The 57671-nt window shown below is 67.6% G+C and carries 28 protein-coding genes (1 of these 28 only partly in view); 13 read left to right on the forward strand and 15 right to left on the reverse strand.

What is annotated here, in order from left to right:
• The 4 genes from ACLMAL_RS27060 to ACLMAL_RS27075 form a co-directional block, all read left to right on the forward strand.
• Positions 1–6106 carry the final stretch of a non-ribosomal peptide synthase/polyketide synthase gene (locus ACLMAL_RS27060; RefSeq protein WP_412001650.1) on the forward strand. It extends 11762 nt beyond the left edge of the window, so only the last 6106 of its 17868 coding nucleotides appear in the window; its start codon lies beyond the left edge, outside the window; its stop codon occupies positions 6104–6106.
• Positions 6106–31362, forward strand: coding sequence for a non-ribosomal peptide synthase/polyketide synthase (locus ACLMAL_RS27065; RefSeq protein WP_412001651.1), 25257 nt, complete (start codon positions 6106–6108; stop codon positions 31360–31362). The genes ACLMAL_RS27060 and ACLMAL_RS27065 overlap by 1 nt, the downstream gene beginning before the upstream one ends.
• A gap of 35 nt (positions 31363–31397) precedes the next feature.
• A complete protein-coding gene (locus tag ACLMAL_RS27070; protein ID WP_406233499.1) occupies positions 31398–31619 on the forward strand; it encodes an MbtH family protein in 222 nt (73 codons plus the stop codon).
• Positions 31620–31726: 107 nt separating this feature from the next.
• Complete coding sequence (locus ACLMAL_RS27075; protein ID WP_328406509.1) at positions 31727–31972, forward strand: hypothetical protein; 246 nt, start codon at positions 31727–31729, stop codon at positions 31970–31972.
• 63 nt (positions 31973–32035) lie between these two features.
• Here ACLMAL_RS27075 and ACLMAL_RS27080 read toward each other — a convergent pair whose 3' ends face one another.
• A complete protein-coding gene (locus tag ACLMAL_RS27080) occupies positions 32036–33382 on the reverse strand; it encodes a helix-turn-helix domain-containing protein (protein ID WP_412001652.1) in 1347 nt (448 codons plus the stop codon).
• A gap of 258 nt (positions 33383–33640) precedes the next feature.
• On the opposite strand from ACLMAL_RS27080, the gene ACLMAL_RS27085 reads away from it, so the two are divergent.
• The gene (locus tag ACLMAL_RS27085; RefSeq protein ID WP_412001653.1) at positions 33641–33829 is read left to right on the forward strand and encodes a hypothetical protein; all 189 of its coding nucleotides are present in this window, start codon (positions 33641–33643) and stop codon (positions 33827–33829) included.
• A 102-nt stretch (positions 33830–33931) separates the two neighbouring features.
• On the opposite strand, the gene ACLMAL_RS27090 is transcribed toward ACLMAL_RS27085, so the two are convergent.
• A complete protein-coding gene (locus ACLMAL_RS27090; protein WP_412001654.1) occupies positions 33932–34753 on the reverse strand; it encodes a carboxymuconolactone decarboxylase family protein in 822 nt (273 codons plus the stop codon).
• A 466-nt stretch (positions 34754–35219) separates the two neighbouring features.
• Between ACLMAL_RS27090 and ACLMAL_RS27095 the strand changes: the two genes are divergently transcribed.
• Both ACLMAL_RS27095 and ACLMAL_RS27100 read left to right on the forward strand, forming a co-directional pair.
• On the forward strand, positions 35220–35417 hold the full coding sequence (locus ACLMAL_RS27095) for a hypothetical protein (RefSeq protein WP_412001655.1): 198 nt from the start codon (positions 35220–35222) through the stop codon (positions 35415–35417).
• A gap of 160 nt (positions 35418–35577) precedes the next feature.
• Positions 35578–35754, forward strand: a complete 177-nt coding sequence (locus ACLMAL_RS27100; protein ID WP_412001656.1) for a hypothetical protein — start codon at positions 35578–35580, stop codon at positions 35752–35754.
• 101 nt (positions 35755–35855) lie between these two features.
• Here ACLMAL_RS27100 and ACLMAL_RS27105 read toward each other — a convergent pair whose 3' ends face one another.
• Positions 35856–37109 carry a TetR/AcrR family transcriptional regulator gene (locus ACLMAL_RS27105; RefSeq protein ID WP_412001657.1) on the reverse strand — a complete coding sequence of 418 codons (1254 nt, stop codon included), beginning with the start codon at positions 37107–37109 and terminating at the stop codon, positions 35856–35858.
• A gap of 215 nt (positions 37110–37324) precedes the next feature.
• Positions 37325–38572 carry a TetR/AcrR family transcriptional regulator gene (locus ACLMAL_RS27110; RefSeq protein WP_412001658.1) on the reverse strand — a complete coding sequence of 416 codons (1248 nt, stop codon included), beginning with the start codon at positions 38570–38572 and terminating at the stop codon, positions 37325–37327.
• Positions 38573–38691: 119 nt separating this feature from the next.
• Between ACLMAL_RS27110 and ACLMAL_RS27115 the strand changes: the two genes are divergently transcribed.
• On the forward strand, positions 38692–39426 hold the full coding sequence (locus tag ACLMAL_RS27115) for a DJ-1/PfpI family protein (protein WP_412001659.1): 735 nt from the start codon (positions 38692–38694) through the stop codon (positions 39424–39426).
• Positions 39427–39440: 14 nt separating this feature from the next.
• Here the strand turns inward: ACLMAL_RS27115 and ACLMAL_RS27120 are convergent, their stop codons facing one another.
• On the reverse strand, positions 39441–39716 hold the full coding sequence (locus ACLMAL_RS27120) for a type II toxin-antitoxin system Phd/YefM family antitoxin (protein WP_412001660.1): 276 nt from the start codon (positions 39714–39716) through the stop codon (positions 39441–39443).
• Between the two features lie 402 nt (positions 39717–40118).
• On the opposite strand from ACLMAL_RS27120, the gene ACLMAL_RS27125 reads away from it, so the two are divergent.
• Entirely contained in the window at positions 40119–41378 is a 1260-nt protein-coding gene (locus tag ACLMAL_RS27125; RefSeq protein WP_412001661.1) for a cytochrome P450, read from the forward strand.
• Here the strand turns inward: ACLMAL_RS27125 and ACLMAL_RS27130 are convergent.
• Genes ACLMAL_RS27130 through ACLMAL_RS27155 form a run of 6 tightly spaced genes read right to left on the reverse strand, consistent with a single transcriptional unit; the run spans position 41375 to position 49483 of the window.
• Positions 41375–43309, reverse strand: coding sequence for an acetoacetate--CoA ligase (locus ACLMAL_RS27130; protein WP_412001662.1), 1935 nt, complete (start codon positions 43307–43309; stop codon positions 41375–41377). The genes ACLMAL_RS27125 and ACLMAL_RS27130 overlap by 4 nt on opposite strands.
• A 31-nt stretch (positions 43310–43340) precedes the next feature.
• Positions 43341–44156 carry an HpcH/HpaI aldolase/citrate lyase family protein gene (locus ACLMAL_RS27135; protein ID WP_412001663.1) on the reverse strand — a complete coding sequence of 272 codons (816 nt, stop codon included), beginning with the start codon at positions 44154–44156 and terminating at the stop codon, positions 43341–43343.
• Positions 44153–44647, reverse strand: coding sequence for a MaoC family dehydratase (locus ACLMAL_RS27140; RefSeq protein ID WP_328406476.1), 495 nt, complete (start codon positions 44645–44647; stop codon positions 44153–44155). Before ACLMAL_RS27140 ends, ACLMAL_RS27135 begins: the two co-directional genes overlap by 4 nt.
• On the reverse strand, positions 44644–45804 hold the full coding sequence (locus ACLMAL_RS27145; RefSeq protein WP_412001664.1) for an acyl-CoA dehydrogenase family protein: 1161 nt from the start codon (positions 45802–45804) through the stop codon (positions 44644–44646). Before ACLMAL_RS27145 ends, ACLMAL_RS27140 begins: the two co-directional genes overlap by 4 nt.
• Positions 45801–47879, reverse strand: coding sequence for a biotin carboxylase N-terminal domain-containing protein (locus ACLMAL_RS27150; protein ID WP_412001665.1), 2079 nt, complete (start codon positions 47877–47879; stop codon positions 45801–45803). The genes ACLMAL_RS27145 and ACLMAL_RS27150 overlap by 4 nt, the downstream gene beginning before the upstream one ends.
• 5 nt (positions 47880–47884) lie before the next feature.
• Positions 47885–49483, reverse strand: coding sequence for a carboxyl transferase domain-containing protein (locus ACLMAL_RS27155; RefSeq protein ID WP_412001666.1), 1599 nt, complete (start codon positions 49481–49483; stop codon positions 47885–47887).
• A 93-nt stretch (positions 49484–49576) separates the two neighbouring features.
• Between ACLMAL_RS27155 and ACLMAL_RS27160 the strand changes: the two genes are divergently transcribed.
• Positions 49577–50170 (forward strand): TetR/AcrR family transcriptional regulator, encoded by a 594-nt coding sequence (locus ACLMAL_RS27160; RefSeq protein WP_328406468.1) that lies wholly within the window; start codon positions 49577–49579, stop codon positions 50168–50170.
• 4 nt (positions 50171–50174) lie between these two features.
• Here ACLMAL_RS27160 and ACLMAL_RS27165 read toward each other — a convergent pair whose 3' ends face one another.
• Together ACLMAL_RS27165 and ACLMAL_RS27170 are read right to left on the reverse strand one after the other, a co-directional pair.
• Positions 50175–50921 carry a 3-hydroxybutyrate dehydrogenase gene (locus ACLMAL_RS27165; protein WP_412001667.1) on the reverse strand — a complete coding sequence of 249 codons (747 nt, stop codon included), beginning with the start codon at positions 50919–50921 and terminating at the stop codon, positions 50175–50177.
• On the reverse strand, positions 50918–52345 hold the full coding sequence (locus ACLMAL_RS27170) for an MFS transporter (RefSeq protein WP_412001668.1): 1428 nt from the start codon (positions 52343–52345) through the stop codon (positions 50918–50920). Before ACLMAL_RS27170 ends, ACLMAL_RS27165 begins: the two co-directional genes overlap by 4 nt.
• A 142-nt stretch (positions 52346–52487) precedes the next feature.
• Here ACLMAL_RS27170 and ACLMAL_RS27175 point away from each other — a divergent pair, with 142 nt between their 5' ends.
• Positions 52488–53408: a LysR family transcriptional regulator gene (locus tag ACLMAL_RS27175; RefSeq protein WP_412001669.1), complete on the forward strand. Its 921-nt coding sequence runs from the start codon at positions 52488–52490 to the stop codon at positions 53406–53408.
• 322 nt (positions 53409–53730) lie between these two features.
• On the opposite strand, the gene ACLMAL_RS27180 is transcribed toward ACLMAL_RS27175, so the two are convergent.
• Together ACLMAL_RS27180 and ACLMAL_RS27185 are read right to left on the reverse strand one after the other, a co-directional pair.
• On the reverse strand, positions 53731–54462 hold the full coding sequence (locus tag ACLMAL_RS27180; protein WP_412001676.1) for an ABC transporter ATP-binding protein: 732 nt from the start codon (positions 54460–54462) through the stop codon (positions 53731–53733).
• 132 nt (positions 54463–54594) lie between these two features.
• Entirely contained in the window at positions 54595–55662 is a 1068-nt protein-coding gene (locus ACLMAL_RS27185) for an ABC transporter permease (RefSeq protein WP_412001670.1), read from the reverse strand.
• A gap of 130 nt (positions 55663–55792) precedes the next feature.
• Here ACLMAL_RS27185 and ACLMAL_RS27190 point away from each other — a divergent pair, with 130 nt between their 5' ends.
• Both ACLMAL_RS27190 and ACLMAL_RS27195 read left to right on the forward strand, forming a co-directional pair.
• The gene (locus tag ACLMAL_RS27190; protein WP_412001671.1) at positions 55793–57025 is read left to right on the forward strand and encodes a sensor histidine kinase; all 1233 of its coding nucleotides are present in this window, start codon (positions 55793–55795) and stop codon (positions 57023–57025) included.
• Positions 57022–57639, forward strand: coding sequence for a response regulator (locus ACLMAL_RS27195; RefSeq protein ID WP_406233450.1), 618 nt, complete (start codon positions 57022–57024; stop codon positions 57637–57639). Before ACLMAL_RS27190 ends, ACLMAL_RS27195 begins: the two co-directional genes overlap by 4 nt.
• The last annotated feature ends 32 nt before the right edge of the window (positions 57640–57671 follow it).

The following is a 57671-nucleotide window of genomic DNA, read 5'->3' on the forward strand; positions in this document are numbered from 1 at the left end:
GCTGCTCTACGGCGGCAGGCTGGTTGTCGTCGATTACTACACCTCGCGGTCGCCGCAGCAATTCCTGGAACTGCTCGCCGTGGAAGGCGTCACGGTTCTCAACCAGACGCCCTCGGCCTTCTATCAGTTGATCGCGGCCGACAACGCCGACCGGTCTCGGCACGAGTTGCCTTTGCGTTATGTGATTTTCGGGGGCGAGGCACTGGAACCGCAGCGCCTGAACGGGTGGTTCGAGCGGCGTCCGAACGGGCCGCAACTGGTGAATATGTACGGCATCACCGAGACAACGGTGCATGTCTCCCATCGCTCGATCGAGGCAGGCATCGGATCGGCGAGTGTGATCGGCAGCGCGATACCCGGCTTGGCCGTGCGGGTGCTCGATGCTCGGCTGCGCCCGGTGCCGGTGGGAGTACCCGGCGAAATCTATGTCTCGGGCGGGCAATTGGCGCGCGCATACCTCGGTCGCCCCGCGCTGACCGCGAGTCGGTTCGTGGCCGACCCGTATGCCGGTGGCGGCGCGCCGGCGTATCGGTCCGGCGACCTCGCCCGGTGGACGGCGGACGGCGATCTGGAGTATCTGGGCCGGGTCGACCAGCAGGTGAACCTGCGCGGGTTCCGTATCGAGCTCGGCGAGATCGAGGCCGCGCTGCTGGACGAGGCCGCGCTGACGGTCAGCGAGGTCGCGGTCGTGGTGCGCGCCGACCTCGTCGACGAGCCGCGCATCGTGGCCTACGTGGTCGGGGCGGGCCTGTCCGACACTGCGGCGTTGCGGCAGGCGCTCGCGCGCAGGCTGCCCGAGCACATGGTGCCCGCCGCGATCGTGATGGTCGATCGCATTCCGTTGACGGTGAACGGGAAGCTCGACCGCGCTGCGCTGCCCGCGCCGGTCTTCGAGGCGAAGACCTATCGCAAGCCTGCGACGTTCGCGGAGGAGATCGTCGCCGGGGTTTTCGCGGAGGTGCTCGGCTTCGGCGCGGGTACCGCCGAGCCGCGTCTGGTCGGCGCCGACGACGACTTCTTCGACCTCGGCGGCAGCTCCCTGCTCGCCGCCAAGGCGGTCGCCAGGATCGGGGCCGCACTCGGCCGCACCGTGACGGTCCGTGCGCTGTTCGAGGCGTCGCGGGTGGCCGACTTCGCGGCCATGGTGACCACCGGTGACGGGGCGGCCGCCCGGCCCGCGCCGGTGGCGGGCGCGCGTCCCGATCGGCTCCCGCTCTCGCCCGCCCAGCAGCGGATGTGGTTCCTGAACCGCTTCGACCGATCGGCGATCGCCTACAACATCCCGCTCGCCCTTCGGCTCTCCGGCGTCCTCGACGTCGCGGCGCTGCAGTCCGCCGTCGGCGATGTCATCGGCAGGCACGAATCGCTGCGGACCCGCTACCCCGAGCTCGACGGTGCACCGATGCAGCTGATCATGCCTGCCGCCCAGGCGATTCCGTCGTTGTATCCGATCGAGGTGACCGAAACCGAGCTGCCGGACCGGATCAGGGAACTGGCCGCGACCACCTTCGATGTCACCGTGGACGTTCCGATTCGGATGCGACTGTTCGCGATCGGTCCGGACTACGTGCTCGCCGCCGTTGTGCACCACATTGCCGCGGACGGCTCGTCGATCGCGCCGTTCATTCGGGACCTGATGGTCGCCTACACCGCACGCTGCGCAGGCAACGCGCCCGGCTGGGCGCCGCTGGCCGTGCAGTACGCGGACTACGCGCTGTGGCAGCGCGAATTGCTCGGCGCGGAAGACGATTCCGCCGCGCTGTCCGCGCAACAGATCGCCTACTGGACCGAGACTCTGACCGGGCTGCCCGACCAACTCACCCTGCCTGCCGACCGCCCGCGGCCCGCTCGCCAGAGCCTGCGCGGCGGCAAAGTCGAGATCGGCATCGACGCGCAACTGCACGCGGCACTCGTCGCACTCGGCAGGCGCGCCGGCGCGACCTTGTTCATGGTGGTGCACGCCGCCTTCGCCGCACTGCTCGCGCGGTTGTCGGGGAGCTCGGATATTGCCGTCGGCACCCCGATCGCCGGCCGTGGCGCGGCCGAACTCGACGACGTCATCGGCATGTTCGTCAATACGCTGGTGCTGCGGACCCAGGTCGATGGCGGCGCGACCTTCGAACAACTGCTCGGCCGCGCGCGGGCGGCGGACATCGCGGCCTTCTCGCACGCCGATGTGCCGTTCGAGCGACTGGTCGAGGTGCTGAACCCGCAGCGCTCGACCGCACGGCACCCGCTCTTCCAGGTCGGTTACTCCTTCCAGAACCACGATCGAGGCTCGCTCCGTTTGCCTGGCCTCGAGGTGCGGGAAGTCGAATTCGACAGCAATGTCGCGCAATTCGATCTGCACCTGTTCGCGGTGGACAGCTATGCCGCCGACGGTGCGCCCGACGGCATCGACCTGGCCATCGGCTACGCGACGGACCTGTTCGAGACCACGAGCGCACAGCGATTCGCGGCCGCACTGCACCGGGTGCTCGAATCGGTGGCCACCCGGCCGGACATCCTCGTCGGCGACCTCGACCTGCTCGGCGAGGTCGATCGGGCACAGCTGCTCGACGAGTGGAATCGCACCGCGCACCACGTCGAGCCGGTCACGCTTGCGGATCTGATCGACGCCCAGGCGGCGGCGACACCGCATGCGGTGGCGCTGATCGATGCGACAGTCGCACCCGAAACCACGCTCACCTACGCAGAATTCGATGCTCGGGTGAACCGGCTCGCGCGCAGGCTGATCGCCGAAGGGGTGGGCCCCGAGTCGACCGTCGTGCTGGCGATGCGTCGGTCCGTGAACCTGATCGCCGCCATGTATGCGGTGGTGCGGGCGGGCGGAGCCTACGTTCCGATCGATCCGGACCAGCCGGCCGACCGGATCGCCCACATCATCGACATCGCGGCGCCCGCCTGCATTCTCACCACCTCCGCCGACGGCATGCCGATCGAAACCCGCGCGGCGGCACTGGAAGTCGACCGAATCGAGCTGGCGGGCTTCGCGGCGACACCGATCCAGAACACCGACCGGATCCGCCCATTGCGGCAGGCGCACTCGGCCTACGTGATATTCACGTCCGGATCGACGGGCTTGCCCAAGGGGGTCACCGTCGCGCACTCGGCGATCGTCAACCAGTTGGCGTGGCTGCGTGACAGTTTCGCACTCGGCCCACAAGACTGCGTGCTGCTGAAGACCCCGGCGACCTTCGACCTCTCGGTCTGGGAGTTCTGGTCCCCACTGGTGACCGGCGGTCGCCTCGTGGTGACCACGGCGGGCACCGAGCGCGATCCCGACCGAGTGCGTGCGTTGATCGAGCGGCACGGCGTCACGGTGCTGCACGCGGTGCCGTCACTCGTGGGCATGCTGCTCGCCGCCGCGCCGGATGCGCCGATGCCGCTCTCGCTGCGCCAGGTGCTCGCCATCGGTGAGACATTGCCGCCTGCCACTGCGGTCGAGTTCCGGCGGCGCGCGGCTCGCACCAGACTGTTCAACCTGTACGGCCCCACCGAGGCCGCGGTGTCGATCACGGCGTTCGAAGTGCGTGCAGACCCGTCGCAGGTGGTGCCGATCGGTGCGCCTGCGTGGAACAGTCGGGTCTACGTCCTCGATGCCAGGCTCCAGCCGGTGCCCGTCGGCGTACCGGGCGAGCTGTATTTGGCCGGTGCGCAATTGGCCCGCGGCTATCACCGCAGACCCGCATTGACCGCGGATCGCTTCGTCGCCGATCCCTTCGCGGCCGCAGCCGAGCCGATGTATCGCACCGGCGACATAGTTCGCCGGCGTCCGGACGGCGCCCTGGAGTATCTCGAGCGATCGGATTTCCAGGTCAAGATCGGCGGCTTCCGCATCGAGCTCGGTGACGTGGAGTCCGCGCTGCGGCGACTGTCCCTGGTGCGTGCGGCAGTGGCGGTGGCGCGCGATGACGAGCGGGCAGGCACTCGGCTCATCGCCTACGTCGCGGTACCGGAATCGGATTCGGCCGCCCGCGCGGACCTGGCCGTCGAACTACGCGCGGCGGTGGCCCTCGAGCTGCCCGCATATATGGTGCCGGCCGCGATCGTCGTGCTGGAGTCGTTGCCCCTCAACGCGAATGGAAAGGTCGATCGAGCGCAATTGCCCGAGCCGGTGTTCACCGAAGTTGCCTACCGGGTGCCGAGCACCGAGCACGAGCAGCTCGTAGCCACCGCCTTTGCCGATGTGATCGGCGCGGCGACAGCAGGTCTGGACGATCACTTCTTCGCCATGGGTGGCAACTCGCTGATGGCGACCCGGCTGGCCGCGCAGCTCGGCGCTGCCCTCGGTGTCCGGGTGCCGGTCTCCTCGGTATTCGAGTCGCCCACGGTGGCCGCCCTCGCGGCGCATATCGCCGAGTTGGACGGCACCGAAGGGCGGCCCGCGCTCAGCCGTCGTTGCGACCCCACGCCCGCTGCGCTCTCGCTCGCACAGCAGCGGATGTGGGTGGTCAACCGGCTGGCTCCGGACTCCTCCGCCTACCACATCCCCGCCGCCCTGCGGCTGACCGGCGTGCTGGACCTCGACGCGCTCACTGCGGCGGTCCTGGATGTGCTGAGCAGGCACGAAGCCCTGCGCACCAGGTATCCCGACACCGAGCGCGGCCCGGTGCAGGAGGTTCTCGACAGCACCGCGGTCAGCATCGATCTGACTCCGATTCCGGTGCGGGTTTCGGGCCTCGCTGCGCAACTCGACGAGTTCGTCGCCACCGGTTTCGATGTCACCACCGCACCACCGGTCCGGATCGCGCTGTTCGAAACCGGCAGGGACGAGCACGTTCTCGTGGTGGTCGCGCACCATATCAGTGCCGACGGCTACTCGGTCGCACCGATGACGCGCGATCTGGTGCGCGCCTATCTCAGCCGAGCCGCCGGGCAGCGACCGGACTGGGCTCCACTCGATATCCAGTACTCCGATTACAGCGAGTGGCAGCGCGAAATCCTGGGTTCCGATCGCGATCCGGCGAGCCTGCTGTCTCGGCAGCTCGCGTACTGGACCACCGAATTGGCCGGACTACCCGAGGTTCTCGCACTGCCGACCGATCGACCGAGGCCGGCGCGCCGGGAAATGCGCGGCGCTAGCGTTGATTTCGCGGTCGATGCCGAGCTGACCCGCCGATTGAACAGCGTCGTCCGTGAGCACGGCACTACGTTGTTCACACTGATCCACAGCGCATTCGCGGTGCTGCTCGCCAAACTGTCCGGCACCAGTGACATTGCCATCGGCGCTCCGGTCGCAGGTCGCGGCGAACGCGAGCTCGACGACCTGATCGGCATGTTCGTCAACACGGTGGTGCTGCGCACCGAGATCGACCCGCGCACCGGCTTCGCCGATCTGCTCCGGCAGGCCAGGGACCGGGATGTGGCTGCACTCTCGCACGCCGATGTGCCGTTCGAGCGCGTGGTCGACGCGCTGGAGTGCACCCGCTCGAGCACCTACACCCCGCTGTTCCAGGTCCTGTTCACCTTCCAGAACATGCCCGCAGGCCGGGTGACGTTGCCCGGGCTCGCGGTCGAGGCGCTCGATCTGGAACTGGCCGAGGCGAAGTTCGATCTCCAGCTCACCGGCATCGAAAAGTTCGACGCCGCAGGCGAACCGGCCGGCCTGCAGCTCAGGTTCGGTTACGCGACGGACATTTTCGATGCCGCCACGGTCGAGCTGTTCGCCGATCGGCTACTGCGAGTGTTCTCGACAGTCGTGGCAGCGCCGTCGATCGCGATCCGGGCCATCGACATCCGCACCGGCGCGGAACAGATGCGGCGCGCACCAAGAGTGGCCATCGAGCCGGTGACAGTGGCCGAGCTGCCCGCACTCATCGAGGCCGCGGCGGACATCGCGCCCGACATCGTGGCCTTCGAACACGGCGCGCACACGGTGACCTACAGCCAGCTCGCCGCCAAGATCGCGGCGGTCGCCAAGGCGATGGGCGCGGCGGCGAAACCGGAAGCGCTGATCAATGTCTCCCTTGCCGGGCTGGTGCCCGGCGTCTTGGCCGCGCTCGGCGGCAGTGGTCTGGCCGCAGTGCTGCGGACGCTGCTCACCGACGCGCAGGCCGTCGTCTCCAACTCCGGGTTGGAAATCGATTCGGAAGGAAATAGCTGATGTCCCACGCAGAATCGGTCGCATCCAGCGAGCTCGGCAACCCTGGTGCCGCGCATCCCCATGCGGCGCTGCGTCGCGCCTACGGAATCGATGACCTACCAGGATTGATCGGGACGGTCGCCGAGCTGGATCCGGATCGAATCGCGTTGCGGCACGCCGACACCGTGATCAGCTACGGTGCGCTGGCCACCGAACTCGGGGTGCTCGACGAGGCCATGGGTGGCGCGCTCGGCCCGGACGCGCTGGTGCCGGTGGTGGTGTCGGGTCAGTTGCCGGAACTGATGGATTCGGCCGACGGTGCGCTCGGCGCGATTCTCGAGCAGCTGCTCGATGACGCACTCGACGCGGCGGTGGGGGTGCTGCCGACGAACTTCGCGCCGACCGAGACGCTGATCAGCGAGTTCGAGGCCCAGGTTCGGCGGACGCCCGATGCGGTCGCGTTGGAGTACGCGGGCGCGACTCTCACCTACGCCGAGTTCGGCACCAGGGTCGATGCACTGGCCTACCACCTGGTCGAGCGGGGCGTCGGCCCGGACGCGCTGGTCGGACTCGCGGTGCAACGATCGTTCGAACTGCTCATCGGCATGTACGCGATCCTCAAGGCCGGCGGCGCATATGTGCCGATCGATCCGGAACACCCCGCCGAGCGCATTGCCTATGTACTGGAGGTCGCCGCACCGGTGCTGGTGCTCACCACCTCCCGAGACGAGCCGGAGCTGCCTGCGGGTGTCGACGTGCTGCGGATCGATCGGTTCGACGCGGTCGCGCCGGAATCGTTCGACGCCTGGCCCCGGCCACTGGGCGACAATATCGCCTACGTCATTTTCACCTCGGGCTCGACCGGTCGGCCCAAGGGCGTTGCGGTTTCGCACCGGTCGATTGTTGCCAATCTGCGGTGGCGCGAGCGGCTGCACCGGCTGAACTCGACCGATGTCGTGCTGCAGAAGACACCGTTCACCTTCGATGTCTCGGTGTGGGAGTTCTTCTGGCCGTTGCAGGTCGGTGCGCGTCTGGTGATCGCCGAGCCCGATGGTCATCGCGATCCGGCCTATCTGGTTCGCACGATCGCCGAATGCGGTATCACCGTGGCGCATTTCGTGCCGTCGATGCTCGCGGTGTTCGTCGCCGCACTGGATCCGGCGAATGCGGCGGCAGTGGAAACGCTGCGGCTGGTGATCGCTTCGGGTGAGGCGCTGCCCGCGGCCACCGGCGCCGCGTTCCGTGCGATCAGTGGCGCGTGCCTGTACAACACCTACGGTCCGACCGAGGCCGCGGTGGATATCACCTCGCACGAGGTGACCGCCGCGGATGTCACGACCGTGCCGATCGGCGCACCCGCCGACGACTCCGAACTGCTTGTGCTGGATGACAATCTGGGGCCGGTGCCGAGCGGAGTTGTCGGGGAGCTGTACCTGGCCGGTGTGCAATTGGCCCGCGGCTATGTGGCGCGCCCCGGACTGACTGCCGACCGGTTCGTGGCCAATCCCGAAGGCCCGCCCGGCGAGCGCATGTACCGCACCGGAGACCTGGCCCGCTGGCTACCTGCCGTCGACGGCGGCCCGGCCGAGCTCGAGTACCTGGGCCGCACCGATTTCCAGGTGAAGTTGCGTGGCCTGCGCATCGAGTTGGGCGAGGTGGAGGCGGCGCTGCTGCGCAACCGACAGGTCGCGCAGGCCGTGGTGGTGCTGCATCAGCATGCGGGCGGCGACCATCTGGTCGGCTACGTCGTTGCGGACGGTACTGCCGTGCTCGATGCCGCCGCGGTGCTGGCGGCCACGCGAGCGCAGCTGCCGGAGTACATGGTGCCGTCGCTGGTCGTGGTGCTCGACGAGATGCCGGTGAATGCCAATGGCAAGCTGGATCGTCGCGCGCTGCCGGAGCCGGTATTCGGTTCTGGCGCTGTGGCATACCGGGAGCCGGCCACCGCGGCCGAGCGGGCTGTTGCGGCGATCTTCGGTGAGCTGCTCGAGGCGGACCGGGTCGGAGCCGACGACGACTTCTTCGCCCTCGGCGGCAATTCGCTCATGGCGACGCGGGCCATTGCCCGGGTCGCGGCCGCGCTCGGTGTCTGCGTCGACGTCCGTGACTTCTTCGACCGTCCGACCGTGGCGGCGCTCGCCGCTTTGTCCGCCGCCGGCGCACCGGCACGTCCCGCTCTGGTGGCCGGGCCGCGGCCGGAGCGCATTCCGCTGTCGCCCGCGCAGCGGCGGATGTGGTTCCTCAACCGGTTGGGCACCGACACCGAGTCCGCGTACGTCTTCGACACCGCGGCGGTGGACAACATTCCGGTCGCCTTGCGGCTGCGTGGTGCACTCGATGTCCAGGCGTTGTCGGTGGCGATCACCGATATCGTCGCGCGGCACGAGATCCTGCGCACCGTCTACCCGCAGACCGACGCCGGACCGGTACAGCAGGTGCGTTCGGTGCATGCCGTGTTCGATCTGTCGCGCTCGGAGGTACCTGCGGCGGACCTCGCGGGCGCGGTCATGGCGATCGCCGGTCAGGGATTCGATGTCACCGAGGAGATCCCGGTCCGGGTCCGGTTGCTGCGCAGCGGCGCACAGGACCACACGCTGGTACTTGTGGTGCACCACATCGCCGCCGACGGTGTCTCGATGGGACCGTTGACGCGTGACCTGATCACCGCATATTCCGCCCGCACAAGCGGACGCAGGCCGGACTGGGCTCCGCTGACGGTGCAGTACGCGGACTACGCGCTGTGGCAGCAGCAGGTGCTCGGGGATGAAGCGGACCCCGAATCCACGGCCGCACGCCAGCTCGACTTCTGGGCCGCCGAACTAGCCGAGCTACCGGCCCAACTGGATCTACCCGCCGATCGTCCCCGCCCCGCGACCGCCTCCTACCGCGGCGCGACGCACGAGTTCGCCATCGATGCCGCACTGCGGGCCGAGCTCGACGCGATCGCCGCACGGTGCCGGGCCACGCCGTTCATGGTGCTGCACGCCGCGCTGGCCGCGCTGCTCGCCAGGCTCTCCGGCACCTCCGACATAGCGGTTGGAACCCCGGTCGCCGGTCGCGGTGACCGCGCACTCGACGACCTCGTCGGCATGTTCGTCAACACTCTGGTGCTGCGCACCGAGGTGCGCGGTGCGGCGTCCTTCGCCGACCTCCTCACCCACGCCCGTGACCGCGACCTGCGTGCCTTCGCGCACAGCGACATCCCCTTCGAGCGCCTGGTCGAGGTGGTCGATCCGGCCCGATCCCAGGCCAGGCACCCGCTGTTCCAGGTCGCGCTCTTCATGCAGAACATCGGTCCGATCGCACTGACCATGCCGGGCCTGGCCGCGGACATCGTCGACTTCGATCCCGGGTTCGCCAAGTTCGATCTGCAGCTGACCATCTCCGACACCGGTGCGGCCGACGCTGGGTACCGCGCCGAATTCACCTACGCCACCGACCTGTTCGACCCCGCCACCGTCCGCGAGTTCGGTGTGAAGTTCCTGCGGTTGCTGCGTGCTGTCGTCGCGACGCCGGATATTCCGGTCGGCGATATCGAACTCCTGGACGCGGGCGAACTCGACTACGTCACCGCGAGCTGGAATGCCAGCGGGCACAAGGTGGCCGACCGGTTCCTGCACGAGGGGTTCGACAACCAGGTTCGGCGCACCCCGAATGCGGTTGCGCTGGTGAGTGCTACAACGGAGCTGACCTACACCGAGCTCTCCGAGCGCGCCAACCGACTGGCCCGGCTGCTGATCGAGACCGGCGTCGGTCCGGAGACGCTGGTGGTGCTCGCGCTGCCACGCTCGATCGAGCTCGTCGTGGCCATGTATGCGGTGCTGCGGGCGGGCGGGGCCTACGTACCGGTGGACCCCGATCACCCTGCCGAACGAATTCGGCACATTCTCGACACCGCACGGCCACACGTCGTGCTGACCACGCGCTCGACCGGCTTCGCGCTGCCCGATGCGGCCGCCGTTGCGCTGATGCACCTCGATGAGCTCGAGCTGTCGGGCTACTCGGTCGCCAAGATCGGCGAGCGGGAACGGCTCGCTACGCTGCGTCCCGAGCACCCGGCCTACGTCATCTTCACCTCCGGCTCGACCGGCAGGCCGAAAGGCGTGGCCATCGAGCACCGTGCCATCGCGAACCAGCTGGCCTGGATGCACGACGAATACCGCATCCGCACCGGCGATGTGTACCTGCAGAAGACCGCGACCACCTTCGATGTATCGCTGTGGGGCTACTTCCTGCCGCTGCGCGCAGGCGCGACCCTGCTGCTCGCCACTGCGGACGGGCACCGCGATCCGCGCTATATCGCGGAAACTATTGCCCACCATCGCGTTACGCTGACCGACTTCGTGCCGTCCATGCTTGCGGTATTCGCGGCCCACGCCGAGCCCGGTGAACTCGCCTCGCTGCGTGAGGTTTTCGTCATCGGCGAGGCGTTGGTGCCCGAGACCATCGCCGCCTTCCATGCGGTGAGCGCCGCCGCTTTGCACAACCTGTACGGGCCGACCGAGGCCGCCGTATCGATCACCGCCCGCGAGGTGACCACCGACGACGCCCCGCTGGTGGCAATCGGTGAACCGGAGTGGAATTCCCAGGTCTACGTGCTGGATTCGCGACTGCACCCGGTGCCGATCGGGGTGCCCGGTGAGCTGTATCTGGCGGGCGACCAGCTGGCGCGCGGCTATCACGGGCGGGTGGATCTGACCGCCGATCGCTTTGTCGCGAATCCATTCGGCCGCTGTGGTGAGCGGATGTATCGCACCGGCGACCTGGTGCGGTGGAGCCGGGATGGCGAGCTCGTCTACCTCGGTCGCGTCGACTTCCAGGTGAAATTCCGCGGTCAGCGCATCGAGCTCGCCGACATCGAGACCGCCTTGCTCGCGGTGCCCGGGGTGAGTCGGGCCGCGGCGCGTTTGATCAGTGCCGACACCGGTGACTACCTCGCGGGGTATGTGGTTCGCACGTCGGGCAGCGAGCTCGACCTCGGCGTGGTGCAGGCGGCGCTGGCACGGGAGCTGCCCGGATACATGGTGCCCACCGCACTCGTCGAGCTGGCCGAGTTCCCGCTCAACACCAGCGGCAAGCTGGACCGCGGTGCGCTACCGCTTCCGGTCTTGCAGCCCACCCGTTTTCGAGCGCCGAGCAATGCCACGCAGCGCCTGGTGGCCGCGGTGTTCGCCGAAGTGCTTCGGGTCGAGCGGGTGGGGTTGGACGACGACTTCTTCGCACTCGGCGGCAGCTCGCTGGACGCCACCCAGGTCACCGCGCGGGCAGCGAAAGCCGTCGGTACCCGGATTCCGGTTCGTGCGCTCTTCGAAGCGTCCACCGTGGCGGGCTTCGCGGCTACGGTGAGCGAACTGAGCACGACCGGTGCGCCGCGTCGTCAACTGGTGCCCGGGCAGCGTCCCGAGTTGATTCCGTTGTCGCCGGCGCAGCAGCGAATGTGGTTTCTCAACCGCTTCGACACCACCTCGGCGGTGCACAACATCCCGGTCGCGGTCCGGTTGACCGGCGATCTGGATATCGCCGCGTTGCAGCAGGCCGTCACCGATGTGATCGGCAGGCACGAGGCACTGCGCACGGTCTATCCGGAGCAGGATGGCGTCGCCTACCAGCTGGTGCTGACCCTCGACGAGATGGTTGTCGACCTGACCCCCATTCCGGTGGAGGCCGAATCGCTCGGTGCGCGCATCGCCGCGGAGGTGTCCGGCGGGTTCGATGTGACCAGCGAGGTCCCACTGCGGGCCGAACTGTTCCGGGTCCTCGGCCCCGGCCCCGACGCCGATCCGGAGTACGTCCTGGTGCTCGTCGCGCACCACATCAGCGCGGATGGGTGGTCCATGGGGCCGCTCACGCGAGACGTGATGGCGGCCTACGTGGCGCGTGCCGCACGGGTCGCGCCGGCGTGGGCGCCGCTGCCGGTGCAGTACGCGGACTACAGCATCTGGCAGCGCGAGGCGCTCGGCGCGGAATCCGATCCGGACAGTCTGATCTCGGCACAGGCCGCATACTGGCGCCGCACCCTCGACGGCCTGCCCGCGGAGCTGAATCTGCCCTCGGACCGGCCACGGCCGTCGGTGCCGTCGTATGCCGGTGGGCGGGTGGCGTTTCCGATCGACGAGGAGTTGCGCCAGGGTCTGCAGCGGATCGCCCGCGCGCAGCAGGCGACCCTCTTCATGGTCGTGCACACCGCACTCGCAGTCTTCCTGGCACGCATGTCGGGCACCGAAGACATCGCGATCGGCACCCCGATCGCCGGCCGCGGCGACACCGAACTCGACGACCTGATCGGCATGTTCGTCAACACACTCGTGTTGCGCACTCAGGTGCCGGGCCAGGCGACGTTCACGGCGTTGCTGGAGCGAACCCGAGACGCCGACCTGCAGGCGTTCGCACACGCCGATCTGCCGTTCGAGCGGCTGGTCGAGCTGTTGAATCCGGAGCGTTCAACGGCACGGCACCCGCTGTTCCAGGTGGCGTTGACCTCGGAGGACCTGCCGGAGAGCCGGTTCGAGCTGCCCGGGTTGCTCGTCGAGGCCGTCGATATCGAATTCGACGCCGCGAAGTTCGATCTGTCGCTGGCCATCCGCCATGCCGAAGCCGGGTTGCTGGCCGAGTTCTCCTATGCGCGGGATCTGTTCGACGAAGTCACTGTTCGGGTATTCGCGCAACGGTTCACCCGGCTGCTCACCGAGATCGTCGCCCGGCCCGACGCCGCCGTCGGCGATCTGCCGCTGCTGGCCGAGTCCGAGTACGCCGCGCTGACCAGGGTGCCCGGCGACAAGGTGATGGCGACCGCGCTGCTGCCCGATCTGCTCACCCGAGGCGTGCGATTCGGTAGGAGCCGGATCGCGGTGCGATACCAGGGCAGAGCGATCACCTACGGCGAGCTCGACGACTATTCCTCGCGGCTGGCCCGCGTCCTCATCGATCGTGGTGTCGGCCCGGAAAGCCTTGTCACGGTGTCATTCCCGCGATCGTATGAGATGGTGGCGGCGGTGCTCGCCGTCGCCAAGGCCGGTGGTGCGCACGTGCCGGTCGATCCGACCTATCCGGTGGATCGGGTGCGGCACATGGTGACCGACTCCGCCGCGGTGCTCGGCATCACCGGTTCCGGCCACGTCGACGCCCTGCCCGACGACGTGGCCTGGCTCGTCCTCGACGCGCCCTCGACGATTGCGCTGTGCGCGGCGAAGTCCGCCGCGCCCGTGACCGATGCCGATCGCGTGACGCCGCTGCGGATGCAGCACCCGGCGTATGTGATCTACACGTCGGGTTCGACCGGTATGCCCAAGGGCGTCACGGTGACGCATTCCGGTCTCGGTGGTCTCACCGACCACGCGACCCGGCTCTACCAGCTGGGATCCGAGCACCGGTTCCTGCACATCTGCTCGCCCAGTTTCGATCCGTCGGTGCTGGAATGGGTGTGCGCCTTCTCCGTTGGCGCGACACTGGTGATTGTGCCGTCGAGCATCATCGGCGGCGCGGAGCTCGGCGCGTTGCTGCGTGCGGAGGGCGTGACCCACACGATCATCACGCCTGCGGTGCTCGGCACCGTCGACCCCGCCGGTCAGCAGCAGCTATTGACGGCCTCGGTCGGCGGCGATGTGACGACACCGGAACTACTGGCCAAATGGCAGCCGGGCCGGCGGTATCTCAACGGCTACGGCCCGACCGAGACCACGATCATCTCCTCCTACGCGCAGCTGACGGCGGGGCGGCACATCACCATCGGCACACCGGTGCACGGCATGGCGGCGCTGGTGCTCGACGGCCGCCTCAACCCGGTGCCACCGGGTGTGACAGGTGAATTGTATTTGGCCGGTGGTGCTTTGGCGCGCGGCTATCACCATCGCGCCGGGCTGTCCGCGGATCGGTTCGTGGCCAATCCCTGGGGCGCGCCCGGCGCCCGGATGTACCGCACCGGTGATGTGGTGCGCTGGCTGGACGGGGAGCTCGATTACGTCGGACGCTCGGATTTCCAGGTGAAGATCCGCGGGTTCCGCATCGAGCTCGGTGAGATCGACGCGGTGCTCACCGGACACCCGGATATCGAGTTCGCGACTACGATGGGGCGCGAGCATGCCTCCGGGGCAACGATTCTCGTCTCCTATGTGCTGCCTACACAGGGCCGCTCGCCGGATCCGACCGAACTCACCGCGTTCGCCGCACGCACGCTGCCCTCGCACATGGTGCCCGCGGCCATTGTGGTGCTCGCGCAGCTTCCGCTGACTCCCGTCGGCAAGCTGGACCGCAGGGCATTGCCCGAACCGGTGCCGGCCGCGGTCGAGTTCCGCGCGCCCACCGGCGACACCGAATCGATCGTGGCAGCGACGTTCGCCGCACTGCTCGGCGCCGATCGGGTCGGTGCGGACGACGACTTCTTCGCACTCGGCGGAAACTCGCTCATCGCCACGCAACTGGCCGCGCGGCTGACCAAAGCACTCGCCACGCAGGTCCCGGTGCGCGCGGTCTTCGACGCGCCGACCGTGCGCGATCTCGCCCGCAAGATCGCGGCGGCAGAGGTCGAACAACGGCCGCTGCCGCCGCTGGTCGCGCAGGAGCGCGACGAAGCGATTCCGCTGTCGATTGCCCAGCAGCGCATGTGGTTCCTCAACCGATTCGACGCCCGTGGCGGCGGCTACAACATCCCGTTCGCGCTGCGACTGACCGGCATGCTGAACGTGCCCGCGCTACAAGCCGCGATCGCCGACGTGATCGGCAGGCACGAAACGCTGCGCACCCTGTACCCGGAGCGCGACGGCGCGGCCACGCAGCTGATCCTGCCCGCCGGAACCCGCCTGGTCGACCTGGTTCCGGAGCCGGTTACCCCCGCCGAGTTGGAACGGATCGTCACAGCCGTGGCGCAGACCGGCTTCGACGTCACCACCGAGGTGCCGCTGCGGGTGCGGTTGCTGCGCCTGGGCGAAGAGCCGGGCGAGATGCCGGTTCGTGCCGACCAGCAGGTGCACATCCTGCTGTTCGTGGTGCACCACATCGCCGCCGACGGCTGGTCGGCCGCCCCGCTGACCCGTGACCTGGCCGCCGCCTATGTGGCCCGCTGTGCGGGCCTCGCACCTGCTTGGGGTGTACTACCGGTGCAGTACGCGGATTTCGCGATCTGGCAGCGTGCCGCGCTGGGCGGTAGCGCCGACGAGACGTCGGTGCTGGCTCGCCAATTGCGTTATTGGACGCGGCGTTTGGATGGCCTGCCCGAGGTGCTGACCCTTCCGTCGGATCGGCCGCGCCCGGCAGTGTCCACCAACCGAGGGGCCGCGATGACCGGCCGGCTGGATCGTGCACTGCACCAGTCGATCCAGGATGTGGCGACGACGCACCGGGTTTCGCTGTTCATGGTCCTGCACACCGCGCTCGCGGTGCTGCTCGCCCGCCTCGCAGGCACCGCCGAGGTGGTGATCGGCGCGCCGGTCGCAGGCCGCGGCGACGAGGCGCTCGACGAACTCGTCGGCATGTTCGTCAATACGCTGCTGCTGCGCACCGACGTTCGACCCGACGCGCGCCTCGCCGAGCTGCTCGCCAACGTCCGCGACACCGATCTCGCCGCATTCGATCACGCGGTGGTGCCGTTCGAGCAGTTGGTCGAGGTGCTGAATCCGGTTCGCTCCCGGGCACATGCGCCGCTGTACCAGGTGTCGCTGACGTTGCAGAACCAGACCAAGCCGGACTTCCGGCTCAACCGGCTCGCTATCGCCGCCATCGATGCGGGTCCGGGTCCGATCCAGGTGGACTTGGACTGGACGCTCACCGACCGCTACGACACCGACGGCTCGGCCGACGGCATCGACGTGCACCTGCACTACGCACTCGACTTGTTCGACGAACACACTGCCGCCGGTTTCCTGGCCGGTTTCGAGCGGGTGCTGCGCGCCATCGTGCGCGACGCTCGCACGATGGTCGGCGATGTCGAGCTGATGTCGGTGGCCGAGCGCGGACTGCTGCTCGCCGACCGCAATGCCACGGTGCACCGGCTGCCCCGCGAGACGCTCGGTGACCTGCTCGACCGCCGCGCCGCGGCGAGCCCCGATGCGGCCGCGCTGCTGTTCGAGGGCGTCTGCGTGACCTACGGCGAACTCGCTGCCAGGTCGAACCGGCTGGCCCGCCGGCTGATCTCGGAGGGGATCGGCCCGGACACGATCGTCGGGCTCGCGGCGCGGAAGTCCGTCGACATGGTGGTGGCGATGTTCGCGATCGTGCAGGCGGGCGGCGCGTATCTACCCGTCGATCCCGATCATCCTGCCGAACGGATCGCACACATCCTCGGTACGGCAGGCGCGCGGCTGGTGCTTGCCGTGGGCGGGGTGACGCTTCCCGTGCTGCCCGGCGTCCGGGTGAGCGCGGTCGATCAGCTGGAACTCACGAGCCTGGCCGCAGGCCCGATCCTCGGCAGCGACCGCATCGCACCGCTGCGACCGGACAACGCCGCCTATGTGCTGTTCACGTCGGGCTCGACCGGTCTGCCCAAGGGCGTGACCACCAGCCATCGCGCCATCATGAACCAATTGCGCTGGCTGGAAAGCCGATACGAGGTCACCGCCGACGATCGGATCATGCAGCGGGCGCCGCTGACCTTCGACGTTTCGGTGTGGGAATGCTTCCTGCCCACCGCCGTCGGTGCGCCACTGGTGATTCCACGTCCCGACGGTCATCTCGACCTGGACTATCTGGCCGGACTGATGCGCGAACACGCCATCACGATCGCCGAGCACGTGCCCTCGGTGCTTGCCGCGCTGATCGCCGAAGGCCACGGCGACGCACTGCGCTCGTTCCGCCATTTGCACTGCGGTGGTGAGGCATTACCGTCGGAGCTGCTCAGCGCGCTGCGTGAGCACGTCGGCGGGGTCGTGCACAACGCCTACGGTCCGACCGAGGCCGCGATCTCGACGATCTACCACGAATTCACCGACGCCGACCGCGGTCCCGATCTGGCCATCGGCCGACCGAACTGGAACACCCGCGCCTACGTGCTCGACACCCGGCTGCGTCCGGTGCCGACAGGTGTGACAGGTGAGCTGTATCTGGCGGGTGATCAGTTGGCGCGTGGCTACGAAGGCCGCACCGGACGTACCGCAGAGCGGTTTCTCGCCGACCCGTTCGGTATACCAGGGGCTCGCATGTACCGCACCGGCGACCTGGTGCGCTGGAACCGGAACGGTGATCTGGTCTACTTGGGCCGCAACGATTTCCAGGTCAAGCTGCGCGGTCAGCGGATCGAGCTCGGCGAGATCGAATCGGCGTTGCTGGCGGCCGCAGGTGTCACGAACGCCGCGGTGCTGTTGGCACCCGACACCGCGGGCACCGAATGCCTGGTGGGCTATGTGTCCGGCACCGGGCTGTCGGCAGCCGCGGTGCATGCCGCTGTGCGCGACCGGCTGCCCGGCTACATGGTTCCCACCCACCTGGTTGTGCTGGATGAGATGCCGCTGACCACGGTGGGCAAGCTCGACCGCGCGGCACTGCCGCTCGTCGAGTTCACCGGTCCGGCCACGGTATTCCGTGCGCCACGCGAGGGGTGCGAATCGGTGCTTGCCGCGCTGATCGGTGACCTGCTCGGGGTCGCCGATGACGCGTCGATCGGCGCCGACGACGACTTCTTCGCGCGCGGCGGCAATTCCCTGCTCGCCATGCGCCTCGTCGCCCGCGCGAATGCCGCACTGGGCTGTGATCTGAACGTGCGTGCGGTATTCGAGTCGCCGACCGTCGCGGAACTGGCCGTGCAGGTGACCCGGACGCCGCAACGGACGCTGCCGCCGCTGGTTGCCGCGGCGCGCCCGGCGCGAATCCCGCTGTCGCAGGCCCAGACCCGAATGTGGTTGCTCAACCGGCTCGATCCGGAGTCGGCGGTCTACAACATCCCGATCACCATCCGGCTCGCGGGCGCACTGGACTTCGCCGCCCTGCGCGCCGCCCTGCTCGATGTCATCGGCAGGCACGAGTCGCTGCGGACGGTCTTCCCGGACGACGGCGCAGGACCTGCGCAGGTGGTCACGCCCATGGCGGAGGTCGGTCTGCGGCTGCGCCAGGTGGACGTCACCGCCGACGAGCTGCCGAGCGCGGTCGTCGCGGCCGTCGGGCTCGGATTCGAGCTGCGCACCAGCCTGCCGGTGCGGGCCACGCTGTTGCGGGTCGGGCCGCACGATCACGTGCTGGTCGTCGTTGTGCACCACATCGCCGCGGACGGTGTCTCCACCGGCCCGCTGGCCCGGGACCTGATGGCCGCCTACGTCGCACGCACGGCGGGCGGGCAACCACAATGGCGTCCGCTACCTGTTCAGTACGCGGACTTCACCCTGTGGCAGCACGAAGCATTGGGCTCGGCCACCGATCCGGAATCGGTGCTGGCGCGCCAGATCGCGCACTGGCGCACCGAACTCGACGGGCTCGCACCGGTTCTCGAGCTGCCGACCGACAGGCCACGGCCACCGGTCGCCTCCGGCCGCGGCGCTGCGGTCGGCTTCGAGGTCGCCGCCGAGATGACCGCGGCGATTGCCGATCTCGCACGCAGGCACGGGGTGTCGACCTTCATGGTCGTCCATGCCGCCTTCGCCACCGTGCTCGCGCGGTTGGCAGCAACCGATGATGTCGCGATCGGCACGCCCATCGCGGGCCGGGCCGAGGAAGCCCTCGACGATCTGGTCGGCATGTTCGTCAACACCCTGGTGCTGCGCACCGCGGTGTCTCCCGGCGCGTCGTTCGGTGCGTTGCTCGCACAGGTGCGCGACACCGATGTCCGTGCCTTCGCGAATGCCGATCTGCCCTTCGAGCGTCTGGTCGAGGAGCTGAATCCGCCACGCTCGCAGGCGCATTCGCCGATCATCCAAACGCTGCTCACCTTCGAGCACCGCGACGACACGATGCTGCGGCTGCCCGGGCTGGAGGTCTCGGCGTTCGAGTTGGACAATCCGGTCGCACAGTTCGAGTTGTCGCTGGCGCTGACAGAGGTCGCCGCGTCGGGCGGCACGGCACTACGCGCCGAATTGCGTTATGCGACAGACCTGTTCGACAAGCTGACGGTCCGGTCGTTCGCGGCACGTTTCGTGCGGGTGCTGGAGACCGTAGTGCGGGATTCGACGGTGCGGGTCGGTGACATCGAACTGTTGGATGACGGCGAGCGGTTGCGCATCCAGGAATCCTGGAACGCGACGACCGCCGAGTTCGACCCAACGGCGACGCTGGTGTCGCTGTTCGAGGCTCAGGTAGCGCGGACACCGTTCGCGCCCGCGGTGACCCAGGCGGGCACGAGCCTGTCCTACTCCGACTTCGCGGTGAGCGTGCACCGATTGGCGCGGTTCCTCGTCGCGCAGGGGATCGGCCCGGATTCGCTGGTGGCGCTGGGGATGCGGCGTTCGATCGACCTGGTCATCGGCATGTACGCGGTGACGGTCGCGGGTGGTGCCTACGTTCCGCTCGACCCGGATCACCCGGCCGAGCGCACCGGATACGTGCTCGCGACCGCGCGACCCGCCTGTGTGCTGACCGCAGGGGGCGATCTGGAAATCGGGGGAGCGCGGCAGATCAGGATCGACCGTCTCGACCTGGGCGCCTATTCGGCGGAGCCGCTGACCGACGCGGATCGGGTGGGGATATTGGCCCCTGGCCATCCCGCCTATGTGATCTTCACGTCGGGCTCGACCGGTCGACCGAAGGGCGTCACGGTATCGCACGCGGCGATCGTCAACCGGCTGCGCTGGATGCAGGCCGAATACCGGCTCTCCGATGACGATGTTGTCTTGCAGAAGACGCCTGCGACCTTCGATGTGTCGGTGTGGGAGTTCTTCTGGCCGTTGCAGGTCGGCGCCCGGTTGATCGTCGCGCGCCCGGAGGGGCATCGCGACCCGGTCTATCTGGCCCGCCTGATGTCTGCCGAGCGGGTCACCGTCGTGCATTTCGTGCCCTCGATGCTTGCTGTATTCGTCACCGATGAACTTGCTGCGCAGTGTGTTTCGCTGCGCCAGGTGTTCGCTTCCGGGGAAGCGTTGCCCGCGGGGACGGCGCAACGGCTGCGTGCACTGACCGGAGCCCGCCTGCACAATCTCTACGGTCCGACCGAAGCCGCCGTCGATGTGACCTACCACGAGGTCACCGACGCCGATGTGGTGTCGGTGCCGATCGGACGACCGGTGTCCAACACCCGGGTGTACGTGCTGGATTCGCGGCTGCGCCCGGTGCCCGCCGGTGTCGTGGGCGAGCTTTACCTGGCGGGCAGGCAACTGGCACAGGGGTATGTGGCCCGCGCGGAGCTGACCGCGGATCGGTTCGTGGCCAGTCCGTTCGGCGCAGGTGAGCGGATGTACCGCACCGGTGACCTGGTGCAGTGGACCGCAGCAGGCGAACTGGAATACCTGGGCCGCACCGACTTCCAGGTGAAACTGCGTGGCCTGCGCATCGAACTCGGCGAGATCGAGGCCGCGCTCACCGCCATGGCTGCCATCGGACAAGCCGTCGTAGTGGTGCGTACCGACGACCGGCTCGGCGACCAGCTGGTCGCGTATCTGGTCGCGGCGCAGCCGGCAGTCGACACCGACGGCGTGCGAGCCGAGCTGAACGCCGTGCTGCCCGCCTACATGGTGCCGTCGGCGTTCGTCGTGCTGGATACTCTCCCGCTCAACGCTTCCGGCAAACTCGACCGCGCGGCGCTGCCCGCGCCGGAGTTTCGGACGGTGGCCTATCGCGCACCGGAGACCGATGCCGAGCACACGGTCGCAGGCATCATCGGCGAGCTGCTCGGCATTGAAAAGTTCGGCGCGGAAGACGACTTCTTCGCACTCGGCGGCAACTCGCTGATCGCCACCCAGGTGGCCGCGCGGCTCGGCGGCGCGATGGACGCGGACATCCCGGTCCGGCTGTTGTTCGAAACGCCGACCGTGGCGGGGCTCGCCGCCCGGGCGGCCCGGCTGGCAGGTACCAGCCGCCGTCCGAAGCTCGCTGCGCGGCCACGGCCCGAGCTGGTGCCGCTGTCACTCGCGCAGCAGCGCATGTGGTTCCTCAACCGTTTCGACCCGGACGAGACGGTCAACAACATCCCGGTCGCCATCCGGCTGACCGGTGACCTCGACACCGGCGCACTGGCCGCCGCGCTCGCCGATGTGGTCGGCAGGCACGAAACGCTGCGCACCGTTTACCCGGATATCGACGGCACCGGGTTCCAGCAGATCCTGGACCGCACGCACACACCGCCGATCGTGGCGCTCGATCCGGCGAATGTGGCTGCCGCGCTGGTGGATCTGGTGGCAGCACCGTTCGACGTCACCGCGGCGGTGCCGCTGCGCATCGGCCTGGCCCGACTGTCCGATCGCGAACACATGCTCGCGCTCGTGGTGCATCACATCGCGGCCGACGGCTTTTCGATGGGCCCGCTGGCTCGCGATATCGCCACCGCCTATGCGGCGCGCGTCACCGGCGGCGCGCCGGCCTGGACCGAACTCGACGTACAGTACGCCGATTACGCGCTCTGGCAGCGCGAGCTGCTCGGGGCCGAGGACGACCCGGAATCGCTGGCCGCGGCACAATTGCGGTACTGGCAGCAGACCCTGCGTGGGCTGCCCGCACAGCTCGATCTACCTGCCGACCGGCCGCGTCCGGCGATCGCCACCCATGCCGCGGCGACCGTCACCTTCGCTCTCGATGCGGCGCTTCGAGACGGGATCGCCACCATCGCACGGCGATACGATGCCAGCCCGTTCATGGTGGTGCATGCCGCGCTCGCTACGCTGCTCGCCAGGTTGTCGGGCGGGGAAGACATCGCCATCGGTGCACCGATCGCGGGCCGGGGCGCTGCCGCACTCGACGATCTGGTCGGCATGTTCGTCAATACCTTGGTGCTGCGCGCCGAGGTGCCCGGTTCGGAGACCTTCGCCGCCGTGCTGCGGCGGGTGCGCGAGGGCGACCTGGATGCCTTCGCGCACGCCGAGGTGCCGTTCGAGCGACTGGTCGAGGTGCTCGACCCACCCCGCTCCGAAGCGCGCCATCCGTTGTTCCAGATCGCGTTGTTCTTCCAGAACCTCGAGCCGGTCGCGGTCGAGCCGGCCGGGGTGAGCCTCGCCGAGCATGATGTCGAGTACGCGACGACCCGATTCGACTTGCAGCTGACCGTCGCCGATGACGCGCTCCGATTCACTTATGCGACAGATCTTTTCGACGAGTCGACGATCCTCACCATCGGCGCCAGATTCACCCGCCTGCTGGCGGCGGTGGTCGCCGACCCCGAGCAGGTGGTCGGCGATATCGACCTGTTCGCGTCCGGCGAACGGGACCGGGTGGTGCATCGGTGGAACGACTCGTCGCACACCGCGTTCATCGCGGAACTGCTGCTCGACGAGTTCGAGGCGCAGGCCGCGGCCACCCCGGACGCCACGGCGCTGGTATTCGCGGCCGAGAACGGCAGCGCCGGTGCGACTATCACCTACGGCGAATTGGACCGTCGGACCAACCAGCTCGCCCGGTGCTTGATCGCCGCGGGAGTCGGCCCGGAATCGCTGGTGGCGCTGGCTATTCGGCGCTCGATCGACCTGGTGGTCGCGATGTATGCGGTGCTCGAGGCCGGTGGCGCCTACGTCCCGATCGATCCGGATCATCCGAGCCGACGCATCGCGCACATTCTCGATATCGCACAGCCTGCCGCGCTGCTCACCATCGAAGCCGATCGAGCCGACTTCGGCTACTGCGGTCCGACGATCTGCCTCGACTCGGTGGACCTGAACGGCTACGCCGACGACCCGATCGCGGCCGACGAGCGGACCGCCGCCCTCCACCCGCACCACCCCGCTTATGTTCTCTTCACCTCCGGGTCGACCGGTAAGCCCAAGGGCGTCAGCGTCTCGCATGCCGCGATCGTCAACCAGATGACCTGGATGCAGTCGGAGTACGAGCTGACCGCGCAGGATGTGTACTTGCAGAAGACGGCGACCACCTTCGACGTCTCGCTGTGGGGGTACTTCTTGCCGCTACGGATCGGGGCGACCCTGGTCCTGGCCACCCCGGAGGGCTACCGCGATCCGGGTTATCTGACCGAGGTCATTGCCGAGCACGGCGTCACCGTCACCGATTTCGTTCCGTCGATGCTGAGCGTTTTCGCGGGGCACACCGACGCCGCCGCGCTCGCGACGCTGCGCACGGTGTTCGTCATCGGTGAGGCATTGCCCGCCGAAACCGTCCGTGCCTTCGGCGCCGTCAGCAGGGCCCGGCTGCACAATCTGTACGGTCCCACCGAGGCGGCGGTGAGCATCACCCACCGCGACGTCACCGGCGAAATCGATCGCACCGTCATGCCGATCGGCAATCCGGAATGGAACAGCCGGGTCTACGTGCTGGATTCGCGCCTGCGCCCGGCGCTGCCCGGTGTCGCGGGAGAGCTCTACCTGGCGGGCACCCAGCTCGCCCGCGGCTACCACGGCAGGCCCGAGCTCACCTCGGACCGTTTCGTCGCCAACCCCTTCGGCGTGCCCGGCGAGCGCATGTACCGCACCGGCGATCTGGTTCGCTGGGAAACCGGCGCGACCACCGCCGAATTGGTGTACTTGGGCCGCACCGACTTCCAAGTGAAGTTCCGCGGGCAGCGCATCGAACTGGGCGAGATCGAATCCGTCGTGGCCGCTGTGCCGGGTGTCGGCCAGGCCGCCGCCGGGGTCGTCGGCGATCACCTGGTTGTGTACGTGATCGCGCTGGGTGAAATCGGAGCCGACGATGTCGAGAGCCGAGTGTTACGCGCCGCGTCCGACGCGTTGCCGTCCTACATGGTGCCCTCGGCGGTCGTGGTGCTGGATGCCTTCCCGTTCAATGCTTCCGGCAAACTCGATCGAAACACCTTGCCGGAACCGGTGTTCGACCGGACCGCCTATCGCGCGCCGGTCACCCCGGCCGAGCGTCTGGTCGCCGCGGCGTTCGAGGCAGTGCTCGGGTCCTCGCCCGTCGGTGCCGACGACAGCTTCTTCGACCTCGGTGGCAATTCGCTGATCGCGACCCGAGTGCTCGCTCGGCTCGGCGAGCGGCTCGGTCGGCGGGTTCCGGTGCGGCTGCTGTTCGAGACGCCTACCGTGCGGGCGCTGGCCGCCGGACTCGCCGCCGAAGCGGCCGCGGCCGAACAGGTAGTGCCGCTGATCGCCGGACCGCGCCCCGAGCTCGTTCCCCTCGCGCCGGTGCAGCGTGGCATGTGGTTCCTCAACCGCCTCGACCCGGCGTCGGCCGTGCACAACATTCCGGTCGCCGTGCGCATCCGGGGCGAACTCGACGAAGTCGCCCTGTGCGCCGCGTTCGCCGATGTGGTCACGCGGCACGAGGTGCTGCGCACGATGTATCCGGTGGATCCCACCGGCACCGGCCACCAGGTGATCCTGCCCGCCGATCCGGGGCCGGTACGGCTGGTCATCGACACCGGTGAGTTGCGGTCGGTCGAGGAGCGCATCGCCGAATTCATCGGTACCGGCTTCGATGTCAGCACCGAGGTGCCGGTGCGCGCGGTGCTGCTGCGCGAGCACGAATCCAGTCACGTGCTCGTCGCCGTGCTGCACCACATTGCCGCAGACGGCTATTCGATGAATCCCCTGCTGCGTGACTTGGTGTCGGCCTATCTGTCGCGACTGCTCGACACCGCGCCGACCTGGCCCGCACTCGCCGCGCAGTACGCCGACTATGCGCTGTGGCAGACGCAGTCGCTGGATTCGGTGGCCGCACCGCAGCTCGCGTACTGGCGTGAAACCCTGCGCGAATTGCCCGATGAGCTCGCGCTGCCCACCGACCGGCCGCGGCCTGGCGTCGCCTCCAAGCGTGGCGCGAACATTCGCGCACGGATCGGTGGCGGTATCGGCGCTCGCGTGCACGAGCTGGCGAGACAGCACAATGCGACCTCGTTCATGGTCGTGCACGCCGCCCTCACGGTGCTGCTCGCTCGACTGTCCGGATCCACCGATATCGCCATCGGCACACCGGTTGCCGGGCGCGGTGCGGCCGCGCTCGACGATCTGGTCGGCATGTTCGTCAACACCCTGGTGCTGCGCACCCGCCCGGACCACAATCTGTCGTTCACCGAACTGCTCACGCAGACGCGGACGGTCGATCTGGCGGCCTTCGCCCATGCGACGGTTCCGTTCGAGCGAGTCGTCGACGAACTCGGCGTCGAGCGCTCGCAGGCGCGCCATCCGCTTTTCACCGTCGCGCTCAGCTACGCCGACACCGGGACCGGCACCGTCTCGGTGCCCGGCCTCGACCTGACGCCGGTCGAATTCGACGAGTCGGTGGCGCGATTCGATCTGCAGTTCACCGTCGCCGCCGAGCCGGATGCCGACGGTCACCTCGCGGTTGAGCTGAATTACGCCACGGACCTGTTCGACGCGGACACCGCCGCCACGCTGCTGCGCCGATTCGGCCGCCTCCTCGGCGCGCTCACCGCGAATCCCGATACCGCGATCGGTGCGGCCGACCTGCTCGCTCCTGCCGAACGCGCCGAACTGCTCGGCAGGCGGGGCGCCAACCCGGTGCGGGCGCAGACCCTCGCTGAGCTGATGGCCGCGGCCGTCGCCATGAATCCCGATGCCACCGCACTGATCGCGACCGACATGGAGCTGACCTATCGAGCCTTGGACGAGCAGTCGTCGCGGCTGGCCAGAATGCTCATCGGTCACGGCATCGGCGCAGAAGACTTCGTCGCCGTGGCCATTGCGCGTTCGGCCGAGTCGGTGCTCGCGGTATGGGCAGTGGCAAAGACCGGTGCCGCCTTCGTTCCGGTCGATCCGACCTACCCGGCCGATCGGATTGCGCACATGCTGTCGGATTCCGGTGCGGCGGTCGGACTGACGACCACCGCGAGCCGGCCGGGGCTGCCCGGCGGCGCCGAATGGCTGATGCTGGACGCGCCCGCTGTCGCGGCGCGGATCCGGCACACGAGCGCGGGGCCGATCGGTGCGGACGAACTGGTCCGCCCGGTACGGATCGATAACCCCGCGTGGATGATCTACACCTCCGGCTCGACCGGCGTCCCCAAGGGTGTGCCGGCCACGCACGCGGGCCTCGCCGGTATCGCACGTGCCCAGCATGATCGGTACGCGATTACCTCGGCATCCAGGACACTGCACGTCACCTCGCCGAGCTTCGACGCCTCGATGCTCGAACTGCTGCTCGCGCTGCCCGCCGGCGCGGCGATGGTGGTCGCACCATCCGGTGTCTACGGTGGCGCCGAACTGACCGCGCTCATCCGCGACCAACGCGTGACCCATGCGTTCATCACGCCGGCCGTGTTGCAAACCCTCGACGGGGCGCAGCTGCCCGAGCTCACGCATCTGACGGTCGGCGGCGAGTCCTACAGCCCGGATGTGGTGCAGCGCTGGGGAACCACGCGTGCCTTCTTCAACACCTACGGCCCGACGGAAACCACGGTCATCACTAATATCAGCGAACGGATCCGTCCCGGCGATCCGTTCGACATCGGCACGCCGATTCACGGCATGTCGGCAGTGGTGCTCGACACCGGACTGCAACCGGTCCCGGTCGGGGTCACCGGTGAGCTGTACCTGCGCGGACCAGGCCTCGCCCGTGGCTACCATGTGCGGCCCGCACTGTCGGCAGACCGCTTCATCGCCGACCCCTACGGCCCCGCGGGCGGACGGTTGTACCGAACCGGCGATCTGGTCCGCTGGACCACCGGGGGTGCGATCCACTACGTGGGACGCGCCGATCACCAGGTCAAGGTGCGCGGCTTGCGCATCGAGCTCGGTGAGATCGACACCGTGCTCGCCGCGCACGACACCGTCGAATACGCGGTGACCATCGGCCACACCGACCACGCGGGAAACGTGTCGCTGGTCGCCTACGTGGTCGCCGCCGCGTACGCCACGATCGACACCGCAGAGCTCGCCGCCTTCGCCGGACGCGCACTGACGGCCTACATGGTGCCCGCCGCCATCATGGTGCTCGACCACATGCCGCTGACCCCCACCGGCAAGCTGGATCGAAAAGCATTGCCGGAACCCGATTTCCGGACCGTGCAGGCGAGCACCGCCGCCTACCGCGCACCGGAGACCGCCTTCGAGCACGCAGTCGCCGAGACCATCGCGGATGTGCTCGGCCTCGACCGGGCGCATGCGGTCGGTGCCGACGACGACTTCTTCGCGCTCGGCGGCAATTCGCTGATCGCCACGCAACTGGCCGCTCGGCTCGGCAACCGCCTGGATCTGACGGTCGAGGTCAGGATGGTCTTCGAGCACCCGATGGTGCACGCCATGGCTGCCGCCCTTGCCGCCACCGATCCGGCCGCAGCACCGGCACGTCCGGCACTGACCAGGCGCATCGGAACGGATCCGGTCCCGCTGTCGCTCGCGCAGCAGCGCATGTGGTTCCTCAACCGCCTGGACCGCCAATCCACCGCCTACAACATTCCGTTGGCGGTCCGGCTGACCGGCGATCTCGATGTCACCGCCTTGAACGCGGCGATCACCGATGTGGTGGCACGCCACGAGGTGCTGCGCACCGTCTACCCGCAGCGCGATTCCGGCCCGGTGCAGGTGGTGCTGCCGATCGAGCAGGCGGGCGTGCCCACGCTCGCACCGATCCGGATTTCCCCCGACGACCTCGTCGCCGCGGTAACCGATTTCATCGGCGACGGTTTCGACGTCACCGAATCGGTGCCGGTGCGGGCCCGACTGTTCGTTCCCGTCGCTGCCGAGGCGGCAACGGCCGACGAGCACGTGCTCGTAGTGGTTGTGCATCACATTGCCGCCGACGGTTCGTCACTGGTGCCGCTGGCCCGCGACGTCATGATCGCCTACGCCGCGCGCAAGCAGGGCAACGTTCCCGCGTGGGCTCCGCTTCCGGTGCAGTACGCGGATTACAGCGTGTGGCAACGGCGCCTGCTCGGCTCCGAGGACGATCCCGACTCGCTGGTCTCCCGGCAACTCCGGTTCTGGACCGAAACACTCGCCGAACTGCCCGCCCAGCTTGCCCTGCCGACCGATCGGCCGCGACCGGCCGTCGCCTCCACCCGCGGCAGGCATGTGGATTTCGCGATTGACGCGCAGGTGCACGCCCGCCTGACGGAGCTGGGCCGCGCGTCCGGCGCGACGCTGTTCATGGTGGTGCACGCCGCGTTCGCGGTCCTGCTTGCACGCCTGGCGGGAACGCAGGACATCGCGCTGGGTACCCCGATCGCGGGCCGCGGCGAGGCCGCGCTCGACGATGTGGTCGGTATGTTCGTGAACACCCTGGTGCTGCGCACCCAGGTGGATGCGGCCGCGGGATTCATCGAGCTGCTCGACCAGGTTCGCACCGGGGATGTGGCGGCCTTCTCCCACGCGGATGTGCCGTTCGAGCGTCTGGTCGAGGTGCTGAATCCGGAGCGCTCGACCGCGCGGCATCCGCTGTTCCAAGTCGGCTTCTCCTTCCACAACCAGACCGAGGCGGACTTCGCACTGGACGGATCGACCGCCACCGCGGCCGATTTCGACTACGAGGTCTCACAATTCGACGTGCACCTGGTGGTGACCGATCGATACGACACGGACGGCGATCCAGCGGGCATGTCCGCCTCGATCACCTACGCGACGGCGCTGTTCGACGAGTCCACGGTCGCGGGCTTCGCCGGACGTCTGCAACGGCTGCTGACCGCGGTGTGCTCCGCGCCGCACGTGCCGGTCGGTGATCTCGCGCTGCTCGACACCGTCGAACACGAGCGCATGGTCGTGACCTGGAACCGGGCCGACCGGACATTCGCACCGGCCACTCTGGTCACCGCGTTCGACACGCAGGTGGCACGGACGCCGGACGCGGTGGCTGTAGTCGATGACGAGACCACCCTGACCTACGCGGAGTTCGGCGCTCGGGTGCACCGGCTGGCGCGCGCCCTCATCGGACGCGGTATCGGCCCGGAAGCGCTGGTGGCTCTCGCCATCCCGCGCAGCGTCGACCTGATGGTCGCGATGTATGCGGTGGTGGCCGCGGGCGGCGCATACGTGCCGCTCGACCCCGCGCATCCGCTGGAACGCACCGTGAGCGTGCTGGCCGCCGCCAACCCCGCGTTGGTGCTGACGGCCACCGGAGCGCCGATGTTGCCGCAAGCGGTGGCGCAACACGATGTGGTGCTGGATATCTCGATCGCCGACGCGGTGGCGGATGCGGGCCCGGTGCGCGCCGAGGAGCGGGTGGCGGCACTCACGCCGTCGAACACCGCCTATGTCATCTTCACCTCCGGCTCGACCGGCACCCCCAAGGGTGTTGCGGTGCCACACGCGGCCGTCGCACACCAACTGGACTGGATGCAGTCGGAGTACCGCCTGGACACCGACGACGCGAGCTTGCTGATGACCTCGGCGGCGTTCGACCTCTCGGTGTGGGAATTCTGGTGGGCCCTGCGCACCGGAGCCCGGGTAGTGCTCGCGCCGCAGGGTGTCCAGCGTGATCCGGCCGCGCTGGTGGATCTGATTCGACGCGCATCGGTGACCACGGTGACGCTGGTACCTTCGCTGCTCGCCATGGTGGCCGAGGCGTCCGGTGTCCGCCGCCTGCCGCGCGTCCTGTGCAGGCTGCTCGTCATCGGCGAGGCATTGCCTACCGCGACCGTCGATCGCGTCGGTGCGCTCACCAGTGCCCGGATCGACAACCTGTACGGCCCCACCGAAGCGGCGGTCTCGGTCACTCGATTCCCGGCTGGTGCCGGCACCAGGCACGCGGTGGCGCCGATCGGCACCCCGGAGTCGGGTAACCAGGTCTATGTCCTCGACGACCGGATGCATCCGGTTCCGGCCGGCGTCACCGGCGAGCTGTACCTCGGCGGGGCGCAGCTGGCCAGGGGGTATCACGGCCGGCCGGAGCTGACCGCGGAACGGTTCGTTGCCAACCCGTTCGGCACACCGGGGACGCGCCTGTACCGCACCGGCGACATCGTGCGCTGGGGCGCGGACGGCAACCTCGAGTACATCGAACGCCGCGACTTCCAGGTGAAGGTCCGCGGCTACCGCATCGAGCTCGCCGAGATCGAACATGCGCTGCGCTCGCAACGCATGGTGTCCGAGGCCGTCGTCGTCGCCGAGCACACCGGCGGCGCGAACGCGATGCTGATCGGATATTTCACCGCGACCGAGCAGCTCGAGCAGGACGCGCTGCGCTCGGCGCTGACCGATGTGCTGCCCAGCTACATGGTCCCGGCGATGCTGCGGCAGCTCGATGCCTTGCCGCTGAACGCGAACGGCAAGGTCGATCGTGCGGCCCTGCCGCGACCGGAAACGAGTACCCGCGAATTCCGGGCGCCGACCACCGAACTGGAGCAGACCGTCTGCGCGGTCTTCGCCGAGGTGCTCGATGCCGGGCGAATCGGGCTCGATGACAACTTCTTCGAACGCGGCGGCAACTCGCTGCTCGCCACCAGGCTCGCCGCCCAGCTCAGTGCCGCGATCGTCGAAGAGATCCCGGTGGTCTGGCTGTTCGCCGCCCCGACACCGGCGGGTGTGGTCGCGCAGCTGGGCGCGCATCGGTCCGGCCGCGGCCGAGTCGAGGCACACGCGGCATTCGACGTGCTGCTGCCGCTGCGGCCGGACGGTGCCCGCGAGCCGCTGTTCTGCCTGCATCCGGTCGGTGGCGTCGCATGGTCTTTCGCGGGGCTTGCCGCGTATATCGATCCCGAGCGCGGCATCTACGGCATCCAGTCGCCGGTGCTGAGTTCGGATGCTGCCCTGCCGGATTCGATCGAGGACTGGGCGTTGCGCTACGCACGAGAAATCCGGGCCGTCCAACCGGAAGGCCCTTACCACCTGCTCGGCTGGTCGCTCGGCGGTGTGCTCGCGCACGCGGTGGCGATCCACTTGCAGGATCAGGGCCAGCATGTCGCCTTGCTCGCCATGATGGACAGCTCGCTGAACATCGCGGTGGACGAGTCGGCGACGGTGCCGCTGGCCGATCTGCTCGGTGGCCTGCTCGGCGAACAGGCCGACGACGCCGACACTGAACTCGACCGCACCCGGCTCGCACAGCGCATCGGCGAGTTGCCGGAACGGTTTGCCTCCTTCGGCGCCGAGCGACTCGGCCGGGTACTGGACGCGGGCACCCGCTCACTGCAGCTCATCACCCGTTACCGCCCGCGCCCCTACAAGGGCAATCTCGTCTATTTCACCGCGGCACTCGATGACCCGACCGGCGCAACCGGCGCCGCGAGCTGGTCGGACGCCATCGACGGCATCGTGCACAACCATGCCGTCCAGTCCTCGCACTGGCGCATGACTTCCGGGTCCGCCCTTGCCCGTATCGGCCATGTGCTGACCACGGTCTTGGCCGATGCGGACCGTGCGTGATCCTCATTCTCCGTTCCCACCAGGAAGGTCCCCCGATGAACAACCCGTTCGACGACGATGACGCCCAGTTCTACGTCCTGATCAACGAGGAGGGCGAACATTCGATGTGGCCGATCTTCGCGGCCGTCCCCGGCGGCTGGACCATCGCCTACGGCGCTGCGTCCCGCGCCGCCTGCCTGGAATACGTCGAATCCCACTGGCTCGACATGCGTCCCAACTCGCTGATCGCGGCGATGCATCCGAAACCAACTGAATAGCGGGGCGCCCGCCCACATCCCCCTGCCGGCGGGTGCGCCCGCCGACACTTCACGCCGATCGGCACGTCATGCATACAGAGTTTGCCCAGGCGAGGATGATGGAAGACATGACAACCCGCCGAATCACCTTGACACTCCCCGAGGAACTGGTCGTCACCGCCGAACATGCCGTGGCGGCGGGCCATGCCAGTTCGGTGTCCGCCTACATCGCCGATGCCGCCGAAGTCGGCCGGGCGCATGCGCCTTTCGCCGACCTCATGCCGAACACCAGCGCCACCAAGCCGGTCGGCGTCTGGTTGGCAGGCGTCATGCGGGGTAAGCGGCACCGTGCGGCCCGCAGCAGCGTTGTGTGACGGCTTGTGAACTCAGCGTCCTATGACGCTGGAGTTTGCCGCGTCGTGTGACGCGTGGACCCGTTATGCCCGCGTCCGCGCGGAATCACAGATCAGCCGGGCCTGTTCGCGCCAGTCGGACACCGCGCGGCCGCGCTGCCCGGTCAGGGCCGAGTCGAACTGTTTGGCACGCTTGGTGACCGTCAGGCCGACGTAGGTGTGGCCGTTCGTGATCGCCCGGGTGGCAATTGCACATGCCTCGTCGACCTCGCCGGAGCTGAGCAGTGCCGTTGCGTGCTCGAATTGGACGAGGGCGGGCTCCATTGTCTCCTGCGGGTCGTACAGCGAAATCGCCCGTGCCGCGGCGTTCGCGGTCTCCTCGGCACGGCCGAGTCGGGAATATCCGATGGCCTGATAGAAAGCGAGTTTTTCCGGGCGGAAGGAAAAAATTCCGACCGGCAGGTCTGCAGGGGCGAAGTCATCGAGTGCGGCGGAAGATTTGTTTATGCAATAGGCGAATTGGTCGGCGTCACCGAGGCTGGCGTGTGCGCGCGCCGCCATTCCCCATAACCAGGCGACGGCGGGGCCGTGTCCCGGATTTTCTGCGAGACGTGGGGCGAGTAGGTGTAAAACTTCCTTCGGTTTATCGCTATAGGTGGGCAGATATGTGAGGCCGGCCAATGCGATGTCTTCCGAGTAGCGGTCGCCGATGTCCTGCGCGGCATGAATCGCGGTCGTATACCACAGCTTGGCCTGGCCGAAATGTCCCTCGTTGAAAAGGATTTCACCGACGACGTTGGCCAGCTTGCCCGCCGTGCGGACCAGCCGGATCTGGTGATGGGTGGCCTGTCGTTCGGCGAGACATCCTCGTACAGTACGGAATTGGTCGAGCGTGGCGTGCAGCAACTCGTATGGTGGCACCTGTACCACGCGCGTGCCGAGCGTCTGCGCCGACTCCTCCAGCAGGCCGAGTCTGCGCTCGCTGATCGATCCGGCATCAAGTGTGGCAAGCATCTTCTCGGGCTCGTTCGCCACCAGATCTGCCGCTCGGCCCGCCAAGCCTGCGCCCACGCAGGCTAATAGTTCACGCCGTCTCACGTCGTTGTCCTCGACTTCCTTGTCGAGCCCAGTTTCCCTACCGAGCTTGGTATTCCGAACGAGCGCCGCGCTCGTGTCTTCGATCTCGCCTGCCGACGAACGGTCCGCGAGGATCGCGCGCTCGAACCGCGCGACGACCACTGAATCGGCCTGCGACAGGACCCCGTCGAGTAGGCGCCTGCTTGCGTCGTGCATCCGGGTTGTCCGGCCGTTTTCCCACAAGACCACGGTGCGCGGGGTGACGCCCACCAAGCGCGCGAACTCGTAGCGACTTCGCTTCATCGCCGCACGGAGGGCGCGTACGTCCTCGCCCGTCCAGTCGACTTCAACCATAGGTCCTACCCCCTCGCGCCAGGTTGATTCAATCGGAAATTACTCGGATTTACCGGTTTCGGGACTGTTATACGCCGAATCGCAACGTGCACGCTTAGTCGGTACCCGGCACCGGGGGTTATGCCCAAACCCTTTCGGGGCGCCCGCTTTCCGGAAGCTCGACGCACGGTCCCGACTCGGTCCGATCCAGCCGAGTCGAGCGCGGTTCCGGCGGCGCCCCTCGGTGTCGGGTGCATTTACTTTTCTTGGAGGTGAACGATGGACGCATTGCGCTCGGATATCAGGGAATTGTGGCTCGTGCAGAGCCGCGACTGTGCACAGGAACCGATTGGACTCACCTACGACAGAGCCCGCTTCATCCTCGCCGTCCACGCAGGCCACGGCGCGCGCTGCCGCCAGTACCTGGCCTCATCGGCATATTGCTTCCGTCGAGCCGCCGAGAAGTAGGCGTCCGCACGGCATCGAAGGCGGTGCCTGCCCTCATCGAGCGCGCGACGTGCGGGGGTCAGCGGTGGCGGCACCGACGTCGGTCGAGGGGCATGATGCCGATCAGCTCGCCGCGCGGTCGGCGAAAACTTGGCGTGCCACGGCGATTGCGTTGAGGGCGGCGGGGAAGCCTGCGTAGGACGCCATCTGGGTGATGACTTCGACCGCCTCGGTGGTGGTGCCACCGACATTGAGCAGGGCGTGGATGTGCACCGCCAGTTGGGGTGCGGCGGTGCCGAGAGCGGTCAGCATGGCGACGGTGGTCAGCTCGCGTGTCTTCAGGTCGAGGCCAGCCCGGGAGTAGATGTCGCCGAAAACGAATTCGAGGAGGTAGCGGGCGAGGTCGGGGGCGATGTCCTGGAGCGAGGCGATGACCTGCTCGCCGGCGTGGCCGTCGATCTCCGAAAGCCGGGCGCTGCCACGCTCGAACCGGTCACCGGTCGGGGCGGGGGCGGTTCGGGTCTGCGCTGGAATGTCGGTGCGGGCTTCGAAAATCGTACGGGCCGCGATCAGTCCGTTGAGCGCGGCCGGGAAGCCTGCATACACGCTGACGTGAATGAGGGTCTCCACGATCTCCTCGCGCGTGCAGCCCACATTCAGCGCGCCGTCGATGTGGAAGCGCAACTGTGGTGCCGCATTGCCCATGGCCGCGAGCGCGGACACGGTGGCGAGCTGACGTTGCGGCAGTGTCAGGCCGGGGCGGGACAGGATATCGCCGTAGCCGAACTCGACAGTCAGCCTGCCGAGGTCCGGTGCAATGTCGGCAAGGCTGTCGAGCACTGCGGGATTCGAGCTGCCACTGACCGTCCGCAATACTGCCGAGCCACGTTCGAAACGGTCATTTTCGCTGGTAGAAGCCGCTGTTGTGGACTTTGTGTTGGTCATGTCAGAACTGTAAAAGCTGGAGTGCACTCCAACGCAAGCTCTTCCTCGAGGCCGACGTCGAAATCAGGTGAATCTCGGGGTCGGCCCGGATGTGGCGTTGCGCCGCAAAGCCTAGCGTCGAGGTATGCGCTTCCTTCCGATCGTGGTGGTTACGTTCGCAGTTGCTCTGCTCGTCGGATGCTCATCGGACCCGAAACCGGCCGCGCCGCGCTCGAAAACACCTATCTCCCCGGCACCGGCGAGCTGGACATCCGCGGGCCGCACCCGAAGGGTTACGCCTCCGTCGACGGGGTGATGACCGATGTGACCCGGATCGAGCCCTCGGTGCCCTGGGCCGCGGGCGCGATGGTGTCCACCGGCGTGGATCTATCACTTCTACTCGGAGCTGCTTGCAGGCCGGGTGATACCCGCGGTCCAGCTGGCCGAGATGCGTGCGGGCGTATCTATGGGGCCCAAGCTGGCAGGCATGAACTATGGACTCGGCATCGGGTCGATGCACTTGCCTTGTGGCGCGGAGTATGTCGGCCACATCGGCGGGATCTACGGGTTCCTCACGATCTCCGGCGCGACGCCGGAAGGGCGCGCGATCACCTACGCCTTCACCCAGGAGCCGGAGTCGAAACCCGACATCCCCGACATGTTGAGCCGTGCCCTGTGCCCGTGACCTCCAGGTCCCCCACCCACCCGCTACCCCGCGCGATAGCAGATCGAACGTAGTCGAATGGTTGCCGAGGGCCGCTGCTCGAGCCGCCATTCGACTACCCTCGCCGAACTATCCGCAGGGAGCTGGTTGTCCACAGGGCTGGCGACCCTGGCGGATCGGTTTGGAATACAACAGCGCCACCTGGCATTCCGGCCCCGCCGCCACACTCCGCGACAACCCCCGCCACAACTGGCTCACCACAGACGGCTGGACCATCTACTACGCCGCCGCCCCCGACGTCTACCACCACCCATACCACTTCACCGAACCCATCCGGCAGGCGATGAGCCGAGCGTAGTCGGATGGTGGCTCGGGTCAGGGGCCCGAACCGCCATTCGACTACCGTCGATAAGCATCGGTGCCGAGGATGGCCAGGTATTGGGCGGTCGGCAGCCGTAATCAGTCTGTGGGACGGCCGGACAGAATGATCTGCATCAGGTGGATCACCCGCCGCCGCGAGCAGACCGGATTGTCGGGGCCGAGCCATTGACCGAGATCGACGACCAGAGCGAGCGCGGCGTGCACGAGCAGTCGCGCCTCGGCCGCGGTGAGCTCGGGACGAACAGCGGCGAGCAGCTTCGCCCACTCCTCGACGTTGAGCCGCTGGATGTTTCGCAGCACCGTGCGAGCCGCCGCCGGCACATTACTGATCTCGGCGTAGTAGACAAAGGTCAGGTCGCGCTCGGCGAACGAGCCCGTCACATATAGCTCGATCAGCGTTGTCAGCGCTTGTTCGGGGCTGTCGGATGCGGCGATCGCGGGCCCGATCGCGGCCGAAACCCGGTCTGCCGCACGGCGGAACGCAGCGGCGAGAATATCGCCTTTACTGCGGTAGAAGCGGTACACCGCCGACGATGCGGGCAGCCCGGCCGCTGTGGCGATGTCCTCCACACTGACATTCGGATAACCACGCTCATGGAACAGCTCGACCGCGCGCTTCAGCAGTAGCTCGTGCTTGAACGTCAGCGGAATCTCGCTCGCCCCAACGGATTCGGTGTCCGTGCTGTTCAGCGGTGGCAGCTCGCAGGTGGTGACCGAACGGCAAGCAGCACGCAACAGCGTGGTCAGCGGACGCACCGGCACCGAGACATGGTGATCGGAGATGCTGCCGATCACGCTCATGGCGGCGGCCCCGAGCACCGCTCGGTCCGCACTGTCCAGTTCCGGACGTGTCTCGGCGAGCAGTGCGCGAACCACCGTATCGGTGGCCGTGAGTTGGTCGATCAGGATCTGGCGATCGACGTCCTCGAGGTAGCGGTTCTGCCAGCGCAACAGCGCAGCGCTGCGGCGATTCGCGATGGATGCCGCGATCAGGGCGTCGAGGATATGGCCGAGGCGTTCCTCGGCGGGCCGCTCGCGCAGCTCCGCGGGCAACGTCACGGCTTCTTCGCTGAGTCCGCCCAGGCGCAGCGCCTCCTCCCGGAACAGCGCGTACTTGCTCGGGTAGTGCCGGTAGAGCGCGGTGGAGGTGATGTCGAGCCGAGAGGCGATGTCCTCCATGCTCACGCCGTGGTATCCGAAGGATCCGAAGGCCTCCGCGGACGCCGCCGCGATCTGGGCTCGCCGGTCGCGCGGACGCCGCCGCACCGCGCGTGCGGAGCCGCCCGCGCTTGCGGTCGCTTTCCGCGCAATGCGGCGATCCTGGGCGTCCATGCCGCGATGGTAGCCCAATCGGATGCTGGGAATCCGCGGCTTCCCTGACTCGTGATCGAATTGAATCTGAGATCACAAATTCTGATAGATATCGGCTTTTACATGGAGTATCTGTTGCGCTCGGTATCAGAATCATTGACAACTTCATTGACCGGTCGGTATCGCATTCTGCCCACGTTTGGGGAGGGCGCGGGACCGTCGGCGGCGCGGGCCGACTACGTCCGCGCGGGACGTCCGAAGAGGACGAGCTGCATGAGCAGGGCCACCCGGGCGGGCGATGCGATCGGCTCGGTGCCGAAGGAACGGCCGAGATCGACCACCAACGCGAACGCGGCATGAACAAGGAAGCGGGCCTCCGCAGGCGATAGCTCGCCGCGCACCTCGCGCACCAGCCGAGCCCACTCCTCCACGCTGAGCCGCTGAATATTTCGCAGCACCGCTCGTTCCTCCGCGGGAACATGCTGGAATTCCGTGTAGTACACGAACGTCAGCGCACGCTCGGCGAACGAGCCTGCCACATACTGCTCGATCAGCGCGGTGATGGCTGCCTCGGCGTCGGGTGCGGCGGCCACTGCGGGCCCGATCGCACCCGAAACCCGGTCGGCGGCCCGCCGAAACGCGGCGGCCAGCAGATCGCTCTTGCCCCGATAGAAGCGATACACCGCGGAAGCCGCCGAAAGTCCTGCGGCAGTGGCGATTTCCTCGACACTGACATTCGGGTAGCCGCGATCGTGGAAGAGCTCGACCGCCTTGCGCAGCAGCAGTTCGTGTTTGAACGAATCCGGGATCTCCACCGCGGGCACCGGGTCCGCCACCGTCTGCTCCGGCGGCAGCTCCGCCGAGCTGATCGCCAGACTGGCCGAATTCAATAGGCGGGCAAGAGGTTTCGCGGGCAATGTCGCGTGATGGTCGGCAATGCTGGTGATCGCGCTCAACATGGCCGCGCGCAGCACCCTGACATCGTTGTCGCTGAGCGCGGGCCGCACCGCCGCGAGCTGATCGCCCAGCGCGCCGACGACGGTCAGCTGCTGTTCGGTGAGCACCTCGAGGTCCTCCGGCTCGAGGTAGCGCCCTTCCCAGCGGACCAGGGTGACCGTGGCGCGATTCTCGATCGTCACGGCGATCAGCGAATCGAGCACCTCGCGCAACCGCTGCTCCGGCGCGGAGTCCGCGGCCGTCTTCGGCAGCTCGACCGACTGGGTCATTGCGGCGCCCACCCGCAGCAATTCCTCCCGGAACAGCGCGTACTTGCTCGGATAGTGCCGGTACAGCGCCGCCGAGCTGATGCCGAGCCCGGAGGCGATGTCCTCCATGCTCACGCCGTGATACCCCAGCGCGCCGAACGCCGACGCCGACGCCGCGGCGATCTGGGCGCGCCGATTCTTCGGTCGACGCCGGATCTCCCGTGGTGCCGGGTCGCCGCTGACCGCCTTGCGCGCCGTACGGCGATTGTCGACACTCATGCCGACAATGGTAACGACCTGGCGGCCCCCATGATTCGCCCAGGTCGCGGTCCGACATCAGGCCCAGTGAAGGCAAATGGTTTAACGTTTGATTTCTGCTTGATGTGGGAGGCTGAGCAATGAGTGCTCAACAAATCGCGATCGTCCTCTATCCGGGGATGACCGCGCTGGATGCGATCGGGCCGTACGAAGTGCTGCGGTTCGTGCCCGGCACCGAGATCAGGTTCGTCGGACATGAGCCGGGACCGGTGATCACCGACAGCGGAGTCCTCGCCCTCGGTGTGACGCATACCTTCGAGGAAACTCCCGCACCGCAGATCATCGTCATTCCCGGCGGTCCCGCCGCCACCGCCATCGCCGGCGATAAGCGTGTCCTCGGCTGGTTGGAGTCGGCACACGAAACCACCACGTGGACCACATCGGTGTGCACCGGCGCGCTGGTTCTCGCCGCCGCGGGCCTGCTCGACGGAAAACCTGCCACCACCCACTGGGCCGCACAGGGCGCACTCGGCCTGATGGGCGCCAAACCCCAGCGCGACCAGCGAGTCGTGCACACGGACCGCATTGTCACCGCCGCGGGCGTCGCGGCAGGACTCGACCTCGCCCTGTGGTTGGTCGGTGAAACCCACGGCCGCGAACGCGCCGAAATCATCCAGCTCGACATCGAATACGACCCACAGCCGCCTTTCGACGCGGGCCACCCGAGCAAGGCCTCGGCAGTTGTGTGCCGCAAGGCGTTGGCCGACCAGGCCAGGATGGCCCCGGCCCTGCGGCGCAGCGAATCCTTCGTCCTGACCCTCGCCGGAGCTCAAAAAGCTCTGTGGCGCAGCACTATTCGACGCATCCGTAGCTGACGCCTCATCGTAGATCACCGGCGGTGCTCATCGATGAGCCCGCTGACGATGCCTTTCGCGTGGACCGGTTCTGGTGCCGGCTGCTTCCTCGTGCGCGCAGGTTGTATGCGACCTTCCTCGCGCAACTGCTCCAGCCTCGTCAGCCGCTCGACCGGAACGATACGGGCGATAGGTCGTCCATGGTCGGTGATGGTCACCGTATGTCCAGAGCGAACCTCGGCTAGATGGCGGCTGAGGCTGTCACACAGTTCCCGAATATCGACGTCCATGAACAACTCCTTGGTGGCCATATTTATACGAGATATTTGTCGCCACAAATGCCAGGTTGTGGACACGTAGCTGGGGTGTCGCGATAAATACGGGTGGCGGCGTGACTGTTTGGTTCGCTGTCATCTTCAAGGACTGTCGGAGTCGTTTTCTACTAAGCCACCACCTTGTCGGTCCGCGTATCCCCGCGTTCATGGAACCGCAGGTCCGAGCCAAGCGCGCGGGTCTACCACAGCGGCGCAGTAGTCGTCGGCGTCATCGATGACCCGTTGGAGCCACGGGAACCCGCCTGCGTCCGTCTTCCCAAAGGTGGCAAAAAGGTTGGCGCGCAATGTCTCACGGCTCTGCAATGATCGCCGCGTAGGGGCGGTCGACTGATACGCTGCGGCCAGTCCGGGTCTCGAGCGTGACGAGGAGCCAAACCGGTGAGTGCATCGCAATCGAACGCCCAGGACGCGACCTGTCCGGTTCCGCATCTCGACTCACCGGTGACACCCGATAGTGAACGTGTCCCGCTGTATGCCCCGGAGTTCGCCACCGATCCGCATAACGCCTATCGAGCATTGCGCGACCGCTACGGCTCGATGGTGCCGGTGGACGTCGCCCCGGGCGTGCCTGCCACTTTGGTGATCGGCTACCGCACCGCGGTGCGGATCCTGCACGATCCGGAACGCTTCCCGGCCGATCCGCGCACCTGGGAGCGCGACCTCCCCAGCGACTGCCCGGTACTGCCGGTGATGGGGTGGCGTCCGAACGCGCAGCACAGTGCCGGCCTCGAACACCACCGCTACCGGCAGGTCAATACGGCCAGCCTCGACGCGGTCGATCGGCACGCCATGCATGCCACCGTCGAGCAGATCGCCGTGCCGCTGATCGACAGCTTCTGTGAAACCGGTACGGCCGATCTGATCAGCCAATACGCCTTTCCGCTCGTCTTCGACTCCGTCAATGCTTTGCTCGGCTGTCCGCCGGAAATCGGCCGCCGGATCGCGGCGGGCATCTCGGCTGTCATCGAGAGCGTCGACTCCACGGAGGGCAACGCGATGCTCGCCGAGGCATTGATGGAGCTGGTCGTGCTCAAACGCGAACAGCCGGGTGACGATGTCGCTTCGCGGGTGTTGCAGCATCCGGCCGCACTCGATGACATGGAGGCGCTGCATCAGCTTGCCGCCCTCTACGGCGCGGGGAGTGAACCGCTACACAATCTGATCGTCAAAACCATGCTGCTGATCCTGGTCGACGAACGGTTCGCGGGTGATGTCCTGGATGGCAGATTGTCGACTCGTGATGCCCTGGACGAGGTCTTGTTCAACGACCCGCCGTTGGCGAATATGTGCTTCACCTATCCACGGCAGCCGATTCTGATCGACGGGGTCTGGCTGCCCGCCCATCAGCCGGTCATCATCGGCATTGCCGCCTGTAATAACGACCCCGCGGTGAATACCGGCGACCGGGTGGGCAACCGCTCGCATCTGGCCTGGAGCATCGGACCGCACGCCTGCCCGGCCCAGTCGGTGGGCTACCAGATTGCCGAGGACGCCATCGACCAGCTGCTCGACGCCTTGCCGGAGCTCAAACTGGCCATCCCCGCAGACGAGTTGGTATGGCGGCCAGGGCCGTTCCATCGCGCCCTGGCCGCGCTGCCGGTCACGTTTCCTCCGTCGTCGGCATCGACCACGCTCTAGCGCAGCGCGGCGTACCAATCGAGCAGGTCCGGGTTGTCGACGGCGCTGCGCTCGACGACGCGGGCCGGGTCCGCGCCCTGGAAGAGCTTCTTGATCGGGACCTCGAGTTTCTTACCGGTTCTGGTATGCGGAATGCCAGGGGCCACAAGGATTTCGTCCGGTACGTGGCGCGGGGAGACCTCGGTGCGGATGGCGGTGTTGATGCGTGTCTTCAGCTCGTCGGTGAGCTCGGCACCGGGGGCGAGAACGACGAACAGCGGCATCCAGTAGCCGCCGTCGGGCTGTTCGGCCCCGATGACAAGCGCCTCGGAGATCTCGGGCAGGCGCTCGACGGATTGGTAGATGTCGGCGCTGCCCATCCGGATGCCGTGCCGGTTGAGGGTGGAGTCGGAGCGGCCGTGCACGACCACGCTGCCGCGGTCGGTGATGGTGATCCAGTCACCGTGCCGCCAGACGCCGGGGAACATGTCGAAATAGGCGTCGTGGTAACGGGTTCCGTCGGGATCGTTCCAGAAGCGCACCGGCATGGAGGGCATGGGCGCGGTGATGACCAGCTCACCGACCTCGTCACGGACCGGATGGCCATCGGGGTCGAAAGCCTCGAGTGCGACGCCCAGGTAGGGCGCGGACAGTTCGCCGGGCCAGGTGGGCACTGTGCGCGCGCCGCCGATGAAGGCGGAGACCACATCGGTGCCGCCGCTGATCGAGGCGACCTGCACCTGCTCGCCCACGTTGTCGCCGAGCCACACCGCCGAGGACGGCGGCAGCGACGAACCGGTGATGCCGACCTGGCGCAGCGCGGAAAGGTCGTGATCGGTGCGCGGCACCGCACCCGCCTTGATGCAGGCGAGCACGTAGCCGGGGCTGGTGCCGAGCACAGTCGCGCCGACCTGAGCGGCGTGGTGCCACAGGGCATCCGGGGTGGGATAGGTGGGGCTGCCGTCGTAGCAGACGATGGTCGCGCCGACGAGCAGACCGGCGATCTGGAAGTTCCACATCATCCAGCTGGGGCTAGTGTACCAGAAGAAGGTGTCGTCGAGCCCGATATCCGCCTGCAGGGCAACGGCTTTGAGGTGCTCGAGCACGACGCCACCGTGGCCGTGCACGATGCCCTTCGGCAAGCCCGTGGTGCCGGAGGAGAACACGATCCACAGCGGGTGGTCGAAGTCGACGGCGGCGGTCTCGATGACGGCGGCTTCGGTCTCGGCATTGGCGGTGGCATCGCGCCACGACAGCGTCTTCGGGACTTCCAGGCCCAGCTGGGAGACGGCGACGGTGGCCTTCAGCGTGCCGAGTCCGGCTTGCAGTGCCGCGATGTCGTCGCGCTTGTCGTGGGCCTTGCCGCCGAAGCGGTAGCCGTCGGCCGTGACGAGCACCATCGGTTCCAGCTGGCCGAGCCGGTCGAGCGCGGCCTTGGGGGAATAGTCCTGCCCGCAGGCGCTCCACACCGCACCGATGCTCGCGGTCGCCAGGAACGCGATCACCGCCTCCGGGATATTCGGCAGATATCCCGCCACTCGATCGCCCGGCTGCACGCCGAGCGAGCGCAAAGTGCGTGCGAAGGCCGCGGTGCCGTCGATCAATTCGGTCCAGGACACCGCACGCGGCGGGCTGTCCTCGGTGATCTGCACGATGGCGGGGCGATCGGTGCGGAACTGACGGACAACCTGGTCGACATAGTTCAGCCGAGTCCCGGGAAACCACTGTGCACCAGGCATTTCAGCGCTGGCGAGCACCTCGCCGCCGATCGCGCCGAGCTCGAAGTAGTCCCACACCGCGTGCCAGAAACCGGGCAGGTCGTCTACCGACCATTGCCACAGTGCCCGGTAGTCCGGCGCGGACACACCCGTGCGAGCCGCCACGAACTTCGCGAAGTCGGTGATTCTGGCATCGGCGATATCGCGCTCGGTCGGCACCCATTGTGGTTGCACCGCACTACCTCCTGGCTCGGCTCTTGTTGAATCAGCTGTGGGGGGCCGCACGCCGCACGATCTGTTCGGCATGGCGCAGCACCGGCGCATCGACCATCCGGCCCTCGAAGGCGAATACCCCCCGGTGTTTCGGCACCTCGTCGAGTACCCTTCTGGCCCAGTCGATTTCGTCATCGGACGGCGCGTAGGCCGCTCTGATGACCGGAACCTGGCTCGGATGAATGGCCACCTTCGCGTCGAAACCGATCGCGACCGCATCCAGCGATTCCGCTCGCAGTCCGTCGAGATCGCGGAAATTCAGGAACACCGAGTCGAGGGCGAACTTTCCATACGCCTTGGCCGCGAGCAGCGAGGTAGACCGAACATGCCGTGCTACATCGCGATAACTGCCGTCGGCATGCCTGCTCGAGTTCCCACCGAGCCCGGCGACGAGATCTTCGGCCCCCCACATCACGCCGATCGCATTGCGCGCCATCGCCGCCCTGCCGACCGCGAGCGCACCGAGCGGCGATTCGATCAGCGCGATCACTTCGTACTCCGAGAGCGCAGTGAGCTGTTCGGCGGATTCGCATTTGGGCAGCATGATCCGTCGATACTCGGTGTGGTGCAGAGCGGCGAGGTCCGAGTCGTGGTCCTCGGTGTCGACGGCATTGATTCGCACGACGGTGGTCTCGGGATCGAGCGGGGTATCGATCAATGCCTTGCGCGCTGCCGCCTTGTCACCGGCGGCCACGCCGTCCTCGAGGTCGATGATCACCACATCGGCTGCGGCTGCGGCCTTTTCGTAGCGTTCGGGGCGATCGGCCGGGCAGAACAGCCATGCGGGGCCCGCCATCTCCCAGCTCATGCCCGGCTCGGATCTTTGCGGACCAGCGTCTTGCGCACCGCCGTCGCGACGATATCGCCATGCTGATTGCGTGCGGTGTGCGCGAAGGTGGCGATGCCCTCGCCGGGGCGGCTCTTGGACTCCCGCTTATCGGTGACCACCGTCTCGGCGTACATGGTGTCGCCGTGGAACAGCGGCTTCGGGAAGGCGATCTCGGAGAAGCCGAGGTTGGCGACGATGGTGCCCTGCGTCAGTTGCGCGACCGAAAGGCCGACCAGGGTGGAGAGGGTGAACATCGAATTCACCAGGCGCTGGTGGAACGGTGGCAGCTGCTCGCTGAACGCCGCATCCAGATGCAGCGCCTGGGTGTTCATCGTCAGCGTGGTGAACAGGACATTGTCGGCCTCGGTGATGGTGCGGCCCGGCCGGTGCTCGTACACCACGTCGGTCTCCAGCTCCTCGAACCACAGGCCACGCTGCACAATCCTGCGCGGCTGCGCCGGAGCGTTCACAGCCCCAACTCCCGCCCGATCAGCATCAACTGCACCTCCGTTGTGCCCTCGCCGATCTCGAGGATCTTGCTATCGCGATAGTGCCTTGCCACAGCGTATTCGTTCATGAACCCGTAGCCGCCGAAGATCTGGGTGGCGTCGCGGGCGTTGTCCATCGCCGCCTCGCTGGCCACCAGCTTCGCGATCGCGGCCTGCTTCTTGAACGGCTTGCCCGCGAGCATCAGCGCGGCCGCGTCGTAGTAGGCGGTGCGTGCGGCGTGCGCGCGCGCCTCCATGCGGGCGATCTTGAAGGCGATGGCCTGATTGCGGCCGATGGGCCTGCCGAAGGCCTCGCGGTCCTTCGCGTAGCGCACGCTTTCGTCGACGCAGCCCTGCGCGGCGCCGACCGAAAGCGCGGCGATGGCGATGCGGCCCTCGTCCAGGATGCGCAGGAAGTTCGCATAGCCGCGGCCGCGTTCGCCGAGCAGGTTCTCCGCAGGCACCCGCACGTCGGTGAAGCTCAGCGGGTGGGTGTCGGAGGCATTCCAGCCCACCTTGTTGTAGGCGGGCTCGGCGACGAAACCGGGGGTGGTGGTCGGCACCAGGATGGTGGAGATCTCCTTCTTGCCGCCCGACTGGCCGGTCACCGCGGTGACCGTCACCAGCTTGGTGATGTCGGTGCCGGAGTTGGTGATGAACTGCTTGCTGCCGTTGATGATCCACTCACCGCTGTCGAGCGTGGCGGTGGTGCGGGTGCCGCCCGCATCGCTGCCCGCGCCGGGTTCGGTCAGCCCGAACGCGGCAAGGGCGCGGCCACTGGTCAGCTGCGGCAGCCATTCCTGCTTCTGCTCGTCATTGCCGAAGCGGTAGATGGGCATCGCGCCGAGCGACACTCCGGCCTCTAGGGTGATGGCCACGCTCTGATCGACCTTGCCGAGTTCCTCCAGCGCCAGGCACAGTGCGAAGTAATCGCCGCCCATGCCGCCGAACTCCTCGGGGAACGGCAGGCCGAACAGGCCCATCTCCGCCATGCCCGCGACCACCTTGTACGGAAAGGTGTGGTTCGCATCGTGTTCGGCGGACACCGGCGCCACCACCGACTGCGCGAAATCACGCACGGTAATGGCGAGGTCACGGTAGTCGTCGGGCAGTGTGCCCGTGGACAGGAAGTCGGTCATGCTGGGTCTCCTTCGCGCTCAGCGGTATTCGTCTGCACGGGTGCGGCGGACTCGGCCTCGATCGGCGCTGCCGTAATGCGTGCCAGGGGCTGGCCGAGCCGCACCTGGGTGCCCGGCTCGACAAGTAGTTCAACGGTGCCCGCGATCGGCGCGGTGAGCGAATGCTCCATCTTCATCGCCTCCACGACCACCACCGGTGCTCCGGCGGCCACCACGGCGCCGGAGCGGACCGGCGCCGCGATCACCGAACCCGGCATGGGGCTGACGATCTCGGCGTCGCCGACATGTTCATCGCCGCCGCGGACCTTGACCTCCGCCAACTCTCGCAGCGCGGTGACGCCGCCGGGTCCGGCCACCCAGAGCTGTTCGTCGTGTTCGGCGACGCGGTATTCGCGTCGCAGACCGGCCAGTGTGAGGGTGAGAGCACCGGCCGTTGCCGAGCTCTGTGCGACGAAAGCAGCCGACAGCGAGGCCGATTCGCCGTCCTCACCGACCCGCACGACCGCCGCATCCGGGGTCCCGCTCAGGTACACATGCTCGACGCGATCGCCGCCGGCCAGCCGGATCGGTGTCGGTGCGGCCGCCCCGATCCGCCACCCGGAGGGCACCGCCCACGGGTCGCCCGCAGTGGCGGGCCAGCGCCGCAGCCAGTGATAGGTCGCGGCCGCGATGAGGTCGTCATCGGTGACCGGCGCGGGGTGGAAGTCGGTGACCCGACGGTCGAGCAATCCGGTGTCGAGCTTGCCCGCGACCACATCCGGGTCGGCCAGCAGAAAGCGCAGGAACTCGATATTGCTCGTCACACCGAGCAGCACCGTATCGGCAAGTGCCCGATCCAGTTTCGCGAGCGCGGCGCCCCTGTCGTGGCCGTGCGCGATGACCTTCGACAGCATCGGGTCGTAGTCGCTGCCGACCACGGTGCCGATCCGCAGCCCCGAATCCACCCGCACACCATGGCCTTCCGGCTCCGACAGGTCGAGCACGGTGCCGCCGGTCGGCAGGAATCCACGGCCCGGGTCCTCGGCGTACACCCTGGCCTCGATCGCATGCCCGACGAGCCGAATCTCGTCCTGCTCGACCATGAGCTTCTGCCCGGCCGCGATGCGCACCTGACATTCCACCAGGTCGACGCCGGTCACCAGCTCGGTGACCGGATGCTCCACCTGCAGCCGGGTATTCATCTCCATGAAGAAGAATTCGTCCGGCCGGTCGGCGGAGACGATGAACTCGACAGTGCCCGCGCCGACATAGTTCACGCTGCGCGCCGTATTGCAGGCGGCGGCGCCGATCCGGGCGCGAGTTTGTGCGTCCAGCAGCGGTGAGGGGGCCTCCTCGACCACTTTCTGATGGCGGCGCTGCAGGCTGCATTCCCGTTCGCCGAGATGGATCACGTGGCCGAACTGGTCGGCGAGGATCTGCACCTCGATGTGCCGTGGTCGCGTAACGAACCGTTCCAGGAACAGGGTGTCGTCGCCGAATGCCGCACCGGCCTCGCGGCGCGCGCTCGCCAGCGCGCCCGGAAGCTGTTGCGGCGCTTCGACCAGGCGCATGCCCTTGCCGCCGCCGCCGGCCGACGGCTTGACCAGCACCGGATATCCGATATCCGTGGCCGCGGCGATCAGTTCCTCGTCGGTGAGGCCGGGCCGGGCGATACCGGGCACCACCGGCACGTCGAAGGCCGCGACGGTGTTCTTGGCCGCGATCTTGTCGCCCATGATCTCGATGGCCCGAGCGGGCGGTCCGAGGAAGACGATGCCCGCCTCGGCCAGTGCCGCAGCGAAGGCGGCATTCTCCGAGAGAAACCCGTAGCCGGGGTGCACGGCCTGCGCTCCGGTGCGCACGGCGGCCGCCACCACCTTGTCGATGGCGAGATAACTCGCCCTGGCCGGGGCCGGACCGAGTCGCACCGCGACATCGGCCTCGTGGACATGCCTGGCGTCGGCGTCGGCGTCGCTGTACACCGCGACGGAGCGAATTCCCAAGGCGCGCAGGGTGCGAATGACCCGCACCGCGATCTCGCCGCGATTGGCCACGAGCACGGTGTCGAATTCGACGGGATGAGAGTTGTTCAGCATCGCGATCACATCCGGAAGACGCCGTAGGAAACGGGTTCGAGCGGCGCCTGCGCGCACACCGAAAGGGCAAGTCCGAGCACAGTTCTCGTATCGGCAGGGTCGATGACGCCGTCGTCCCAGAGCCGCGCCGTCGAATAGTACGGATTGCCCTGGTGCTCGTACTGATCGCGAATCGGCGCTTTGAACGCCTCTTCGTCCGCCGCCGACCACGGCTGTCCGCTGCTGTCGAGTTGATCGCCGCGGACGGTCGAGAGCACCGAGGCCGCCTGCTCGCCGCCCATCACCGAGATCCTGGCGTTCGGCCACATCCACAGGAAGCGGGGCGAATACGCGCGTCCGCACATCGAGTAGTTGCCCGCACCATAGGAACCGCCGATCACCACCGTGAGTTTCGGCACCCTCGCGCACGCCACCGCGGTGACCATCTTGGCTCCGTGCTTGGCGATACCACCCGCCTCGTAGTCACGGCCGACCATGAAACCGGTGATGTTCTGCAGGAACAGCAGCGGGATCTTGCGCTTGTCGCACAGCTCGATGAAGTGCGCGCCCTTCATGGCGGACTCGCTGAACAGCACGCCGTTGTTGGCGACAATGCCCACCGGATGCCCGTGGATGTGGGCGAACCCTGTCACCAGCGTTTTGCCGTATTCGGCCTTGAATTCATGAAAGCCGCTGTCGCCGTTCGATCCGCCGTCGACGAGCCGGTCGATCACCTCGCGGACATCGTAGGGCGTGCGCAGATCGACCGGCACCACGTCGTAGAGCTCGGATTCCGGCGCCGCGGGCGCGACGGTGGGCAGCACTTCCCACGGACTGGCCGGACGTGGGCCGAGCGTGGCCACGATGCGGCGCACGATGCGCAGCGCGTCCTGGTCGTCCTCGGCCAGGTGATCGGTGACTCCCGAAGTGCGCGAGTGCAATTCACCGCCGCCGAGCTCCTCGGCGGTCACCACCTCGCCGGTCGCCGCCTTCACCAGCGGCGGCCCGGCGAGGAAGATCGTGCCCTGATTGCGCACGATCACCGCCTCGTCGCTCATCGCGGGCACATACGCGCCGCCCGCGGTGCACGACCCGAGCACCGCGGCGATCTGCGGGATCGCCTTCGCGCTCATGGTCGCCTGATTGAAGAAAATGCGGCCGAAATGCTCCCGATCGGGGAACACCTCGTCCTGGTGCGGCAGATAGGCGCCGCCGGAGTCGACCAGATACAGGCAGGGCAGCTGGTTCTGCAGCGCGATCTCCTGTGCCCGCAGATGCTTCTTCACCGTCATCGGGTAGTAGGTGCCGCCCTTGACGGTGGCGTCGTTGGCCACGATGACGCACTCGCGCCCGGACACCCGCCCGATGCCGGTGATGATTCCGGCACCGGGAGAGTCGTCGCCGTACATCCCGGTGGCGGCCAGCGGGGAGAGTTCCAGGAACGGGCTGCCCGGATCGAGCAGCTGATCCACCCGTTGCCGGGGGAGCAGCTTGCCGCGGGCCACATGACGTTCCCTGGCCTTCGCCGGTCCGCCGAGCGCGGCGCTCGCCAGCCGTGCGCGCAGGTCGTCGGTCAGCGCCTGATGCGCCGTGCGGTTGTCGACCGCCGTTTCTACTGCCGTCATCACGCTGTCCTGCCATCCAGTTAGTCGCCGATAACTGGAATTCAGGTTAATCTTTATTAACCGAGATGTCCAGGTCGGCCGAAAGGAGCGCGTGTGACCAGCCTCGAACCTGTCGCGCTCACCCGCAGGGAACAACTGAAAGCGCAGCGCCGCACGCAGCTGAAGGAGGCGGGCGCCCGGCTCATCGCCGAGCGCGGGTTCCTCGGCATGCGCCTCGACGACCTCGGCGCGGCCGTCGGCATCAGTGGTCCCGCGGTCTACCGCCATTTCCCCAATAAAGAGGCACTGCTGGTCGAGCTGCTCGTCGGTGTCAGTCAGCGGCTGCTCGACGGCGGGAAGGCGGTGGTGGCGCGGACGGGATCGGCGGACGAGGCGCTGGCCGGCCTCGTCGACTTCCATCTGGATTTCGCCCTCGGCGAGCCCGAGCTCATTCGGATCCAGGACCGCGACCTCGACAACGTGCCCGCCGCCGCCCGCCGCGAACTCCGCCGCGCCCAGCGGCAGTATGTCGAGATCTGGGTCGCGGTCCTGCGTGAGCTGCATCCGGAGCTGCCCGAGGAGACCGCACGCGTACAAGCTCACGCGGCCTTCGGCCTGATCAACTCCACCCCGCACAGTGCGACCTCCGCCACCGCGACCCGCGCCCGCCCGGTCCTGCGCCAGATGGCGCTCTCGGCCCTGGGGTGAGGATTCACCGCGCGCTCCACCCGCCGTCCATGGTGTAGGAAGCGCCGGTCACCATGCCCGCGTCGGCCGAGGCGAGCCAGCCGACCAGGGCGGCGACCTCCTCCGGTTCGACGAGACGTTTGATCGCGCTTTCGGTCAGCAGCACCTGCTCGAGCACCTGCTGTTCGGCGATTCCGTGCGCCTTGGCCTGATCGGCGATCTGCTTGTCCACCAAGGGTGTTCTGACGTAACCGGGATTGACGCAGTTGCTGGTCACCCCGTGCCTGCCGCCCTCGAGAGCGGTCACCTTGGACAGCCCCTCCAGCCCATGCTTGGCCGTCACGTACGCGACCTTGTATTCGGACGCGCGCAGACCGTGCACCGATGAGATGTTGATGATCCGGCCGAACCCCTGCCGGTACATGTGCGGCAGCGCCGCGCGAATGAGCAGGAACGGCGCTTCGACCATGAGGGTGAGCAGGTGACGGAACCGTTCCGGTGCAAACTCTTCGATCGGGCTGATGCTCTGCACCCCGGCGTTGTTCACCACGATGTCCACCTCGAGCTTCAGGTTCTCCAATGCGGCGACATCGAGAAGGTCCACCGCCCACACCTTTCCGTCGAGCTCGGCGGCCAGCGATTTTGCGCCCACGTCATCGATGTCGGCAATGGTGACCCGCGCGCCGCGTGCGGCCAGCTCGCGCGCACACGCCGCGCCGATGCCGCTCGCGCCACCGGTGATTAGTGCCGAACGTCCTGTCAGATCAGTCATTTCACCTCTACTGCGGTGGTTTCGGCTGGCGTCGAAGTGGCCGGTGCTGCGGCGGCCTCGGCAGCCAGGGTTTCGGCGTCGGCGAGGTCGATGCTCTCCAGGTCGATGCCGCTGGTCTCCCTGGCGAAGTAGACGGCGATCGCGGTGACGGCGGCGGCCCCGGCCAGATACCAGGCGATCGGGACGGCGGAACCGAACTCGTCGAGCAGCCGCACGGCGATGATCGGCGCGAGCGATCCGGCCACGATCGAGGTGACCTGATATCCCAGTGACACCCCGGAATAGCGCATCCGCGTCGGGAACATCTCCGCCATGATCGCGGGCTGTGCGGCATACATCAGTGCGTGGAACACCAGGCCGATGATGATCGCGGACATGATGACGGCGTTGTGCCCGCTGTCCATCATCGGGAACGCGAAAAAGCCCCAGGTACCCGCGGTGATCGCGCCGACAAAGTAGACAGGACGCCTGCCGAATCGGTCGCTGAGCCTGCCTGCCAACGGGATGGCGAGCAAGTGCACCGCGTGTGCGGCAAGCAGCCACCAGAGGATCGTTTTGGTGTTGATGCCGACATGCACCTTGAGATAGGTGATCGTGAACGTGACGACCAGGTAGTACATGATGTTCTCGCCGAAGCGCAGGCCCATGGCGGTGAAAACGCCACGCGGATAACGCTTCAGCACCTCGAGGACGGTGAACGAACTGGCCTTGATCCGCTCGACCTGCTGCTGTGCCTCGACGAAGATCGGTGCGTCGGTGACTTTCGTCCGGATGTAGTAGCCGACGAGCACCACGACCGCGGACAACCAGAACGCGACCCGCCAGCCCCAGCTGAGGAATGCCGCATCCGAGAGCGTCGAGGTCAAGGTCAGCAACGCGACCGTGGCAAGCATGTTGCCCGCGGGCACGCCCGCCTGTGGCCAACTGGCCCAGAAACCGCGGCTCTTGCTGGGACTGTGTTCGGCGACGAGCAGCACCGCACCACCCCATTCACCGCCGACCGCGAAGCCCTGGATGAATCGGAGCGTGACGAGCAGCGCGGGCGCCAAGTAGCCGACTTGGCCGAAGGTCGGCAGGCAGCCCATCAGGAACGTCGCGCTGCCCACCAGCAGCAGGCTGAATTGGAGCAACTTCTTGCGACCGTAGCGGTCACCGAAGTATCCGAAGACGATGCCGCCGAGCGGGCGCGCGGCGAAGCCGACCGCATAGGTGATGAAGGCGGCGAGGATGGCGTCGAGGTCGCTGGTGCCCTTGGCGAAGAACACCTTGCTGAAGACCAGCGTCGCGGCGGTGCCGTAGAGGAAGAACTCGTACCACTCGACGACCGTGCCCGCCATCGACGCGGCCACCACCCGCCTGAGGCCCGCGGGCACCCCGCCGGGATCGCCGCCGCCCGTCGGCCGCAACGCATTTCGCACGCTCATCGAACTTCTCCTTCATGACCGGGGCCACATCTGGACGTCATATGTGACGGCCCCCACAATTTCATGGTCAGACCGAGTATTCGTGCAGATATCTAGGACCGCAATGCCCAGATGTGCACGAGGTATCTGCAAGAATGCAGAAATGAGTCCGGTGCCTTCGGGGCCCAATCGCCCGAGCGCAGATGATCTGCTGGTTCTGCTCGCGGTAGGCAGGTCCGGCCGCTTCGTGTCGGCGGCCGAAGAACTCGGCATCAACCACACCACGATCTCGCGCCGGATCGCCGCGCTGGAGCAGACCCTGGGCGGGCGGGTGCTCGCCCGCGCCTCCGGCGGCTGGGAGCTCACCGACCTCGGGCGGGAGGCGCTGGCCGCCGCCGAGGTCGTGGAGTCGGCCGTCAAGTCGCTCACGGTCGACGCGGGCGGTGCGCGGGTGCTGGAAGGCGTGGTCCGGCTCTCGGCGACCGACGGTTTCAGCGCCTACCTCGCCGCGCCCGCCGCCGCCGAAGTACGGCGGCGACATCCGAAGATCGCCGTCGAAATCGTGGCGACGACGCGGCGCGCATCCCAGCAGCGTTCGGGATTGGATATCGAGGTAGTGGTGGGTGAGCCGCAGGTGCACCGCGCCAAGGCGATGCGCCTTGCCGACTACTGCCTCGGGCTCTACGGCTCCAGGGATTACTTGCGGGAACGCGGAACACCGCTGGACATCAATGATCTGGCACGTCACCCGCTGGTCTATTTCATCGATTCGATGTTGCAGGTGGACGACCTCGATGTGGCCTCCAGTTTCGTGCCCGCGATGCGCGAATCGGTGGCATCCACCAATGTTTTCGTGCATGTCGAGGCGACGCGGGCGGCGGCGGGACTCGGTTTGCTGCCCTGTTTCATGGCCGACCGGCACGACGACTTGGTGCGCGTACTCCCCGACGCGGTGTCGATCCGGCTCGCGTATTGGCTCGTCACCCGCACCGAGACGCTGCGCAGGCCAGAGGTGGCCGCAGTGGTCGACGCCATTCGAGTACGGGTGCGCGAACAGCGTGATGCACTGCTCGGCGTGCGGTGACCACCAGTCACGCATCTCGGCAATTGATATGAGGCATGATTCGAAGTGGCGCGAGACGTTCGACAGGTCTCGGATCGGATAGCCATCGGCATGCTGATCGGGCTGCTGCTCGCGGAATCATCTTCCCGATCCGCATGGCCGCCAAGGCCATTGGTGCGGGGCACCCGCCGGGAAGGCAGCATCTCATCTCATCTCATCTCATCTCATCGATGCCGATGCCGATGCCGATGCCGATGCCGATGCCGATGCGGCCTACTTCTCGGGGCAGCCCTGATCATTCGGTGCCGGCTGTCTTGTTCGAGGCCGTGGCCCGATTCCGTTGTCAGGCAACGCGGGTGATCGTGCGGTCGATGTCGAGGGCGCCGTCGACCATCTGATAGACGGCATTCATCCGATGGAGGTGGGTGCGGTCGTGAGTGACGAGCAGGGTGGCGGCGCCGTGGTTGTGGACGACGGTGAGGACCAGGTCGATGATGGCGGCGCCGCGTTCGGTGTCGAGGGCGCTGGTCGGTTCGTCGATGACCAGGAGTGCGGGGTCGTTCATCAGCGCGCGGGCGATGTTGACCCGCTGGCGTTGGCCGCCGGAGAGCTGGGCGGGGCGTTTGGCGTGCTGGTCCGCGAGGCCGACGGCGTCGAGAAGTTCCATTGCCTTGGTGCGGGTTTCGCGGCGCCGGGAAGGTGGGGTGAACAGGTGCTGGCCCAGGCGTGACATCACCTCGAGTTGTTCGACCGCGGTGAGGGCGGGGATCAGATTCGGCTGTTGGAAGACGATGCCGATGGACGAACGGCGCAGCGCGGCCGCCTCGCGGCGGCTCAGTGTTGCGAGATCGACTGTGCTGCCTGCTGTTTCGAGATGGATCTGGCCGGAGTCGGGCCGGATCAGTGTCGAGACGGCGGCGAGGAGGCTGGATTTTCCCGAGCCGGATGGCCCGGTGATGGCAGCGATATCGCCGCCGGTCACGTGCAGGTTCACTCGGTCGAGCGCGGTGAGTTTGCCGGCGCCGTCCGGGTAGGTGAGGGTGACGTCGTCGACGGTCAGTGCGGTGGCGGCCATCAGGTGTTCGGCGCGGTTACTCCCTCGTTGGCGAGGGAGAGGAAGCGCCATCCTCCTTTGAGGGGTTGGGTTGGGAGGGTTTGTGGGTGGTGTTGGCTAGGTTGTCGGTCAAGGTCTCGCGGCTCGGTGGGGTCAGCGCGCCGCGTTGAGCGCGGTGAGCGGGTCGGTGGTGAACAGGAAGCGCAGCGCGAAGGCGGCGCCGAGCAGGCCGAGTGCGATCAGGGCCACCGCAGGTAGCAGGGTGGTGGTGAGGGCGAGCACGAACGGCAGTGCATCGCCCATGAATGTGGCTGCGACAACGGTGATTCCGAGGCCGATCGCGACACCGACGGCGAGCACTGTCGCGGCCTGCGCGAGTGCGTCGCGAACCAGGGAACCGGATGTCGCGCCGAGTGCTTTCAATGTCGCGATATCGGGAGCGCGCTGGACCGTCCACACGGTGAAGAAGGCGCCGATGACCAAGGCCGAGATGGCGAACAACAGCACCGTCATCAGGGTCAGGGAACCGTTTTCGGCTTGGTATGCGCTCAATGCCGACAGGGACCCGGAGACGGTGGTTGTGCTGGTGTGGGCAGCGGTGTCGACAGCGGACATATTCGGGATGCCGGACACCGCGAGGACCGTGGCGGCTCCGCCGCGCGGGCTCACCGACTGCCAGTCCGCGAGCGTCGTCCAGACCACCGGAGTGTGGCTGTACCAGTCGTCGCCGCGGACGGATGCCACGGTGAAGGTTCCGGTGCCGAGGGTGACATTGTCACCGGCTCGTGCGTCGAGAGCCTTGGCCGCGCCGGAGCTGAGCGCCACCGTGCCCGGCTCGATTGCGGCACGGTTGCCGAAAGCGGCTCCCGCGGCGCCGAACAGGGCGACTTGAGCGGACTCGGCGTCGCCACGGCCGGTCACCGCCGCCTCGGCATGGCTGATGCCGACCGGGTCGACGGTGCCGCCCTGGCCAGTGGCCGCCTGCCAGATCTCGACCTGTCGACTGGTCAGCGCGGAGGCATCGAACGAGGGATCGGCCCCGGTATCGGCGAACACGATGGCGTCGGCGGAGATGGCCTCGATGGCCGAGATGTTCTGGTGCGCGAGCCCTGCCGTGAGCCCACTGAGGAAGCTCACCAGTACCGCCACCAAGGTGACGACCAGCGTGATGAGCAGGAAACGGCCGCGTGCGGCCCGCAGATCCCGGAGTGCGACGAACATGCCTCCACCCTGCTGTGCGCCGGTCCCGTTGCCATCGCGCACGCGATGGAGTGCAGGCCGATCGAACGTTGGCCGATGTTTTACACCTTTCGATGGATGCCGCTGCGGTAGCCGCACATAAGCTGGCAACGTGCACTCGTCGCCGCTCACCCCTGTCTTCACCGCGCTGCGGTTGGGGCTGCATGTGCTGGTGACAGCGTTGGCGGTGTTGACCGCCGTGCGGGCGCTGCTGCCGGGCGCCGCGCATCCGGCCGGGGTGATCACGCTGACCGTCGTATTCCTGGTGACCTACTTCGCGGGCGCGCTACCCGGCTCCAGTCCTCGGGCGATCCGGCTCTGGCTACTGGCGCTCACGGTGCTGTGGCTCGGCCTGGTCGTGGTCGCGCCCGATGCCGGATACCTCGCCTTCGGCCTGTTCTTCCTCTATCTGCACCTGTTGCCACGTCCGTGGAGTCTGCTCGCGGTGGCGACCGCGGATGTGGTGGCGGTGGTTGGTTTCGGGCTGCACCGTGGCTGGTCGGTGGCGGGTGTGATCGGCCCGATCCTCGGCGCGGCCGTGGCGGTGGGGATCGGGCTCGGCTATCAGGCGCTGTTCCGTGAGTCCGCCGACCGTCAGCGTCTGATCGACGAATTGCTCAGCACCCGAGCGACTCTCGCGGATCAAGAGCGCACCGCGGGCAAGCTGGCCGAGCGGGAACGGTTGGCGCAGGAGATCCACGACACCGTCGCGCAAGGGCTGAGCAGTATCCAGCTGCTGCTGCACGCGGTGGAGCAGGCGTCGCCGGAGCATCCTGCACTGCACCGGATTCGGCTTGCCAGAGAGACGGCAGCGGAGAACCTGGCCGAAACCCGAAGGCTGATAGCGGAATTGACGCCTGCCGCGTTGGAGGGGCAGTCACTGGCCCAGGCGCTGGAACGAATCTGTCTGCGGGCCGAGGCGCCAGGGCTGACCACCCAGATGGTGATCGAAGGCGTCCCCGAACGGCTGCCCATGCCTGTCGAGGCCGCGCTGGTGCGCATCGCCCAGGGTGCTGTCTCGAATGTCGTCCGCCATGCCGCCGCGAGCCGGATGCGGCTCACCCTCACCTACGCCGACACCGACGTGTATCTCGACGTGGTCGACGACGGCATGGGGATCGACCCCGCGGTGCTGGAGCGTGCCCCGTCGGGAACCTTCGGGCTTGCGGCTATGCGCAGCCGAGTGGAGCAGCAGGGCGGCACTCTGGCAGTCGAGTCCGAACCCGGCCATACCGCCGTCACGGCCTCGTTCCCGCTCGATTCCAGTTCTGTCGAGTCGAATTCCCCTGCATCCCTACCGAATTCAGCCGAATCCGATTCGACTGATCAGCGGGATCGCTCATGATCAGACTGCTACTGGCCGACGACCACGCCATCGTCCGCGCCGGACTGCGCGCCCTGCTCGAGAGCGGCGACGAAATCACCGTTGTCGGTGAGGCGCCCACCGCCGAGGCGGCCGTCGCCTTCTGTACGACAACACCGGTCGACCTGGTGCTGATGGATCTGAGCTTCGGCCGCGGCCGCTCCGGTGTCGACGCGACCACCGAACTGCGCGCCCTGCCCACCCCGCCGAATGTCCTGGTAGTCACCAACTATGACACCGACGCCGACATCCTCGGCGCCATCGAGGCGGGTGCCTGCGGCTATATCCTGAAGGACACCCCGCCCACCGAATTGCTCGCCGCGGTCCGTTCGGCGGCCGCCGGGGAGAGTGTGCTGTCTCCCGCGGTGGCCTCCAAACTGATGACCCGCGTCCGCCGAGCCGACACCACGCTGAGCCCACGCGAGATCGAGGTGCTGCGCCTCGTGGCCGACGGCCGATCCAATCGTGAAATCGCCAAGGAGTTGTTCCTCAGCGAGACCACCGTCAAGTCCCACCTCGTGCACATCTACGCCAAACTCGGCGTCCGCTCCCGCACCTCCGCAGTAGCCCGCGCCCGCGAACAGGGCGCGATCTAGCCCGGGGTGCGTGGACGGCGGCGAGGTCGGGG

This window comes from Nocardia sp. CWNU-33, assembly GCF_046764895.1.
Lineage (GTDB): Bacteria > Actinomycetota > Actinomycetes > Mycobacteriales > Mycobacteriaceae > Nocardia.

Coding starts and splice junctions, on each gene's coding strand:
- ACLMAL_RS27065 (WP_412001651.1), top strand. CDS start 6,106: ATGTCCCACGCAGAATCGGTCGCATCCAGCGAGCTCGGCAACCCTGGT.
- ACLMAL_RS27070 (WP_406233499.1), top strand. CDS start 31,398: ATGAACAACCCGTTCGACGACGATGACGCCCAGTTCTACGTCCTGATC.
- ACLMAL_RS27075 (WP_328406509.1), top strand. CDS start 31,727: ATGACAACCCGCCGAATCACCTTGACACTCCCCGAGGAACTGGTCGTC.
- ACLMAL_RS27080 (WP_412001652.1), bottom strand. CDS start 33,382: ATGGTTGAAGTCGACTGGACGGGCGAGGACGTACGCGCCCTCCGTGCG.
- ACLMAL_RS27085 (WP_412001653.1), top strand. CDS start 33,641: ATGGACGCATTGCGCTCGGATATCAGGGAATTGTGGCTCGTGCAGAGC.
- ACLMAL_RS27090 (WP_412001654.1), bottom strand. CDS start 34,753: ATGACCAACACAAAGTCCACAACAGCGGCTTCTACCAGCGAAAATGAC.
- ACLMAL_RS27095 (WP_412001655.1), top strand. CDS start 35,220: ATGAACTATGGACTCGGCATCGGGTCGATGCACTTGCCTTGTGGCGCG.
- ACLMAL_RS27105 (WP_412001657.1), bottom strand. CDS start 37,109: ATGGACGCCCAGGATCGCCGCATTGCGCGGAAAGCGACCGCAAGCGCG.
- ACLMAL_RS27110 (WP_412001658.1), bottom strand. CDS start 38,572: ATGAGTGTCGACAATCGCCGTACGGCGCGCAAGGCGGTCAGCGGCGAC.
- ACLMAL_RS27115 (WP_412001659.1), top strand. CDS start 38,692: ATGAGTGCTCAACAAATCGCGATCGTCCTCTATCCGGGGATGACCGCG.
- ACLMAL_RS27120 (WP_412001660.1), bottom strand. CDS start 39,716: ATGGCCACCAAGGAGTTGTTCATGGACGTCGATATTCGGGAACTGTGT.
- ACLMAL_RS27135 (WP_412001663.1), bottom strand. CDS start 44,156: ATGAGCTGGGAGATGGCGGGCCCCGCATGGCTGTTCTGCCCGGCCGAT.
- ACLMAL_RS27145 (WP_412001664.1), bottom strand. CDS start 45,804: ATGACCGACTTCCTGTCCACGGGCACACTGCCCGACGACTACCGTGAC.
- ACLMAL_RS27150 (WP_412001665.1), bottom strand. CDS start 47,879: ATGCTGAACAACTCTCATCCCGTCGAATTCGACACCGTGCTCGTGGCC.
- ACLMAL_RS27155 (WP_412001666.1), bottom strand. CDS start 49,483: ATGACGGCAGTAGAAACGGCGGTCGACAACCGCACGGCGCATCAGGCG.
- ACLMAL_RS27165 (WP_412001667.1), bottom strand. CDS start 50,921: ATGACTGATCTGACAGGACGTTCGGCACTAATCACCGGTGGCGCGAGC.
- ACLMAL_RS27170 (WP_412001668.1), bottom strand. CDS start 52,345: ATGAGCGTGCGAAATGCGTTGCGGCCGACGGGCGGCGGCGATCCCGGC.
- ACLMAL_RS27175 (WP_412001669.1), top strand. CDS start 52,488: ATGAGTCCGGTGCCTTCGGGGCCCAATCGCCCGAGCGCAGATGATCTG.
- ACLMAL_RS27180 (WP_412001676.1), bottom strand. CDS start 54,462: ATGGCCGCCACCGCACTGACCGTCGACGACGTCACCCTCACCTACCCG.
- ACLMAL_RS27185 (WP_412001670.1), bottom strand. CDS start 55,662: ATGTTCGTCGCACTCCGGGATCTGCGGGCCGCACGCGGCCGTTTCCTG.
- ACLMAL_RS27195 (WP_406233450.1), top strand. CDS start 57,022: ATGATCAGACTGCTACTGGCCGACGACCACGCCATCGTCCGCGCCGGA.